The organism is Micromonospora yasonensis, from assembly GCF_026013475.1.
GTDB classification, from domain to species: Bacteria; Actinomycetota; Actinomycetes; order Mycobacteriales; family Micromonosporaceae; genus Micromonospora; species Micromonospora yasonensis.
Genome location: NZ_JAPDPH010000001.1, coordinates 1 through 55665, shown reverse-complemented (window position 1 = coordinate 55665; position 55665 = coordinate 1). Strand labels below are relative to the sequence as shown.

General features: G+C 70.9%; 64 protein-coding genes and 1 pseudogene (1 of these 65 only partly in view). 50 read left to right on the top strand and 15 right to left on the bottom strand.

Annotated elements, in window-relative coordinates:
* The 12 genes from ONA70_RS00325 to ONA70_RS00270 all read left to right on the top strand — a co-directional run.
* On the top strand, positions 1-278 hold the 3' portion of the coding sequence (locus tag ONA70_RS00325; protein ID WP_265004247.1) for a hypothetical protein. 271 nt of this gene lie to the left of the window's left edge; only the last 278 of its 549 coding nucleotides appear in the window; the start codon falls outside the window, past its left edge; its stop codon occupies positions 276-278.
* Positions 275-781 (top strand): hypothetical protein, encoded by a 507-nt coding sequence (locus ONA70_RS00320; protein ID WP_265004246.1) that lies wholly within the window; start codon positions 275-277, stop codon positions 779-781. Before ONA70_RS00325 ends, ONA70_RS00320 begins: the two co-directional genes overlap by 4 nt.
* A complete protein-coding gene (locus ONA70_RS00315; RefSeq protein ID WP_265004245.1) occupies positions 778-1164 on the top strand; it encodes a hypothetical protein in 387 nt (128 codons plus the stop codon). The genes ONA70_RS00320 and ONA70_RS00315 overlap by 4 nt, the downstream gene beginning before the upstream one ends.
* On the top strand, positions 1164-1448 hold the full coding sequence (locus ONA70_RS00310) for a hypothetical protein (protein ID WP_265004244.1): 285 nt from the start codon (positions 1164-1166) through the stop codon (positions 1446-1448). Before ONA70_RS00315 ends, ONA70_RS00310 begins: the two co-directional genes overlap by 1 nt.
* A 138-nt stretch (positions 1449-1586) precedes the next feature.
* Positions 1587-1916: a hypothetical protein gene (locus ONA70_RS00305; RefSeq protein ID WP_091331441.1), complete on the top strand. Its 330-nt coding sequence runs from the start codon at positions 1587-1589 to the stop codon at positions 1914-1916.
* A gap of 126 nt (positions 1917-2042) precedes the next feature.
* Entirely contained in the window at positions 2043-2987 is a 945-nt protein-coding gene (locus ONA70_RS00300) for a PKD domain-containing protein (RefSeq protein ID WP_265004243.1), read from the top strand.
* 7 nt (positions 2988-2994) lie between these two features.
* Complete coding sequence (locus tag ONA70_RS00295; RefSeq protein WP_265004242.1) at positions 2995-3777, top strand: hypothetical protein; 783 nt, start codon at positions 2995-2997, stop codon at positions 3775-3777.
* Positions 3774-4316: a hypothetical protein gene (locus ONA70_RS00290; protein ID WP_265004241.1), complete on the top strand. Its 543-nt coding sequence runs from the start codon at positions 3774-3776 to the stop codon at positions 4314-4316. The genes ONA70_RS00295 and ONA70_RS00290 overlap by 4 nt, the downstream gene beginning before the upstream one ends.
* 5 nt (positions 4317-4321) lie before the next feature.
* Positions 4322-4576 (top strand): hypothetical protein, encoded by a 255-nt coding sequence (locus ONA70_RS00285; protein WP_265004240.1) that lies wholly within the window; start codon positions 4322-4324, stop codon positions 4574-4576.
* Positions 4576-5007, top strand: coding sequence for a hypothetical protein (locus ONA70_RS00280; protein ID WP_265004239.1), 432 nt, complete (start codon positions 4576-4578; stop codon positions 5005-5007). Before ONA70_RS00285 ends, ONA70_RS00280 begins: the two co-directional genes overlap by 1 nt.
* Positions 5008-5021: 14 nt before the next feature.
* Positions 5022-5372: a hypothetical protein gene (locus ONA70_RS00275; RefSeq protein WP_265004238.1), complete on the top strand. Its 351-nt coding sequence runs from the start codon at positions 5022-5024 to the stop codon at positions 5370-5372.
* 44 nt (positions 5373-5416) lie between these two features.
* Positions 5417-5632, top strand: coding sequence for a hypothetical protein (locus tag ONA70_RS00270; RefSeq protein WP_265004237.1), 216 nt, complete (start codon positions 5417-5419; stop codon positions 5630-5632).
* A 218-nt stretch (positions 5633-5850) separates the two neighbouring features.
* Here ONA70_RS00270 and ONA70_RS00265 read toward each other — a convergent pair whose 3' ends face one another.
* Complete coding sequence (locus ONA70_RS00265; protein WP_265004236.1) at positions 5851-6870, bottom strand: hypothetical protein; 1020 nt, start codon at positions 6868-6870, stop codon at positions 5851-5853.
* Positions 6871-7159: 289 nt separating this feature from the next.
* Between ONA70_RS00265 and ONA70_RS00260 the strand changes: the two genes are divergently transcribed.
* The gene (locus ONA70_RS00260; protein WP_265004235.1) at positions 7160-7534 is read left to right on the top strand and encodes a hypothetical protein; all 375 of its coding nucleotides are present in this window, start codon (positions 7160-7162) and stop codon (positions 7532-7534) included.
* A gap of 211 nt (positions 7535-7745) precedes the next feature.
* Here the strand turns inward: ONA70_RS00260 and ONA70_RS00255 are convergent, their stop codons facing one another.
* The 8 genes from ONA70_RS00255 to ONA70_RS00220 all read right to left on the bottom strand — a co-directional run bounded on the left by ONA70_RS00255 (position 7746) and on the right by ONA70_RS00220 (position 12092).
* Positions 7746-8060 carry a hypothetical protein gene (locus tag ONA70_RS00255; protein WP_265004234.1) on the bottom strand — a complete coding sequence of 105 codons (315 nt, stop codon included), beginning with the start codon at positions 8058-8060 and terminating at the stop codon, positions 7746-7748.
* Entirely contained in the window at positions 8057-8449 is a 393-nt protein-coding gene (locus ONA70_RS00250) for a hypothetical protein (protein WP_265004233.1), read from the bottom strand. Before ONA70_RS00250 ends, ONA70_RS00255 begins: the two co-directional genes overlap by 4 nt.
* A gap of 10 nt (positions 8450-8459) precedes the next feature.
* Positions 8460-9314, bottom strand: coding sequence for a peptidoglycan recognition protein family protein (locus ONA70_RS00245; RefSeq protein ID WP_265004232.1), 855 nt, complete (start codon positions 9312-9314; stop codon positions 8460-8462).
* A gap of 284 nt (positions 9315-9598) precedes the next feature.
* Positions 9599-9925, bottom strand: coding sequence for a hypothetical protein (locus ONA70_RS00240; RefSeq protein WP_265004231.1), 327 nt, complete (start codon positions 9923-9925; stop codon positions 9599-9601).
* A 23-nt stretch (positions 9926-9948) separates the two neighbouring features.
* Positions 9949-10353: a hypothetical protein gene (locus tag ONA70_RS00235; RefSeq protein WP_265004230.1), complete on the bottom strand. Its 405-nt coding sequence runs from the start codon at positions 10351-10353 to the stop codon at positions 9949-9951.
* Complete coding sequence (locus tag ONA70_RS00230) at positions 10350-10775, bottom strand: hypothetical protein (protein WP_265004229.1); 426 nt, start codon at positions 10773-10775, stop codon at positions 10350-10352. Before ONA70_RS00230 ends, ONA70_RS00235 begins: the two co-directional genes overlap by 4 nt.
* Positions 10776-11001: 226 nt before the next feature.
* Positions 11002-11208, bottom strand: coding sequence for a DUF397 domain-containing protein (locus ONA70_RS00225; protein WP_265004228.1), 207 nt, complete (start codon positions 11206-11208; stop codon positions 11002-11004).
* Between the two features lie 14 nt (positions 11209-11222).
* Positions 11223-12092, bottom strand: coding sequence for a helix-turn-helix domain-containing protein (locus ONA70_RS00220; RefSeq protein WP_265004227.1), 870 nt, complete (start codon positions 12090-12092; stop codon positions 11223-11225).
* 279 nt (positions 12093-12371) lie between these two features.
* On the opposite strand from ONA70_RS00220, the gene ONA70_RS00215 reads away from it, so the two are divergent.
* From ONA70_RS00215 to ONA70_RS00095, 25 genes are all read left to right on the top strand, one after another.
* Positions 12372-15101: a phage tail protein gene (locus ONA70_RS00215; RefSeq protein ID WP_265004226.1), complete on the top strand. Its 2730-nt coding sequence runs from the start codon at positions 12372-12374 to the stop codon at positions 15099-15101.
* Positions 15102-18869, top strand: coding sequence for a hypothetical protein (locus ONA70_RS00210; protein ID WP_265004225.1), 3768 nt, complete (start codon positions 15102-15104; stop codon positions 18867-18869).
* The gene (locus ONA70_RS00205; protein WP_265004224.1) at positions 18847-19929 is read left to right on the top strand and encodes a hypothetical protein; all 1083 of its coding nucleotides are present in this window, start codon (positions 18847-18849) and stop codon (positions 19927-19929) included. Before ONA70_RS00210 ends, ONA70_RS00205 begins: the two co-directional genes overlap by 23 nt.
* Positions 19926-20846 (top strand): glycine-rich domain-containing protein, encoded by a 921-nt coding sequence (locus ONA70_RS00200; RefSeq protein WP_265004223.1) that lies wholly within the window; start codon positions 19926-19928, stop codon positions 20844-20846. The genes ONA70_RS00205 and ONA70_RS00200 overlap by 4 nt, the downstream gene beginning before the upstream one ends.
* Positions 20847-21048: 202 nt before the next feature.
* Positions 21049-21975: a hypothetical protein gene (locus ONA70_RS00195; RefSeq protein ID WP_265004222.1), complete on the top strand. Its 927-nt coding sequence runs from the start codon at positions 21049-21051 to the stop codon at positions 21973-21975.
* 63 nt (positions 21976-22038) lie between these two features.
* The gene (locus ONA70_RS00190) at positions 22039-22341 is read left to right on the top strand and encodes a hypothetical protein (protein ID WP_265004221.1); all 303 of its coding nucleotides are present in this window, start codon (positions 22039-22041) and stop codon (positions 22339-22341) included.
* A 1166-nt stretch (positions 22342-23507) separates the two neighbouring features.
* Positions 23508-24596 (top strand): ATP-binding protein, encoded by a 1089-nt coding sequence (locus ONA70_RS00185; protein ID WP_265004220.1) that lies wholly within the window; start codon positions 23508-23510, stop codon positions 24594-24596.
* Positions 24593-25129: a hypothetical protein gene (locus tag ONA70_RS36640; RefSeq protein ID WP_141722635.1), complete on the top strand. Its 537-nt coding sequence runs from the start codon at positions 24593-24595 to the stop codon at positions 25127-25129. Before ONA70_RS00185 ends, ONA70_RS36640 begins: the two co-directional genes overlap by 4 nt.
* Before the next feature lie 71 nt (positions 25130-25200).
* Positions 25201-25515 carry a hypothetical protein gene (locus ONA70_RS00175; RefSeq protein WP_265004295.1) on the top strand — a complete coding sequence of 105 codons (315 nt, stop codon included), beginning with the start codon at positions 25201-25203 and terminating at the stop codon, positions 25513-25515.
* Positions 25516-25620: 105 nt separating this feature from the next.
* On the top strand, positions 25621-25860 hold the full coding sequence (locus ONA70_RS00170) for a hypothetical protein (RefSeq protein WP_265004219.1): 240 nt from the start codon (positions 25621-25623) through the stop codon (positions 25858-25860).
* Between the two features lie 72 nt (positions 25861-25932).
* Complete coding sequence (locus ONA70_RS00165; RefSeq protein ID WP_265004218.1) at positions 25933-26223, top strand: hypothetical protein; 291 nt, start codon at positions 25933-25935, stop codon at positions 26221-26223.
* A gap of 136 nt (positions 26224-26359) precedes the next feature.
* Positions 26360-27394 (top strand): DUF2637 domain-containing protein, encoded by a 1035-nt coding sequence (locus ONA70_RS00160; protein WP_265004217.1) that lies wholly within the window; start codon positions 26360-26362, stop codon positions 27392-27394.
* Between the two features lie 12 nt (positions 27395-27406).
* Complete coding sequence (locus ONA70_RS00155) at positions 27407-27796, top strand: hypothetical protein (RefSeq protein ID WP_265004216.1); 390 nt, start codon at positions 27407-27409, stop codon at positions 27794-27796.
* Between the two features lie 326 nt (positions 27797-28122).
* Positions 28123-29088, top strand: coding sequence for a recombinase family protein (locus tag ONA70_RS00150; RefSeq protein WP_265004215.1), 966 nt, complete (start codon positions 28123-28125; stop codon positions 29086-29088).
* A 235-nt stretch (positions 29089-29323) separates the two neighbouring features.
* Complete coding sequence (locus ONA70_RS00145) at positions 29324-29557, top strand: hypothetical protein (RefSeq protein WP_123243096.1); 234 nt, start codon at positions 29324-29326, stop codon at positions 29555-29557.
* Positions 29558-29658: 101 nt separating this feature from the next.
* Entirely contained in the window at positions 29659-30747 is a 1089-nt protein-coding gene (locus ONA70_RS00140; RefSeq protein WP_265004214.1) for a ParB/RepB/Spo0J family partition protein, read from the top strand.
* 133 nt (positions 30748-30880) lie between these two features.
* Positions 30881-31060 (top strand): hypothetical protein, encoded by a 180-nt coding sequence (locus ONA70_RS00135; RefSeq protein ID WP_265004213.1) that lies wholly within the window; start codon positions 30881-30883, stop codon positions 31058-31060.
* A 416-nt stretch (positions 31061-31476) separates the two neighbouring features.
* Complete coding sequence (locus ONA70_RS00130; protein WP_265004212.1) at positions 31477-31959, top strand: hypothetical protein; 483 nt, start codon at positions 31477-31479, stop codon at positions 31957-31959.
* A complete protein-coding gene (locus ONA70_RS00125) occupies positions 31959-32228 on the top strand; it encodes a hypothetical protein (RefSeq protein WP_265004211.1) in 270 nt (89 codons plus the stop codon). Before ONA70_RS00130 ends, ONA70_RS00125 begins: the two co-directional genes overlap by 1 nt.
* A gap of 3 nt (positions 32229-32231) precedes the next feature.
* Complete coding sequence (locus tag ONA70_RS00120) at positions 32232-32381, top strand: DUF6011 domain-containing protein (RefSeq protein WP_265004210.1); 150 nt, start codon at positions 32232-32234, stop codon at positions 32379-32381.
* Complete coding sequence (locus ONA70_RS00115) at positions 32378-32644, top strand: hypothetical protein (RefSeq protein ID WP_091331518.1); 267 nt, start codon at positions 32378-32380, stop codon at positions 32642-32644. The genes ONA70_RS00120 and ONA70_RS00115 overlap by 4 nt, the downstream gene beginning before the upstream one ends.
* Positions 32634-33056, top strand: coding sequence for a hypothetical protein (locus ONA70_RS00110; protein WP_265004209.1), 423 nt, complete (start codon positions 32634-32636; stop codon positions 33054-33056). The genes ONA70_RS00115 and ONA70_RS00110 overlap by 11 nt, the downstream gene beginning before the upstream one ends.
* A gap of 16 nt (positions 33057-33072) precedes the next feature.
* Entirely contained in the window at positions 33073-33564 is a 492-nt protein-coding gene (locus ONA70_RS00105; protein ID WP_265004208.1) for a hypothetical protein, read from the top strand.
* Positions 33565-33905: 341 nt separating this feature from the next.
* Complete coding sequence (locus tag ONA70_RS00100; protein ID WP_265004207.1) at positions 33906-34403, top strand: hypothetical protein; 498 nt, start codon at positions 33906-33908, stop codon at positions 34401-34403.
* The gene (locus ONA70_RS00095) at positions 34393-35448 is read left to right on the top strand and encodes a tyrosine-type recombinase/integrase (RefSeq protein WP_265004206.1); all 1056 of its coding nucleotides are present in this window, start codon (positions 34393-34395) and stop codon (positions 35446-35448) included. The genes ONA70_RS00100 and ONA70_RS00095 overlap by 11 nt, the downstream gene beginning before the upstream one ends.
* Positions 35449-35453: 5 nt before the next feature.
* Here ONA70_RS00095 and ONA70_RS00090 read toward each other — a convergent pair whose 3' ends face one another.
* Positions 35454-36152 (bottom strand): hypothetical protein, encoded by a 699-nt coding sequence (locus ONA70_RS00090; RefSeq protein WP_265004205.1) that lies wholly within the window; start codon positions 36150-36152, stop codon positions 35454-35456.
* A gap of 589 nt (positions 36153-36741) precedes the next feature.
* Between ONA70_RS00090 and ONA70_RS00085 the strand changes: the two genes are divergently transcribed.
* Positions 36742-37560 carry a cadmium resistance transporter gene (locus ONA70_RS00085; RefSeq protein WP_265004204.1) on the top strand — a complete coding sequence of 273 codons (819 nt, stop codon included), beginning with the start codon at positions 36742-36744 and terminating at the stop codon, positions 37558-37560.
* Between the two features lie 181 nt (positions 37561-37741).
* Here the strand turns inward: ONA70_RS00085 and ONA70_RS00080 are convergent.
* Positions 37742-38055, bottom strand: a pseudogene (locus tag ONA70_RS00080) (transposase); the annotation flags it as partial.
* Between the two features lie 73 nt (positions 38056-38128).
* Here ONA70_RS00080 and ONA70_RS00075 point away from each other — a divergent pair.
* The 3 genes from ONA70_RS00075 to ONA70_RS00065 all read left to right on the top strand — a co-directional run bounded on the left by ONA70_RS00075 (position 38129) and on the right by ONA70_RS00065 (position 39913).
* Entirely contained in the window at positions 38129-38497 is a 369-nt protein-coding gene (locus ONA70_RS00075; RefSeq protein ID WP_406601122.1) for a GNAT family N-acetyltransferase, read from the top strand.
* A 648-nt stretch (positions 38498-39145) separates the two neighbouring features.
* Positions 39146-39295: a hypothetical protein gene (locus ONA70_RS00070; protein WP_406601120.1), complete on the top strand. Its 150-nt coding sequence runs from the start codon at positions 39146-39148 to the stop codon at positions 39293-39295.
* A 183-nt stretch (positions 39296-39478) separates the two neighbouring features.
* Positions 39479-39913, top strand: a complete 435-nt coding sequence (locus ONA70_RS00065; protein WP_265004202.1) for a nitroreductase family deazaflavin-dependent oxidoreductase — start codon at positions 39479-39481, stop codon at positions 39911-39913.
* Here ONA70_RS00065 and ONA70_RS00060 read toward each other — a convergent pair.
* Positions 39910-40260 carry a hypothetical protein gene (locus ONA70_RS00060; protein WP_265004201.1) on the bottom strand — a complete coding sequence of 117 codons (351 nt, stop codon included), beginning with the start codon at positions 40258-40260 and terminating at the stop codon, positions 39910-39912. The two genes, ONA70_RS00065 and ONA70_RS00060, sit on opposite strands and share 4 nt — an antisense overlap.
* A gap of 66 nt (positions 40261-40326) precedes the next feature.
* On the opposite strand from ONA70_RS00060, the gene ONA70_RS00055 reads away from it, so the two are divergent.
* On the top strand, positions 40327-41478 hold the full coding sequence (locus ONA70_RS00055; protein WP_265004200.1) for an IS630 family transposase: 1152 nt from the start codon (positions 40327-40329) through the stop codon (positions 41476-41478).
* Positions 41479-41991: 513 nt separating this feature from the next.
* On the opposite strand, the gene ONA70_RS00050 is transcribed toward ONA70_RS00055, so the two are convergent.
* The 3 genes from ONA70_RS00050 to ONA70_RS00040 all read right to left on the bottom strand — a co-directional run bounded on the left by ONA70_RS00050 (position 41992) and on the right by ONA70_RS00040 (position 45666).
* The gene (locus tag ONA70_RS00050; protein ID WP_265004199.1) at positions 41992-42711 is read right to left on the bottom strand and encodes an alpha/beta fold hydrolase; all 720 of its coding nucleotides are present in this window, start codon (positions 42709-42711) and stop codon (positions 41992-41994) included.
* A gap of 232 nt (positions 42712-42943) precedes the next feature.
* The gene (locus ONA70_RS00045) at positions 42944-43552 is read right to left on the bottom strand and encodes a hypothetical protein (RefSeq protein ID WP_265004198.1); all 609 of its coding nucleotides are present in this window, start codon (positions 43550-43552) and stop codon (positions 42944-42946) included.
* A 929-nt stretch (positions 43553-44481) separates the two neighbouring features.
* The gene (locus ONA70_RS00040) at positions 44482-45666 is read right to left on the bottom strand and encodes a low temperature requirement protein A (protein WP_265004197.1); all 1185 of its coding nucleotides are present in this window, start codon (positions 45664-45666) and stop codon (positions 44482-44484) included.
* A 480-nt stretch (positions 45667-46146) separates the two neighbouring features.
* Here ONA70_RS00040 and ONA70_RS00035 point away from each other — a divergent pair, with 480 nt between their 5' ends.
* From ONA70_RS00035 to ONA70_RS00005, 7 genes are all read left to right on the top strand, one after another.
* Entirely contained in the window at positions 46147-47712 is a 1566-nt protein-coding gene (locus ONA70_RS00035; RefSeq protein WP_265004292.1) for an MFS transporter, read from the top strand.
* A 277-nt stretch (positions 47713-47989) separates the two neighbouring features.
* Positions 47990-48625, top strand: coding sequence for a putative quinol monooxygenase (locus tag ONA70_RS00030; protein ID WP_265004196.1), 636 nt, complete (start codon positions 47990-47992; stop codon positions 48623-48625).
* 105 nt (positions 48626-48730) lie between these two features.
* The gene (locus tag ONA70_RS00025) at positions 48731-49894 is read left to right on the top strand and encodes an alcohol dehydrogenase catalytic domain-containing protein (RefSeq protein ID WP_265004195.1); all 1164 of its coding nucleotides are present in this window, start codon (positions 48731-48733) and stop codon (positions 49892-49894) included.
* 213 nt (positions 49895-50107) lie between these two features.
* The gene (locus ONA70_RS00020; protein WP_265004194.1) at positions 50108-52378 is read left to right on the top strand and encodes an ATP-binding protein; all 2271 of its coding nucleotides are present in this window, start codon (positions 50108-50110) and stop codon (positions 52376-52378) included.
* A gap of 89 nt (positions 52379-52467) precedes the next feature.
* Positions 52468-53166 carry an alpha/beta fold hydrolase gene (locus ONA70_RS00015; RefSeq protein WP_265004193.1) on the top strand — a complete coding sequence of 233 codons (699 nt, stop codon included), beginning with the start codon at positions 52468-52470 and terminating at the stop codon, positions 53164-53166.
* A gap of 23 nt (positions 53167-53189) precedes the next feature.
* Positions 53190-54014 carry an alpha/beta fold hydrolase gene (locus ONA70_RS00010; RefSeq protein ID WP_265004192.1) on the top strand — a complete coding sequence of 275 codons (825 nt, stop codon included), beginning with the start codon at positions 53190-53192 and terminating at the stop codon, positions 54012-54014.
* A gap of 218 nt (positions 54015-54232) precedes the next feature.
* Positions 54233-55135 (top strand): DUF5996 family protein, encoded by a 903-nt coding sequence (locus ONA70_RS00005; RefSeq protein ID WP_265004191.1) that lies wholly within the window; start codon positions 54233-54235, stop codon positions 55133-55135.
* Positions 55136-55665 lie beyond the last annotated feature (530 nt).

Below are 55665 nucleotides of genomic sequence, written 5' to 3'. Positions count from 1 at the left end.
CCCGCGCGGGCGACCGCGAGTGGGCGTACCTGTTCGGCGGCCACCGGCTGCACGTCTACCTGGGGGTGTTCCCCGAGCGCGGCCCGAAGCGCTGGGAGGCGTGGGCGTGCTGGTCGCTGCACGAGCTGGGCGACCTGTCGCAGCTGGACCTGCTGGAGGTCCAGAAGGCGGGCTACGCGGCGCAGTGGCGGGCGTCCGACTACCGCGGCTACATGGAGGCCGTCCGCGAGGCGGCCCGCGACTCAACCCGCATCCAGCTGATGGAGGCGGGCCGGTGAGGGCGCTGGTGGGGCAGTTCGCCCCGGGCAGCCAGTGGTACCGGGCCCGGCTCGTCGAGATGGAGGGCCAGCCCAGCTGGACCCTCGCGCAGATGCGGGCGATGTGGGACCGCAGCTTCCAGCGGAACACGGCGGCGATGGTCGAGGTGCTGATGCACCGGCACTGGTCGGTGCTGGCGAACACGCACTGGCCGGCGCAGGCGGTGTCCGAGCGGCGGCCCGACTGGACGTACGTCTGCGGCGTCGGGCGCGGCTACAAGGACGAGATCAGCAGCCCGGCGGCGGTCGGGCTGATGGGCGCCGACCAGCCGTTCGAGGACGAGGGCTGGGCGTACCTGTGGGAGCACAAGCTGGGCGCGCTGCATGTCTACGCGGCGCACGGCGGCCGGTGGCACCACCTGGCGACGCTGCCCGCCGACGTGTGGGCGGGCCTGACGGAGCAACTGGTGGTCGATGTGGAGGCCAGGTTCTGCTGGCTGGAGCGAGAGGAGAAGGCGGCGTGACCGTCGAGACGAGGAAGCCGGCGAACCCGACGATCCGGACCGAGGAGTTGCGGCGCCGGGACGAGGTGCTGCTGTTCGGTCAGCTGGTGGAGATCGCCGACGTGCAGTCGGTCAAGGACTTCCCGAGCTGCGTCAACCTGGTGATCCTGCCGCGCAACGGCGGGCAGCCGAGGGAGACGCTGGTGCCTCGGGACATGCTGCTGCTCGGGATGCGGCTGCCCCGGCTGGTGCCGCTGCGCTGCCAGGGCTGCGACGGGCCGATGCAGGTGCCGGTCGACCTGGCGCAGGGCAGGCCGACGCCTGTGGTGTGCGGCCGGTGCCGTGGCCGCATCGTCGAGGGCACGGCACAGGTGAGGCCGTCCGCCCCGGTCGGGAGGTACTGATGGAGAACGTGCTGGCGGCCCTGATGGCCGACAACGACGCCGACCGGGAGAAGTTCCTGAACCGGGAGGTGCTGCGGCACGCGGTGATGCGGCAGATCACCTGCGAGCGGACCGCCCAGGTCCTCGACGTCCGCACGGCGGTGATGGTCACCTGGATCAAGGGCGACAGCCGCAGCGCCGTGGTGGTGACCGGCGAGGCCTGGGACGAGGTTGGCGAGGGCGTGCGGGCCAAGGTCGCGGAGCTCGGCGCGGAGCTGGAGGTGATCGACGGCCGGCAGCTGTAACCCGGCCGGCCTGCGGAAGCCGCCAGCCGTTGGCAGTATCGGGGCCGTGCCTTCGGGCACGGCCCCGTTCACTGTGGAGGCAGAACTATGGAGCCGTTGGCGCAGTTCGAGAGCCATGTCGCGGGACGAAACGCGCGGGTGAGGATCTGGCCCGACCGGATCGAGTGGAGCAAGCCGGGACGCACGACGGTGGCGAACGTGCTGCTGGTGATCCTGGCGGTCTACACGGTGGCGCTGTCGCTGCTGATCCCGGCGTGCCGCCCCCGGTTCAAGGAGCAGGGCCGGCAGATGCTCGCCATGCGGGCGGTGCAGTCGGTGGCGTCCCAGCGGGACGGCCTGCACACGGCGGTGGCGGTGGTGGCCGGCGCGACGACGATCGCGTTCCGGGTGCCGCACGGCCAGGCCGAGCAGATCGAGACGCTGATCCGCGACCTGGTGCTGGGCAACCACCCGGCGGCGCAGAAGTAGCGGCCGCCAGCTCGTCGACGAGGGCGCTGTGTCCCACCCGGGGCCAGCGCCCTCTCGGCTACGCTGGCGGGGTATTCGCCGCTGGCTGCGGGCCGGGCATGGACCTTCGCTGTTGAGGGATGCCTGATGACCGCAGTGTGCGACACCCCGGTGAAGGGGAAGATGCTCCGAGCCACGAAGCTCGGGGTGTGCGGTGACCCGATCCTGGGCGCCGGAGGATGGCCGGTCCACGTCACGTCGAAGGGCTTCGTGAGCGTCGAGTACGCGGCCGAGGTCGACGACGGCGAGGAGATCGACCAGAAGGACGCCAACGGGGATCCGCTGGTCTACGAGCCGGCCCGGCGGCGGATCAAGCTGTACAACGTGACGGTCACCTGCGGGCGGGTCGACCCGGAGCTGTACACGCTGTTCACCGGGATGCCTGTGGTGCTCGACGAGGACGGCAACGCGACCGGCATGCGGGTCACGTCGGCGGTGAACCTCGACTCGGCGGTGGCGCTGGAGGTGTGGTCGGGCACCCAGCTGAAGAAGTGCGTGGCCGGGGCGATCCAGCGGCCGAGGTTCGGGTACTTCCTGCTGCCGCAGATCATCGACGGGCAGATCGGGGACTTCACGATCGAGAACGGGGCGGCCAGCTTCACGCTGACCGGCAAGGCGATCGAGAACCCGGGCTGGGGTGTCGGGCCGTACGACGTGTACCTGCGCAAGACGGGCGTCGAGCGGCTGATGGACCCGATGGGCGACCAGGACCTGCTGCACCTCGACTGGACGTACCTGCCGCCGCCGGCGCCGACGTGCGGGCTGACCGTGCGGCCGCCGGACGGCACGGTGGTGGCGGACCCGGCGGACGCGACGAACATGACGGCGGAGTTCACCGCGACGTACGTGCCGGCCGCGCCGAACGAGGCGTTCTCGGTGGATTGGGGCGACGGGGCGTCGTCGGCCGGGCCGGCGGCGGACGCGACGGTCAGCCACCAGTACGCGGCGGCCGGCACGTACCTCATCACGGTCACGCACACGGCGAGCGGCGCGCAGCGGTTCAAGTCGTTCGTCGCCCCGGCCGCCGGCTGAGGCGGCGGTGGCGCAGCCGGCGCGGACCGGCCCGTGCGACTGGCCGCTGAACACGGCGTACTGCAGGGGCTGGGACCAGCACGACGAGGCGGTCCGGAAGGCGGCCACGGATCTCGCGACGGAGGTCCTGTGGGCGCTGTCCGGCCGCCGGTTCGGCGTGTGCTCCTCGACGGTGCGGCCGGTGCGGCGCGGCGACGGCGAGGCGTGGCGGCGGTGGGAGTCGTGGCTGGACCTGCCATACGGCGGCAGCTTCGCGGTGACGTTCTGCGGCTGCCCGGTGGGGGCGTGCGCGTGCGGGCCGATCGGGCGGGAGCTGAGCCTGCCCGGCCCGATCAACGCGGTAACCCGGGTTGTCATCGACGGCCAGGAGCTGCCGGCCGAGGCGTACGTCGTCTACGACCGGCGGTGGCTGGCGCGGATCGACGGCGGCACCTGGCCGACCCGGCAGGACCTGACGAAGGCCGACGACCAGCCGGGCGCGTGGGCGGTCACCTACGAGCGGGGCGTGCCGGTGCCCGGCGGCGGGCAGGTGGCGGCCGGCGCGTACGCCTGCGAGGTGGCGAAGGCGATGGTCGCCGACACGACGTGCCGGCTGCCGAGGCGTGTGCAGTCGTTGGTGCGCCAAGGCGTGCAGCAGACGTTCGTCGACCCGGCGCAGCTCGCCCGGGACGGCATGACCGGGCTGCCCGAGGTCGACCAGTGGCTGCGGGTGGTGAACCCGAACCGGCTGCCCCGCGACACGGTGGTGTGGTCGCCGGACCTGGACCGTGGACGAAGGAGGACGTCGTGACCGAGCCGGTGGTGGAGCCGCAGGACGACGTGGCGTGGCCGGTGGCGGTGAAGCTGCGCGAGCTGATCAGCGGCGCGCTGGACGGGGCGCTCGGCGGCACGCCGACCGTGGTGGCGGTGGTGCCCGGCCGGGACGTGGCGATCGACTCGTGCTGCGAAGGCCAGGCGTGGGTGCGGATCGTGCGGACGTACCCGGTGCTGCCGGAGGAGTTCCCCGGCGGGCGGGGCACGCCGCTCGACGACGGCGCGGATCCGGGGGCGTTCTGGGCGGTGGAGCTGGGTGCGGGCACCGCCCGGTGCGCGCCGAGCCCCGACGACGCCGGCAACCCGCCGACGGCGGCGCAGCTCGAGCGCAGCGCGGCGGAGCTGGCCGACGACGCCGGCCGGATCCGCCGGACGGTGCTGTGCGAGCTGCAGAAGCTGCCGGCCGTCGAGTCGGTGTGGATCGGGGAGCAGTCCAGCGTCGGCCCGTCCGGCGGCTGCGTCGGCCAGGAGGTCCTGGTCGCGGTGATGACCAACGTGTGCGTGTGCGAGGAGTGAGGGCGATGCGCAAGGGCCAGAAGGTGACGGTGCGGGCGCTGACGGCGATGCCTGGCGTGCCGGACGGGTCGGTGCAGCACGTCGAGTGGGGGCCGCGGCTGGCCACGCTCGTGGACGCCGGCCGGTACGAGGTGCTGGAGGGCGAGGAGGCCGAGCAGGCGGCCACCGCGGACCTGGAGCCGCCGGACGCCAGCCAGCCGACCCCGGCGCCGACGACGGACGCCGACGGCGACGGCAAGACGCGCAGAGCGCGCCGCTGATGGCGGTGGTGGTGCGGCCGCGCGTCGACCTGTTCGCCGGCGAGGTGCGCCAGCTGCTCACCGGCTCGACCGGGCAGGTGGTGTCGTTCGTCCGCAGCGTCACCCGGAAGGTGTGGACGCGGGCGGTGCTCAAGTGCCCGGTGGACACCGGCCGGTTGCGGGCGGCGCACCGCGAGGAGGTGGGTGTGCGGGCGGGCCAGGTGTACGGGTTCGTAGAGAACGACGTCGAGTACGCGGCGGCCGTGCACGACGGCACCGGCGCGCACGTCATCCGGCCCCGGCGGCCCGGCGGGATGCTGCGGTTCGAGACAGGCGGCCAAGTGGTGTTCACCACGCTGGTGAACCACCCGGGGACAAGGCCGCAGCCGTGGCTGCGGGAGGCGATGGAAGAGGTGGCGGGCCCGGAGGGGTTCCGGCTCGTCCACAGGTAGGGGAGGCAGCAGGGATGCGGGAGTTCACGACCAGCGCGAAGGTGGCAACGGAGTCCAGCGGCGGGAAGAAGCTGCCGGACGTGCCCTTCAAGCTGGACGGGGTGGAGATGGTGTGCCGGGCGCCGAAGGACGCGCAGCTGGCGTACCTGATGGCGGCGGCGTCGTCGAGCCGGTCGGAGGCGGACCAGGTGGCGGCGGTGCTCGACTTCTTCGAGCAGACGCTGGACAAGGCGAGCCTGACGGTGTTCCGGAAGCGGCTGCTGAACACGGAGGACGAGTTCGACTTCACCGACGCCATGGGGATCTTCACGCACGTGTGCGAGGAGTGGTCCGGCCGCCCTATTGGGTCGGGCAGCGCCTCCTGACCCTGGCGGTCAAACGCTGGCCCGAGTTCCACGGGACGCTCCTGATGCGGACCGGCAGGGAGCCGCTGGACCTGCCGCTGCCGTCGCTGCTGGACGTGATCTACGCCTGGTGGGTGGAGGGCGGCACGGAGAAGGACGTGGCGAAGTTCCGGCAGGCGTTGGAGGCCCCGCCGGTCGAGGCGCAGCTGGAGGGCCGCGAGGAATGGTCCGACGAGGAGACCGACCAGAGTTTCGCCCGGGCGCTGGCAGGCTCCGGTTGATTGGTGACATTTACTTCCTCACATGGCCGCGTCGCGCCGCCCCGGCCCGCGCCGTCACCTACCGGCACTGCATCCGACCCCGCGTCGAACAAGCCCCTACGACACCCCTCGGCGTGCAGTGTCATGTCCAGCTGCTGCCACCATCGGCGGCCGGAGCACCGCGCCACGCTGCCGTCCTCTCAGGTACGACAGGCGCGTCCCCCCGTCCGGCACCGGCGTCAGTGGTAGACGAGCTGGTCAATTGCCTCCGTGACCGTCCCGTACGCCTCCTGGTCCAGGCCCTCCGGCAGAAACTGCACCATGTCCGGCAGCGGCTGCTGCCCGCCGCCGGCGATCGGCGCCAGCCGGCCGTTCGGCGACCGTCCCTGCTGATGCGTCACCCTGACCAGGCCGAATGCCTGCAACGTGCGGTGCGCCTCGTACGTCTCCGGCCCGATCCCGAGCATCCGCAACCGCACCCCCGCCGGCAGCCAGAACGCCTCCTGGCCCGGCTTGTGCATGAACGCGGCCATGAGCAGAAATGCCAACTCGGCGTCGGTGAGCACGCTGATCCAGCCGCGGGTAAACAGCCCCGTCGGCAGCACAAATGTGTTCCGGTCCCGATACGCCGGCACTGTGTACGGCACGTTCGACCCCGGCTGCCCGTCCTCGACGAGCAACTCGAACTCGCGCTGTTTGTTGCGCGCGTCGCTGCGGTGCGGGAACGTCACCAGTCCATGCCGGCCCAGCGCGTCGAGAGCCTTGGTCAGGTGCCGGCGGTGCTTGTCCTGCCGCGTCATCGCCGTCCGGCCGTCGAGCGCGTCCTCGGCGCCGCTGGCGAACAGGTCTGTCCAGGCGACCTGCCCGGCACCGGCGTGCGACAACGGCCGGGTGTTCGGGCCCGCCTGCTTACCGGCGTCGGTACGGGTCTGCACCTCGAACAATGCGGTCAGCAGCAGCCGCAGCGCCACGCCCTTGCGGCCCATGATTCGCGTTGCCGGCGGCCGGTCTGCCGGGGCGGGCCCGCGCCGGTCCGAGCCCTCCGCCGGCGCGGTGAGGCACACGAACTCGTTGCGTACGCGTACCCCGTCGTTGATCTTGATTGTGGCCCTGGGCGCGGTCCGCGCCAGAGTGCGCAGGTTGCGCATCGCGTCCCCGACCGACACCTCCATCGAGGGCTTGTACAACCGTTCCAGTCGGTCGACCAGGCGCAGCCGGTCGGGCTCGGCCGGGATCCAGGAAAGATCGACTCGGCTCATCACGGCCAATCTAGGCGCTTCTGAATGAACGCTTTTGACCGACCGTGACGAAGCTGCTGCGTCGTGGTCGGTCAAAAGCGTATTGAGCATACCCCAAGATCGACTTTACGGTCCGCCCCGACTCGCCATCATGGAACCCGGGCACCCCGCCGGCACCCAGCCGGCCCAAGGCTGCCCCACCCCGAACGCGCGGCCACCGGCCAACCCCGCCACACGCGGGCGGCCTCCGGATGCACCCGGAGGCCGCGTGAACGGCACCCTCCCACCTTGGACAAGCAGAGGAGCAACCGTGAAGCACACCATACGGCGCACCCAGCGCCCGCGGCCAGAAGCCACCACGACCGGCCCTACCCAGGCACCCGCCCAGAACACCGCGCCGGCACCCGCCCGCACGCCTGTTCGGCGCAACCGCCACCACCGCACCAACGGCCGGGCCACCAGGCAGGACATCGCGCAGAACGCCGGCCGGGAGAACGGGCGGGGAGTCGGCCAGCCCGTCAACGAACCCGTCACCCGCGAGAAGCCCGGCCTGCCCCTGCGCTGGGCCGTCATCGGCCTCGCAGCCCTCCTCGCTGGCGCCGTCGGCTACCTCTTCGGCGGCCCCATCGCCGCCATCACCACGGCTGCGGCCGTCGCCGTCGCCGCCCATCGCCTCCTCGACTAACCACCGAGCCGGCATAAGACGCGAACACGAAGGGAGGCCGGCGGGCCACGACGGTCACCGGCCCCCCAAACCAGGCACCCCGACACAACGGTCCGGGCCGAGCAAGCTGCTGAGCACTCTGGTCGATCAGCCCGATCACACCGTCCCACCGCCGCGCGCTCAGAAAGAGGAGGTGGCCCAGAACCCGTGGCCGCCCTCCGCGTCTGCGGGGTCAGCTGCGGAAGTCGTCTCCCCGGAGGAGGGTGCTGCCGGGCTCGCGTCGGGGCAGCGGCGGCGGCACCTCGCCGGCCGGCGCCGACGCCAGGAACGGCAGGTACCGGCGGAGGAAGCCGTCGACGCCGGGGATCGCGAGGACGCGGGTCACCGCGGCGGCGACGGCGAGGGCCTGGGCGACGAGCGGCACCGCCCCGATGCCGGCTGTGGCGGCGATGGCCGGCAGCAGCGACAGCAGCGCGACGACGGCCGCGAAGATGGTACGGGCGACGGCCCGCCACGGGTGGCGGGTCTGGGTGGTGCTGGCGGTCACGGGAATTTCCCTCCTAGTTGCTGGATGAGGGCCTTGAGCTGGACGTTCTCGATGAGGAGCTTGTCCCGCTCGGCGGCCAGGGTTTGCCGGGCGGCCAGCTCGGCGCGGAGCTGGGCGACCTCGGCCTTGGTGATGGCCAGCTCCTCGTGGAGCTGGTGGATGGTCAGGTTGGCCGCCGCCATTTGCGTCTCGGCGAGGCTGAGCTTCGTCTCGGCGCCGGACAGCTGGGCGTCCATGCGGCCGAGCAGCCTCTCGGCGATCTGCGTCTCGTAGTCGGCGAGGCTGGCGCGCTCCTTGCGCCGCCCGAGGATCGCCGTGAGCACGCGGTCGACGACGGCGCCCGCGATCGACCCGCCGCCGACCAGCGCGGCGATGAGCACGGGCTCCATCGTCGCCGCCTCAGGTGACCGGGTTCTTGAAGGCGGCGTCCCAGGTGGCGACGCCGACCAGCCCGTCGACGCGCAGCCGCTGGTCGCGCTGGAACGCTTCGGCGATGGCCTTGTACTCCGGGCCGTAGATGCCGTCGTTGCCGGCGTCGCCGAGCCACCGCTTGCCCTGGCCGATCGACCAGCCTCGGCGGCCGAGCTGGGTGGCCCACTCGCGCAGCCACGCCCGGTCGGTGCGGCCCTTGAAGTAGCGCTCGTACTTGCCGGAGACGCTGTAGTCGGGGCCGGACGCCGGGCCGAAGTACCAGCCGGCGGGCAACGGGAAGGCGATCGGCGTGCCGGGCGCGGGCTTTCCGGCGGCCGGCGGCTTGGCCGGCGCGGGCGTGGATCCGCCGACAATGGGCAGGCCAGCGTGCAGCCAGGCGTAGATCTCGTCGCCGGGGCAGGAGGTGTTCCCGCGGTCGCGGTGGCCGAGCAGCTGGAGCCGCTTGCCCTTGCGGTCGTTGGCCTGCTCGTAGAGCCACTTGAAGGCGCGGCGGGCGGCATCGGAGACGTCCTGGCGGCCGGGCTGGTCCTTGCCGATGATGCAGACGCCGATGGCCTCGGTGTTGTGGCCGGCGCAGTGCGCGCCGAGCGTCGTCCACCCACGGCCCTCGTAGATGACGCCGCTGATGGAGTTGATGAGGAAGTTGTAGCCGATGTCGGCCCAGCCCTTGACCCGCATGTGGTAGTCCTGGATCTGGCGGGGGGTCTGCGTTGCCGACGCGGCGGAGTAGTGGCCCATGAAGACGGTCCGCTTCGACCAGGGCACGGTCGAGCGGGACTCGGGTGGGCGGGCGCCCCATTCGGCGCGGCTGATGATGTCCACTGGTTGTCCTCCCGGCAGCAGTGATCGTCTGTCGGGGGACAGCGGCTCTTACGGTAGCGGCCCGGGGTGACTGGCGCGGGCCGGCTGGGAGGTGGGCGGGCGCGCCGGGTGCTGTCCTGGGGCGGCGCGCCCGCCCGGGTGAGCGGACCGGGACTGCCGCCGCACCAGTTGGAGGACAGCCCGTCCGCTCGCCGCGCGACGAGCACGGGGGGAACCGCGTCGCGCGGTGGTTCAGGCCCGCCGGTCACCGCGTGGACTGCGCGGGTGCGGTGACCGGCGGGGGTCTACATGCGCCAGGTGTAGGTGACGTCGGCCTCGGTGGGGCCGATGACGACCTTGGCGAGCAGCATCTCCAGCACGGACTGGCGGTAGGCGAGCTGGACGTCGGTGACGGTGGCCCGTCGTTCGGCGGCGGTCCAGGTCTTCGACTCGATGGCGGCGGCGTCGATGAGCTGCTTGTGGCAGCCGAGCCCGCACTTGTAGTTGCGCTTAGGGGCGTGGGTCTGCTGCTCCTCGTCGAACTCGGTGGTGTTGACGGGCACGAGGCGCAGGTCGCAGCGCCAGCAGTGGAGCAGCAGGCGCAGCAGGTACGGGTCGGTGCTGGCGGTCATGCGGGACCGCGGCGTCGGCTGGCTCATCGGGGTCCGTGCGCCGGGGGGCGGCGGCACTCACCCCCCGCCTGCCCCCCGGCCAGTGCCGGCCGGGCCACGCCGGGTGTTGACGCGACGCCCGTCGGGTTTGCCGGCCACTGCGCCGCCCCGGCACCCCCTGCGGGGACGGCGGACGGAGTGGGCCGCTCGTGCCACGGTCTGGGCGTGGCGTCAGCGGCCGTGACCGACGACGGCTCGACCCCTGCCGCCTCGATCACCCGGGATGCGTTGGAGCGGCACCGGCAGCCGAGCTGCCCGCAGGAGCAGACACCGTTCGGTCCGGGCCGGTGGCGCAGGTAGCTGTCGACGGCGGCGCGGTAGAGCACGCTGCCGGGCAGGGTGGTGATGACGTCGGCGGGCAGCCGGGTCGCGGTGCGGAGGCGGCTCACCGGCGGCCTCCTTTGCCACGGAGCTGCTGGGCGGGCGTGGTGAGCAGCCCGGTGTCCGGCCAGATGATCTCGGTCGGCGCGTTCCAGTCGGGCTGGTCGGTGGCGTGCGGAGGGGCCGGGGTTGCCGGATCCGCCGGCCCCTCCGGGTTCAGGGCGCCGTTGGCCCACTGCACAGCTGTGCAGGGGAACGGCGAGCTGCACCAGGTGCAGCGGCGGTGGACCTTGACCTTGGGCGGCCAGGCCCGCACCTCGATCTGCGACGAGCCGGGCAGGTGGATGGCGAGGACGTAGCCGGCGAACGCTTCGCGGTGGTCCCGGCCGGTGAAGACGATGTAGCCCTCGTGGGGGACCAGCTCGCCCGGCGGCGGCGGTGGGACGTCGCCGGCAACCAGCGTGGACGGTGGTGGTGCCGCGTGTGGCATGTGTCCTGACTGGACCATGAGCTGCCCCCAGGGGTGCGGTTCTCGATGGTGGTCACTTGCCGCACAGTGCCGTTCCGGCACCGTGCTGTTTAGCACGGTGCCAGCATGGCACGGAGCTGGTCTATGTCACAAGGGGAACGGGGAAGTTGACTCGGCGTGTCGGTCGTGGACGCGCGAGGGGCCGGCACCGTGCGGTGCCGGCCCCTCAATGTGGTGCTGCGGTCGGTCAGGCCAGGTCGAACTGGCCCTTCCTCGCGCCGGCGATGAACGCGGTCCAGCCGGCGCTGTCGAAGGTCAGGACGGGGCCAGAGCGGTCCTTGCTGTCGCGGACCAGCATGGTGCTGCCGTCAACGGCGTCGGACACCTCGACGCAGTTCTGGCCCCCGTCGGACTTGGTGGACTTCCGCCAGGGGCGGAAAGCGAGATCACTCATGGTGACTCCCTGGGTCAGGCGTCGGCGGCCACCAGGTCGGCCGCCTTCTGGATGAGGTCCGCGCTGGCCTCGGGGGACAGCGCGGCGTCACGCAGCTGGTCGAACAGCCGCGCGTACCGCTGCGCCTCCTGGGCCTCGGTGACCAGCAGGTCGGTCGTCACGGTGTCGACGGCGACCAGCGTCAGGTCCTCGGGGTCCGGGTAGGCGTACAGGGAGAACGGCGAGCGTGGGACATACCCGCGTCCCAGCCGGGCGTCAACCGGCAGTATGCGGACGCTGACGTTCTCCCTGGTCGTGGCCAGATCGAGCAGGTGGTGCAGCTGCTCCCGCATGACGGCGGGCGGCACGGGCAGCCGCTCGATCGCCTGCGGTTCCAGCACGACGTCGTACTCCGACCCGTCGGGGCCGGAAACCTGGAGCTGCCGGCGCATCCGGCCGGCGACGGTGCCGCTGAGGTCGAAGTCGGCTCCGTCGTCGAGCGCGACCTGGCCCCGGTGGCGGGCGTACGCCTCAGTCTGGAGCAGGCCGGGCAGCAGCGAGTTCTGGTACTCGCGGATCGCGCGGGCGCCGGCCTCGATGTCGGCGGTGCGGGCCTGCCGGTCGCCCATGGCGGCGTACTTGGCCTCGGTCCACCAGCCCTTGGCCAGGCCATCCCGGGCGACCCGCTGGAGCGCCCGGTAGCGGTCGTCGCTCTCGGGCAGCAGCACGTCGAGGATCCGCAGGATCGTGTCGAGCGGCCGGCGTTCGCCGTTCTCCACCTTCGACACCGCGGTGCGGTCCAGGCCGGCCTCGCGGCCGAGCGCCGCGCCGGTCATGCCGGACGCCTCCCGCAGCTCGCGGATGGCGCGCCCGAGACGAAGACGTCGGGCAAGGGGGCTGATCACGTGTGCTGCACCTCCGGGCGTTGGCACCGTGCCAGGTTGGCACGCGGCCTGCCGTGAGGGTACGCGGCGACGGCGGTGGGCGGTATGCGTGAGGCTTTCGGCTGGCCTGGCGTGATGGCTACGCTGTGCGGCAAGACTCGGCGCGCGGGACGGGTCGGGCTCGCTGGATGAGCGCCCGCGAAGGGCTCCGGTTGCGTCACCGGAGCCCTTCGTCTGTCCGCGTGACTGTCCGGCCGCAGTAGACGACTGCGACCGTCGAAACTGGCCTACGCTGGGTGCGTGGCGCTGGGGCGTGCGTACATCGAGATCATCGGCGACGTAAAGAAGTTCGCGCCGGACCTGAAACGCGGGCTGAAGTCGGCGCTGAAGATCGGCGCGCTGAGCGGGGTGGCCGTCCAAGCGACGGGCAGCCTGGTCACCCTGGCCGGTGCGCTGGCGCAGGTCAGCGGCGCGGCGTTCGCCGTACCCGCCGCGGCAGGTGTCTACGGCGCGGCGATGGGCGCGCTGAAGATCGCGACGGCGGGCTTCGGCGACGCGATGAGCGCGGTCGTCGAGGGTGACGCGAAGGCGTTCGAGAAGGCGCTGGAGAACCTGTCGCCGCAGGCGCAGAAGCTGGCCCGCGAGTTCAAGGCGGTGGGTCCGGCGATCGAGGGCGTCCGCACGGCGACCCAGGACGCGTTCGCCGCGCCGATGGTCGGGCAGATCCAGGCAACCGCCTCGGTGCTGGCGGGGCCGCTGCGCACCGGCCTGGCCGGCGTCGCCGCCGAGTACGGCAACGTGGCGCGGCGGGCGTTGGAGTTCGCCCGGGAGGGCGCCACCGTGTCGGTACTGCGCGGGGTGCTGATGAGCGCGCGGGAGGCGGTGGCGAACCTCGGCGTGGCGGTCGGGCCGGTGCTGGCCGGGTTCCGCGACCTGGCCGTGGTGGGCCTCCCGACGGTGAGCCAGCTGTCCACCGTGGCCGGCGGGCTGGGCGCGAAGTTCGGCGCGTGGCTGTCGGCGATGGCGCAGAGTGGCGCGGCCACCGCGGCGATCGAGACGGCGCTGGGCGTCCTGCGGCAGCTCGGGCAGATCGCGACGAACGTCGGCGCGATCCTCAGCTCGGTCTTCCAGGCGGCCAGTGCGTCGGCCGGCGGCGGGCTGCTCGGGACGCTGACGACGCTGACCGGCACGCTGCGGGAGTTCTTCACGTCGGCCGGAGGTAGCGCGGCGCTGACCGGGATCTTCGAGACGCTGGGCGCACTCGCGTCGGGCTTGAAGCCGGTCATCGGGGGGCTGCTCAGCGCCATCGGACAGACGCTGGTGCCGGCGCTCATGCCGATCGCGCAGGCGCTGATCCCGGGGTTGCAGGCCCTCGTCCCGGCGCTGGTCCCAATCGGTCAGGTGATCGCGTCGCTGGCCCTGGCCATCGCCCCGCTCCTGCCGGTCGTCGGCCAGCTCATCGCGATGCTGGTCGGGCCGCTGGCGCAGGCGCTTGGCGCGCTGGGCCCGCTGCTCGGCCCGATCGTGTCCGCGCTCGGGCCGGTGCTGCTCCAGATCGGTCAGACGCTCACCGCGGTCCTCGCCCCGATCGCCGGGCTGCTCGCCGACCTGTTCACGCAGCTGGGGCCGCCGCTCGGCCAGATCGTCGCCGCCCTGGGCACCGCCCTCGCCCCGGTCCTCACGGCGGTCGGGCCGCTGATCGGGACGCTGGTGCAGGCGCTGATGCCGCTGATCCCGACGATCGTGTCGCTGCTGCCGCCGCTGGTCGACATCGTGGTGGCGTTGACGCCGCTGATCGAGCTGGTGGCGCAGCTCGCCGGCGTAGCGGTGGCGCTGGCGGCGCCGCTGATCAAGGTGGCGGCGCTGCTGTTGCAGTTCCTCGCCGCGCAGGCCGTCGTCCCGCTGGTCGAGGCGCTCGCCAACGGGCTGACGTGGCTGCTGTCGCCGCTGACGGGCGTGGCCGAGTGGCTGGGCAAGGTCGCCGCCTGGCTGAACGGGATCGATTGGGCCGGCGTCGGCGCGGCGATCGGCGGGGCCTTCTCGTCGGCGTGGAGCGCCGTGGTCGGGTTCTTCTCGTCGCTCGGGACGTGGTTCGCGGAGCTGCCGGGGAAGATCGGGTCGTTCCTGGCGAGCCTGCCGGGGATGCTGTGGAACCTGTTCACGTCGGCGCTGGGCATGGCTCTGCAGGCGGTCGGCGTCGGGATCGGCCTGCTGATCTTCTCGGTGACGCAGCTGCCCGGGATGATCCTGCGCGGCATCCAGGCGCTGCCGGGCCTGCTGGCGGGGTTCTTCACCCGGCTGTGGGCGAGCGCGAAGGCGCTGACAACCGCCGGCATCAGCGCGGTGGTGTCGTTCGTGACGGCCCTGCCGGGCCGGATCATGTCGGGGCTGTCGCGGCTGCCGGGGATCATGGCCAGCGCGCTGTCGTCGGCGTGGAACGCGGCGAAGAGCGCGGCGTCCAGCGGCGCGAGTTCCCTGGTGTCGTTCATCAGCAGCGTGCCGTCGCGGCTGGCGGGCCTGGCCGGGAAGTTCGTGTCGGCGGGCAAGAGCCTCATCAGCGGGTTCATGAACGGGCTGAAGAACGTCGGCGGGTTCATCGGGGACGTGGCCGGGTCGATCACGTCGGCGATCAAGGGGTTCATCAACCGGGTCATCGGCAAGATTAACTCGGGTATCGCGTCGATCGACGCGAAGCTCCCCGGGTCGCTGCCGCGCATCACGGCGCTGGCCAACGGCGCGATCCTGCGGCGGCCGACGCTGTTCGTCGGCGGTGAGGCCGGCGACGAGGTGGTGGTGCCGCTGACCCGGCCGCGCCGGGCGCGGGAGCTGGCCGAGCAGTCCGGGCTGATGCGGCTGCTCGGCGAGGGCGGCGGCGCGTCCGTGGTGTTCGGGCGCGACTCGATCCGCGTGACCTTCGAGGGTGTCCTGCCGACCAGGCAGGAGGCGCTGGACACCGGCCGGGCGGTCGGCGAAGGCGTGCTGGAGACGCTGGCCCGCAGGGACGTGGCCACGACCGTGAGGACGATCTGAGTGGGCGAGTACAACCCTGACCGGCCCTACGTGATGGGCATGCAGTGGGCGCCGCTGGTGGCCGACACCGTGCAGCTCGACACGGGCAGCGAGGTGGGCTACACGTTCCGGGCCCAGGTCAGCCACGCCGCCGGCACCGGGCTGCGGCGGGTGCGGCTGCACGTCGCGTCGCCGCCGCCGGGCCTGCCGAACCGCAAGGAGCTGCTGGTCAACCTGTACCCGGCGGGCCAGATCGGCGGCACCGGGCCGGTGCGCAAGCTGACCATCCCGGTGCGGGACGGCGCGCTGGTCACCGGGGCGGCCCTGGCCGGCGGGTCGTCGACGCCGCCGGACGCGGTGACCAACCCGTCCGACCCGCGGCACATCACGCTGACCGGGCCGAACGCGGCAGCCCGGTTCTGGTTCGACACGAACTCGTCGCTGACCCACGCGAAGCTGGACGGCCGGCGCATCCTCGACGTGTCGGTGCTGTACGTCATCAGCGGGCCGTTCGCCGACCTGGCCCCGGCGGTCACCCTCGGCCTCGAGCGCCCGTCGGCCGGGGTGAACTGGCTGATGGACGAGACGCTGAACGGGCCGGCCGTCCACAACGGGGTGACGGCGGTCGGCCGGTCGCGCCTCGGCGAGCTGAACCCGTGGTGGAACACGGCGGCGGCGCCGACGACGGAGCGGGGCCGGGTGCCGTGGCGGGCGCGGAACCTCGGCAGCACCGGCAACCCGCCGGCAGGCCTGTCGGCGCTGTCGGCGTCGGGCGGGACGAACATCAACGTGCGGCTCCAGGTCGCCGCCAACGCGGCGGCCACCGCGGTATTCCAGGTGCACTACCTGGCGCTGGAGGTGTCGTACGGGGAGGAGAACCGGGTCGGCGGCGGCGGCCTCAACCTGTCCGAGGGGGCCAGCTACATCGGCGGCTACTACTACGAGGTGCCGATGTGGGACGCGGTGAACTTCTCTGGCACGGTGGACCTCACCGGCGGGCGGGAGTACGCGGTGACCGTCGGGCAGGCGTACGCGGGGCAACTGTCGGTGGCGTCGCCGGTGCCGGTGAAGGCGGACCGGCTGGGGCCGGTCGAGCCGTACCCGGCGCACCGTGGGGTGTTGCTGCGCAAGACGCTGCGGGCCGGGCAGACGCCGACCCTGGAGACGGTCGACGAGCTGCCGTCGGTGGTGCTGTTCACCGGGATCAGCGCGCCGGGCAACCCGGACCTCAGCTCGCACAGCTACGTGACGCAGGCCGTGGCCACGGTGTCGGAGCTGACCCCGGCGGGCTGGACGATGCAGCAGCTCGTCGAGGACGTGGCGGCGGATTGGGTGTGGGCGCGGTTCTACGCCCGGCACCTGCCGGGCACCCGGGCCCCGCTGGAGCTGGCGCAGGTGTCCGAGCTGGACACGACGCGGCGGCTGGGCCCAGTCGCGCGGGTCACGGTGGAGGAGTTCGACGCGCTGCCGGAGATCGCGGACGGCTGGCGGGAGGTGACGGTGCGCCTCGACCAGCCGTACCTGTCCGACGGGGTGGGCGAGACGACGTACTGGACGTTCACCAGCAGCGCGGACGGGCAGTCGCCGTGGCAGGTCCTCGGCGCCGACGCGAACCCGTGGAGCACCCAGCCGGCCGGGTGGGAGGCGGACCCCGGGTACGGCGGCCGCACGGCGTGGGCGGTGGTGGACGGGCAGTCCGACGAGTCGGCGGACCTGACGCTGATGTTCGCGCAGGAGATGGACGCCGTGCTGGGCCTCGACGTCGAGCCGGCCGTGCAGCCGCTGACCGTCGTCGACGACCAGTGCGACCGGCCGGCGGCGAAGATCCCGACCGGCATCCGCTACCACCGGCTGTCGTGGATGGCGGTCAACTCGTCGGTGGTGGCCGGCTGGGGCTGCTACGAGGTGCAGCGCCAGGACGACACGATGGCCGCCGACGAGTGGGAGGCCATCGCGAAGGTGGTCGAGCCGTCCGTGACGGCGGTCGACGACTACGAGGCGCGGGTGGGCGTCGAGTCGCGGTACCGGATCAGGATGGTGCACCGCCTCGGCATCGCCGGGCCGTGGTCGCCGCCGGTGGCGGCGACGATCGCCGCGCCGGGCGTGGAGGGCCGCAACGTCGCCACCGGCGTGCTGATCCTGACCAGTAACCACAACCCGGCCGGGAACCTGGCGTACGCGGCGAACTTCGACCGGTCGTCGGTGGAGGACTTCACGTTCCCCGAGGCGGAGCAGGTCGAGCTGCAGGAGATGTTCGACCGGGACTTCCGCACGGCGTTCCGGCCGCTGGAGCGCGGCGGCGTCGAGTTCACCCGGACGGTGCTAGTGAACCAGGCGGCGGTGCCGCCGACCACGATGGACCGCGGCTTCACCGACCTGCGGGACCTGGCGTGGGACACGGTGCCGTACGTGTGCGTGCGCGACGAGCTGCGAAACCGGTGGCTGTCGACGCTGCTGGTGCCGTCGGCGTCGGTGAAGCGCCGCAAGGCGGGGCAGCTCCAGCTGGCGCAGGTGCAGGTGGTGGAGGTGACGGCGAAGCCGGCCCCGCTGGACGGCGGCCCGGCCGCGTGCGAGGGCCTGCGGCCGGAAGGCCAGGTGCCGGCGGTGACGGCGGGCACGCCGGTGCCGGCGGCCGGCCTCGCCCCCGGGGTGTTCGAGGACCTGTTCAACCGGAACGTGTCGGGCGGCCTCGGGAACGGCTGGACGGTCGCCGAGGGCGCTGCGGCGGACTACTCGGTGGCCCCCGAGGCGGCGACGATCAACCTGGCCGGGGGCGGCTCCCGCACGGCGGTCGTCGGCGCGGGCTGGGAGGACGTCGACGTCCAGGCGCGGTTCCAGTTCAGCGCCGTGGCGACGGGCCAGCCGATCAACGCGTACCTGGTCGGCGGGTACCAGTCCCTCGGCACGCACTACCGGGCGCGGTTGGCCGCGCAGACCGACGGCAAGCTGGGCGTGTCGATCGAGCGGGTGGTAGGCGGCGCGCTGACGACGGTCACGCCGCTGGCGACGGTGCGTACGGGGCCGAACGGCATCGACTACCTCAGCTACCAGGCGGGTCCGTGGTACTGGATGCGTTTGCAGGTCCGCGACGGGGCGGTCCGGGTGGCGGTGTGGCCGGACGGGCAGCGCATGGCCAGGTGGGAGCAGTCGGCGAAGGACACCGCGATCATCGGCGTCGGCCAGGTCGGCGTGCGGGGCGTGCTGACGGCCGGCAACACGAACGCGGCCCCGACGATCAAGGTCGCCGAGCTGGCGGTGTGGCAGCCGGCGTCGAACGACCTGGACCTGCGGGTGGAGCTGCGGCCGACCGGCGACGAGTGGACGGCGGAGCTGTCGCGCACCGACGACAGCGGGGCGACCGGCTGGAAGCTGACCGCCGACCCGGTGCGGACCTGCCTGAACCTGTGGGGCGGCGCAGGCTACACCGGCTGCGAGGACACGCGGGACCTGGTGGTGACCCGGCAACGGCGATGGCTGCGGGCGGTGTACCGCAACGACTTCATCGGCGACGGCGTGGCCACGTTCTGGCACTCGGACGACGGCGTGACGTGGACGGAGCTGGGCGGGGTGCCGGCGGCGCCGGAGCCGCCGACGGTGGACCCGGGGCGGCTGGCGCTGACGCTGACCGGCGCGGTGACGGTCGCCCGGGCCGAGGTGCGCCAGGGCGTCGACGGGCCGGTGCTGGCCGCGCCGGACTTCGAGGGCCAGGCGGCCGGCACGACGCAGTTCGCCGACGCGCAGGGCAACACGTGGGAGGTGGACGGCCGTGGCATCTGCGCCCCCGCCTGACCTGCTCGACCTGCCCGCGCACCGCGGGCAGCGGTCGGCGTCCTTCCGGTTCGACCTGATCGACGGGCGGACCGGCGTGGTCCGCGGTGAGCTCACGCCGCTGCGGGACACCTCGCCGAGCCTGAGCCACGACAGCACGTCGACGATCCCCCGGCGGCTGTCCGGGGTGACCCTCGGCGTGGACGACGTGAAGCGGATCAACCAGATGACCGACCGGATCGCGCCCCGCATGGTGCTGGGCGACGGCAGCACGTACCGGCTGGGCCGCTACCTGGTGTCGGACTCGTCGGACCTGGTGACCAGCGCCGGGTCGACGGCGCCGCTGACGCTGCTGGACGAGATGTTCGTGGTCGACCAGGAGCTGGACGTCGGCTTCGACGCGGGCGGGCAGCTCGTCGACCAGGTGGCCGCGCGGCTGGTCGACGGGCTGCCGATCGGGCCGCTGGTGGTCGACGCGACGGAGTTCACGTCGGTGGCGGCCTGGTCGCCGGGCACGTCGCGGGCGAACGCGCTGCGGGACCTGGCCGCGTCGGGCGGGTACCTCATGCCGTGGTTCGACCATCGGGGCTGGCTGCGGCTGCGGCGGGCGTTCGACCCTGCCAACGAGGCGGTGACGATCGACCTGGACGCCTCCCGGCGGGTGATCCGGGGGTCGATCTCGCGGGGCACGGACCTGCTGACCGCGCCGAACCGCTTCGTGGTGGTGTCGAACGATCCCGGCGAGGACGCGGAGCCGGTCGTCGGGGTGTACGACGTGCCGGCGTCGGCGCCGCACTCGATCGCGCAGCGCGGGTTCGTGCTGCCGAAGACGGTCGACGTGCAGGTGCGATCGCAGGCGCAGGCGACGGTGTACGCGCGGACGCTGGGGCTCCAGCAGACGGTGTACGAGGTGGTGGAGCTGAGCACCCCGGTCGACCCGCGGCACGACGCGTACGAGGTGGTGCGCTGGGACGGGGTGCAGTGGTTGGAGGTGGCCTGGACGATGCCGCTGGCGCCGGGCGGGGAGATGCGGCACACGCTGCGGCGGGCGTACCCGGAGACGGAAGGCGGGGAGGCGTGAGCGAAGGCGGGAAGACGCCGGGCCTGGCGGTGCCAGTGAAGGCGCTCGCCGAGGCGGTGCTGGAGAAGGCGGTCCGGCTCGGGCTGACGTGGCGGCTGCGGCCGGCGACGGTGACGAGCGTGGCCAGCGACGGGACGATCCGGGCGCTGCACGACGGCGACAGCCAGGCGATCCGGGTGACGTCGATGATCGGCGCGGTGCCGGTGCGCGCCCGGGTGATGGTGATGAAGTCACCGCCGGCCGGGAACCACATCGTCGGTCTGGTCGGCTCGCCGGCTGCGGGCGCGCCGACCGGGCCGGTGCAGGCGTTCACGCAGACCGGGACGTTCAAGGTGCCGGCCGGCGCGCGGTGGATCCGGGCGTACGGGGTCGGCGGCGGCGGTGGTGGCGGCGGGGTGACCGGCGTGTCCGGCGGCAACGGCGCGGCTGGTGGCGGCGGTGGCGGCGGCTACTGCGAGAGCGTGTGGTCGGCGGCCGAGCTGCCCGCCGAGGTGCAGGTGACGGTCGGCATTGGCGGCGCTGGCGGGGCGTTCGGGGCCGGCGGCACGGGCGGGGACACGAGCTTCGGGGGGCTGTGGACGGCCGGCGGCGGCGGCTCCGCCCCCGGGGTGAGCGCGATCGTCGGCGACCAGGCCGGCGGGCGCGGCGGTGGCGGCACCGCGGTGGGCGGGAACGTGCTGAACTCGCCGGGGGAGTACGGCGACTACAACCGGACCCTCGACTCCCGGCACACGTTCCGGGGCAAGGGCGGCAACTCGCTGCTCGGGTTCGGGGCGAACTCGTCCGGGTCGGTCAGCGGTGACGCGCCGAGCGCCCTGGGGTGGGGTGGTGGCGGGGCCGGCGCGATCGGCCAGGCGACGTCGCGGCGCGGTGGCAGCGGCAAGGGGGGCCTGGTGATCGTGGAGGTCGTCTACTGACCGCCTGACTTGGCCTTGGAAACAGCGCAGCCCCGGATCGCGAAATCCGGGGCTGTGCTGCGTTCACGTGGAGACACCAGCATAGCGGCCCGCGTCGACGGCGAGCAAAGCGCCGCGCCGCCGTACATACAATATTGACGCAAGGGCCCGACTTTTATACAATGTCTTTGTACGTATCGCTGCCCCTATCAGGAGGTTTGGAGTGGGCAAGGCATTGGTCGTGGCCTGGGGTCACGAGTTCGTGGACGAGGTGGTGGACGCCCTGGGCGACGCCGAAGTGGACGTCGTGGTCGGCAAGCCGGCCGTCGCGCAGTGGCGCGGCGCGCCGCTGGTGCTGGTCGACGCCCGCGTGCTGACGCTGGCGGCCGGGATGCCGGCGCACCCGCGGATGGTGGTCGTCGCTCCGGAGAAGCTGGACGGTGACCGGCTGGCCGCCGCCGCCCGCGGCTGGCAGGCCGAGTACCCGGACGTGCCGGTGTACCACCTGCCGACCGGCGCGCAGGCCGTCTGGCAGTTGGTCGCCGAGGCGGCCAACGGCCAGGCGGCCGAGGTGCGGATCGGCGTGGTCGGCGGCCACGGCGGCGCCGGGGCGACGTCCCTGGCGGTGGCGCTGGGGCTGGTCGCGGCCGAGGAGGGGCGGCGCACGCTGCTCGTCGACGCGGTCGGGCGTGCCGGCGTGGACGACCGGCTGGGCACGCCGGCCGACGAACTGCGCGTGGTCGACGAGTCGTTCCGGCCGCTGCGGGCGGTCGAGCGGCACGCCGCCGAGGTGAAGGTGGTCGACCTGGACCGGGCGCTGGACGCCGGCCAGGTCGAGGTCGCCCGGCAGTGTGACCTGGTGCTGCTGGTCGCCAACGCGGGGCGCAACCCGATGGCCAGCCGGTGGGTCGCCGCGAAGCTGTCCGAGCAGGGCGTGCGGTGGGCGCTGGAGCCGACGTGGATGCACGACACGGTGGCGCAGGAGATCGCCCGGGAGTTCGCGGTGCGGCTGCTGGACGAGGTGCCGCTGGAGCCGCCGTCGATCTTCTCGGACGGGCGGGTGCACCTGCTGGATCGCTGCCCGCTCCTCGACCTGGCGCGGGACCTGCTGCGCAGCGCGCCGTACGCCGCCGCCCGGGTGGCGGCCTGACCGTCCCCGGCGGGTGCCGTACATTGACGTTGTATGGCATTCGGCCGTGGGAGGAGAGGAACAGTGAAGGTGAACCAGGCGAAGTTGAAGGCGGTCACGCGGCGGATCGCGGCCGACCTGATGACGCCGGGCCCGGTGGAGATCCCCTCGATGGTGGGGCTCAAGGAGCTGGTTCGCATGTTCGGCGTGAAGGACAACACGCCGTATCAGTGGCGGTCGAAGGGCCAGCTGCCCAAGGAGGACGGCGAGGTCAGCAACAACCCGCAGTGGAAGCTCATGACGATCTACGCCTGGGCCGAGAAGACCAACCGGAAGATCGTGTGGGACCCGTGGGACGTCCTGGAAGCCGACGACGAGGCGGCGTAGAGATGAGCAGCGCCGATCCCATTGCGGCCCTACACATCCGGTGTAGGGTGCCGGAAAACGCACCGACCCCGCCAGGCGGTCATCTGGCGGGGTCGAAGGTGAACCCGGAACGGAGAAGAACGGGTCGCAAGCGCATCGTACGCCAGTTCGGGCGACGGTGCGCTGGCGGCGCTGCACAGAGAGGCCGCCTGCATGGTGGACCGGTGGACGGTCGAGCGCGCGGTCAGGAGCAAGGAGTGCGACCTGGAGCCTCCTGGTCGGCACCTCGTCCTGACGCTGCTCACCTGGTGCGACCCCAAGACGGCGATGATCCCCGAGCGGTTCACGCCGAGCCTGACCGATCTCCAGCACGCGACGGGCATGGTCCGGTCGACGGTCACGAAGTGGCTCAACCGACTGGAGGGCAAGGACGGGGAGGACGGCGAGGAGCGCCCGGAGCGCAAGTGGGTGTGGCGCGAGCGGCCGACGGTCGCGGACGCCCGGCGCAAGAAAGCGAAGACGTGCTATCGGCTGGACGTGCCGCCGGACCTTCTGCGCGTGCTCATCGAGAAAGGGGTAGTTGGTCCGCGTGCCGGACCAGCCGCGCCCGAATCGCCCGGGTCTGGTAGTCCGGTGGACGGACCAGCGAAGGGCCAAGTTGGTCCGGCACGCGGACTAGAGCTAGTCCGCCAGACGGACCGAGTTAGTCCGCCACGCGGACTCAATACATACAGAGAACCAATGGAACCGGTTGGGCGCCGTGCCGCGAGCGGTGTCGACCACCGGTACGTCGAGGGGCCGAACGGCGCATGTGCCCATCCCGGGTGCAGGAAGTCGGCTCCGCTGCACGGGCCCGCGCTGCGGGCCGTGCCCGAGAAGGGAAGGAGAGTGATCGGGGAGTGAGGGTGTACCTCGCGCCGGTCGACGTCGCGCAGTGCGCGACGTGCAGCGGCGTGCTCGTGGCCGCCGGAGACGACTGGCGGCACCGCGAGGGCACGGGTTGCACCGAGCTGGCCGAGCCGGTGATCTGCCGGTACCCGGACTGCGGCCTGCCGGCCGCTGTCGGGAGTGAGGCTTGCGCGGGCTGCGCGGGTGCTTTTTCGTCGGCCGTAGGTGTCGGGTCGCAGTGTTCGACGGCGACCGTATAAAGTCTATGTAGGACGTTCGTTCACGTGGAAAGGAACGACATGAGTTCGAGGTTCATGCCAGCCAGCCGGAAGAAGGCGAAGGCGCGGGTCGCCCTCGCCGGGCCGAGCGGTGCCGGCAAGACCCTGACGGGGTTGAAGCTGCTCTACACGCTGACCGGCGCGCAGACCGTCGCCGACGGCATCGAGCGGATCGCGTTCGTCGACACCGAGCGGGACTCGGCGGACAAGTACGCGGTCAACCCGGAGCTGCCGGGCGTCGGCGACATGACGCCGGACGAGGCGGGCGGCTACGGGTTCTCAAAGATCAGCCCGGTGCGGTACGACCCGCGGCAGCTCGTGGAGCTGATCGACGAGGCGGCCGTGGCCGGGTTCACGGGCTTCATGCTCGACTCGGCGTCGCACTACTGGTTCGGGCCGGGCGGCATCCTGGAGCTGGTCGACCTGTTCGCCCGCAACCACGGCGGCCGGTCGATGGACGGCTGGAAGGACGTGCGCCCGATCGAGCGGGCGTACATCGAGGCCCTGATGAGCTTCCCCGGGCACGTCGTGGTGTGCCTGCGATCGAAGCAGAAGTACGAGATCACCGAGGGCAGCGACGGCAAGAAGCAGGTATCCAAGCTGGGCATGCAGCCCGACCAGCGCGACGGGCTGGAGTACGAGTTCGACCTGGTGGGCGACCTCGACCAGGACCACTACCTGCGGGTGACGAAGAGCCGGTGCGTGGCGCTGTCCGACCAGGTGATCCACAAGCCGGACGCGGAGCTGGGCCACCAGCTGCTCGACTGGCTGGACAACGGCGAGCCGCCGAAGGACCTCGACTGGCCGAAGGCCCTGGCGGCGTGCGCGTCGCGCGAGGACCTGTCCGTGCTGTGGCAGCGGGCGCAGCGCCTCGGCAAGACGCAGAAGCTGCGGGACGCCTTCAACGCGCGGGGCGCGGAGATCGCCGCCGCGCGGCGAGCGGCCGAGGCCCCGGGCACCCAGCTCGACAACGCGCTGACCGAGGCGGCCGGCGCGCGCAGGTCCGACCCCGACGCGTCGGAGGAGGCTGGAGCGCAGCAGGTCCGCGACGCCGGGCGGATGGCGCGGGCCAACGGCCGGCAGCCCGAGACGGCGGGAGCGGCCCGGTGAGCGCCGTGCAGCAGCAGGCCATGCGGGCAGCGGTGTTGAAGGCCCTGATGGACGAGGTGCGCAAGGCGTACGACGCCGCGCGGGCCGAGGCCGACAGCAGCCTGGTGGAGCTGAACGGCGAGCTGGGCGTGACGACGATCGAGGTCCGGCTGCCGGGCTACGGCGCGGCCGTGGCGCAGGTGACGCTGACCGAACCGAAGACCGGCTTCGTGGTCGACGAGGGCAAGTTCGTCGACTGGTGCAGGTTGGAGCACCCGACCGAGGTGCAGACGACCGTCCCGGCGCCGGTCGACACGGTGCGGCCGGCGTTCCGCAAGGCGCTGCTCGGCCGGATGCGTGTCGAGCAAGACGGGACGGTGGTCGACGGCGAGACGGGCCGGGTCCTCGACTTCGTGGAGGTCGCGGAGCCGCCGCCCCCGTCGACGACGCTGACCTTCAAGAAGGGCGGCCGGGAGGAGGTGGCGGCGGCCTACCGGGACGGTCGGCTGGCGCTACCGGAGCTGCTGGCGTTGCCGGCGGCCGAGCAGGAGTGAGCGGGTGCGGGGCCGGGCGGGGGGCGACCTTCGCCCGGCCCCGCTCCACATCGGAGCCGGGGAGGTGGGCGGTGGCGATCGACGCGCGGCTGGTCCGTGAGGGCCTGGTCGACGTAAAGGCGTTCGCCGCCGCCGCCGAGGCCGGCCCCGTCGGGGTGTGCGACTCCTGCGGCGGGCTGCTCGACGGCTCGGTGCCGGAGGGCGGCGGCCTGGTGTGGCTGACGACCAACTGCCGGGGCTGCGGGCGGGAGCGGACCGCGCCGGGCGGGCGGGCGCTGCCGCGCCCCGCCGGCCGGCGGCCGGGCCCGCCGGCGTGGCTGCTGGAGGCGTCGGCCGAGCTGGACGCGCGGCGGCTGGGGGAGCGGCCCGAGTCGCGGCCTGTGTGACCCGCTACACGGCCCGGAGCGTACATAAAACTTGTATGCGAGACTGCCGTCCGCATACAATGAAGTTGTACGTTCCGCCCCATCATGCCTGTTAGGAGAGCCGAGATGCTGAGCTACGAGGAGATCCTGGAGCGCGCCCTGATGGTCGCCCTGGAGGGCCTGGACCTGGAGATGGCCGCCGAGTCGGCCGGCGACGAGCCGCTGACCGACGACGACAACGAGCCGGTCGAGATGCGCGAGATCCAGACGCTGGCCGACGCGGGCTTCATGACGCGGGACAACGGGGTCGTGATCCGGCTGACCGACGGCCGCGAGTACACCCTGACCCTCAACCAGTACCGCTGACCGAGCCGGCGGGCGCGCCTCGAGCGCGCCCGCCTTCTTCGTGCCCGACCCGACCCTGACCTGAGGAGAGACATGAGCGACCTGATCTGCACCGAGCGCCTGGTGATCCCGACCTTCAACGCTGAGTTCGTGCCCGAGGAGGACCACGGCCCGTGCGCGGGCGCCGCGGTCGCCCGCGTGGTGATCGAGCACGACGGCGAGAAGTGCGGGGACGGCGGGCTGTGCCTGTTCGACCCGGAGGAGGGCCTGGAGCTGGACCCGTGGACGCAGGAGCGACTGCTGTGCGCCGGCCACCTGTACGAGCACGAGCGGGCGGTGGCCGAGCGGGGCGAGCTGGTGGGGGAGACGCTGACCCGCCTGTGACGACCGAGGAGAGCCGCCCGGGACCCCGGGCGGCCTCGACCTGTTGGAGGGGAAACCGATGGAGAGCAAGACGGTGCCGGACGTGCCGGCACTGCCGACCGGCGGCCGTGCCGCCGAGGCCGCCGGGTAGGCCGGCATGGTTCACGTGGAGAAGGTCGACGTGCCGGAGCGGCCGAGCAAGGGCGCGTGGGTGTCGGTGTGGCTGGCGTTCGGTGCCGGCATCGCGGCATCGCTGGCGGCGAACATCGCGCACGCCGGTGCCGGAGGCGTCGCCCGTGCCGTCGCCGGTTGGGCGCCGCTGGCGCTGCTGCTGTGCTCGGAGGTGATGACGCGGGTGCCGGCACCGCGGCACAAGCGGCTGCGGCGGGTGCAGGTCGCCAGCACGGTGATCGTCGCCGGGGTCGCGGCGCTGGCCAGCTACCGGCACATGAAGGGCCTGGCCCTGGAGTACGGCGAGGACGGCCTGACGGCGAGCACGCTGCCGCTGTCCGTCGACGGCCTGGTGGTCGTGGCGTCGATCGGGCTGGTGGTGCTGTCGCAGCAGCGGCGCGAGGCGGACGCGGCCGTGCGTGCCGCCGCCGTGGCCCGTGCTGCCGAGCAGGAGGCGTTCCCGGCTGCCGTCGCCGCGGCCCCGGTGCCGCCGCCCCCGGTGCCGCAGCCCGAGCCGGTGCCGGTGCCGCCGGCCGTCGTGCCGGAGCCCGTGCCGGTGCCGCACCCCGTACCGGTGCCGCGTGCTGCCGAGCCCGAGCCGGAGCCGGTGCCGCCGGACCCGGACTCGGAGCCCGAGCCGGAGCCCGTGCCGGAGCCGCCGGACCCGGAGCCGGTGCCGCAGTCGGCGCGGGTGCCGCTGCCGTCGCTCGACGTGGTGGTGCCGCCGGAGCCGTGGCCGGCCCGGCAGCCGGTGCCGCCGCCGGACCCGTACCGGGTGCCGGCGGACGGTGCCGACGAGAACGCGGCGGCGCGGAAGGTGTGGCGGGACTCGCTGGCGGCCGGGGAGCCGCTGACCGGCAAGGCGCTCGGCGATCGCTTCAAGCGGAGCGAGCGGTGGGGGCGGAACCGGATCACGGAGGCCCGGAAGGAGCTCCAGGCCGAGCAGGAGGCCGGCGGCGATGTCGCTGGCGAAACCGACCAGCAGGACGCCCGGTTGCCGGTCGGCGCCGGGGTCGAGTAGGAGGAGAGACAGATGGTGTCGATGGCGATGATCGCGGCCGAGCGGGCGGCGCAGTGGGACGACAGCCCGTACGCCTGGGTGATTACCCGGGACCGGGCCCACGAGCTGCGCGGCGGCGAATCGGAGGTCGGGACGGCCGGGCCGGGCAAGGCGACGGACGAGATGGTCGAGCGGGCCCGGACCGTGGGCCGGCCGTGGCGGATGCTCGACGAGGGCGACGTCGACTGCGACCGGGCCGACGTCGACCCGGGGGAGCGCGGCGTGGTGTACGAGGGGCTGATCTGGACGGCGGGGGAGCCGGGCGGCGAGGAGGACTTCGGGCCGCTGTACGACTTCGGGACGCCGAACTACGGCTGCGTCGAGATCCAGTACCGCGAGGGCGACCGCTGGGTTTCGCTGTAGTGGCGATCCATCCGGTCGCAGTGGTTGAATGTGACCGGCTTCATCTCAGGGAGTCGCTCGGATCGCTGGGCCGGTCAGCAGAGCCGTCGGGGGACAGCGCAATCTGACCGGCCCGGTAACGAGCAGAGGGCCCGGCACCCATGTCAGGGGGTGCCGGGCCCTTTCGTGTCGGGGTTGCGCCGTCGGGGTAGGGGGGTACGGTGTCCGGGACGCGACAGTTACGCGTTGGTAACTCCTATGCGCGTGTACGTAGCACGGTGCTATGGGGCACTGCTAGCTTATAGGCCGGTCGAGTTCAGGCCGGCCTTTCGTGTGGGGGTCAGACGGTGCGGTGCTACGGGTACGACGAGACGGGCAGACAGATCATCGACGCCGAGGCGACGGTGATCCGTGAGGTCGTGAAGCGGGTCCTCGACGGGGACAGTATGCGGTCTGTCGTCGCGGACCTGCGGGCGCGCGAGGTCGCGACGTCCGCCGGGCGGCCCTGGACCCAGCAGTCGCTGTCGCGGCTGCTGCGCAACCCGCGGCTGGCGGGCCTGAAGACGTACCACGGCGAGGTTGTCGGCGACGCCCCGTGGCCGGCGATCATCGACCGGGACACGCACCAGAAGCTGCTGGCGCTGCTGGACGCCCCGGAGCGGAAGCAGCCGCACGCGACCAACCAGCGGAAGTACCTGCTGTCCGGCGGGTTCCTGGTGTGCGGGTACCCGCTGCCCGACGAGGCCGGGACCGGCACGAACATCGACGGGAAGCCGCTGTACACGCAGCCGAGCAACAGCGGCAAGCGCGGGTACGTGTGCCGGGCCGGCAGCCCTAGCTACGGGTGCGGGCGCATCCGGATCGCGGCGGAGAGCCTGGAGGAGGAGGTCGCCGCCCGGGCCCTGGCGCGGCTGGCGTCGCCGAAGATCCGGGCGCGGCTGGAGCGCGCGGTCGGCTCGGCGAAGGACGGCGCGGCGACGATGGAGCGGGTGCTCCAGGCGATCGACGACCGCCTGGCCGAGGCCGGCCAGGCGTACGCGCGGCGGGAGATCAGCCTGGTGACGCTGACGGCGATCGAGGCCGAAGCGAAGCGCGAGCAGAAGCAGGTCCGCGAGCGCATCGCCCAGGCGGCGCGGTTGCAGGCGCTGCCGGCGACGACGCCGGAGGGCCTGTCCGAGTGGTGGGTCGACGCCCCGCTGGAGCGGCGCCGCGAGCTGCTGGCTCTCGTCCTGGACCGGATCATCGTGAAGCCGGCGACCCGGGCCGGTGCGTCGCAGCTCGACCTCGACCGGCTCGAGTTCGTGTGGAAGTAGTGGAGTGATACTGCTCCACAACGGACTATCGGCTCGAAGGCGTCCCATGTAACCAGAATTCGGGAATCTTCTTTCACTGTGGACAGTTGATCTGTTGCGCTCCGTTTCGGCGTGCCTATGATCCTCTTCGTTCGATCTTTCAATGGCCCTGCTCAAGTCGCCCGCCCTATGGGGTCACAGTGGGATGGCTAGCGCATCGAGACGGACGGGGAGCTGCACGTTGCATCGCAAGCGCATGATCGAGATCCACAAGCTGGCGGAGCGGATCGAGGCCGAGCTGGCATCCGGCCGGGCGGACGACGCCGACCTCAGCGATGAGCAGGTGGAGAAGGTCGCAGAGGTGCTGCGGCCGGCGCCGGTCGAGCTGCCCAGCATTGCCCGCCGGGTGGTGCGCCGCAGCGCGGGCTACGTGGCGGCCGGCCCCCTGGCCCCGACGCTCCTCGCCTCTCTGGCCTGCGCTGTTGCGTGATGCGCTCCACGGTCACCCGTACATAGATTATTGACGCCAAGATCGTTTTTCGACTACAATGAATGTGTACGTTTTGGTACTCGTTCACTGTGGAGGAAGCGATGACCGCGACTGCTACCGCGAAGCGGCCGGCGAAGGGCAACAAGGGGCCGGTGGTGCGGACCATCCCGGTCGCCAAGATCGAGGCGGACCCGGACCAGCCGCGCAAGCAGTTCACCGAGGAGGAGCTGGCCGAGCTGGCGGCATCGATGCAGAAGCTCGGCCAACTCCAGCCGGTCGCCGTGCGCAAGACGGCGAAGGCGGGCCAGTACCGCCTGGTCGTCGGCGAGCGGCGCTGGCGGGCCGCCCAGCAGGGCGGCATCGAGGAGCTGCACGCGATGGTGTGGGAGATGGACGACGAGACGGCGTTCATCGCGCAGGTGGCGGAGAACGTCAACCGGCAGGACATGACGCCGATGGAGGAGGCCGCCGCCTACCAACGCCTCGCGCAGGCCGGCTGGGAGACTGAGCGGATCGCCGAGCTGTTCGGCAAGAGCCAGCCGTACATCGGGTGGCGGATCGACCTGCTCGGGCTGATCGACGACGCGAAGCAGCTCGTCGCCAAGGGGCAGCTGCAGGTGGGCGTCGCCTGGTACGTGTGCCGGCTGTCGGCCGACCAGCAGCGGCGGTTCCTGGTGAAGTGGGCGCGGGGTGAGTTCAGGTCGGCGCGGGACGCCGAGGAGTTCGCGAAGGCGTGCAAGTTGGCTGAGGAGCAGGCGGGGTTCTTCCAGATCGACGAGGAAGAGCACAGCGAGGAGAAGCAGGCGGAGGTCGTCGCCAAGCGGAAGAAGGTGGTCAGCAAGATCGACCGCCTGGCGGCGGCCGGCGAGATCCTGGCCGAGCTGGCGGCGATGGACGCGGAGGAGCTGGCGAAGGTCCTCGCGGGCGCCGACGGCGGCGTGGCGGCGTACCGGCAGCGGGTCGACCACCTGCGGACGGCGGCGGGGAAGGTGTCGGCGAAGCTGCGCAAGGCGCAGGCCCTGGCGGCGTCGGTGACGGTGGAGCTGGACCCGGAGGCTGTGGTGCAGGTGCCGGCCGCGGTCGTCGACGTGACGTCGGTAGGACCGATCAAGGTGGACCCGAACTGCACGTGGGAGGGCCACGGCAGCGCGGTCGACGAGGCCGGGTTCTGCCCGGTGTGCCAGCACTGAGCTGAGCGGCCGGTGACAGTGGACGCCCCGGGGGCTGACCCGGGGGGCGTCCCGCGTTCCGGCGATACCTGTGCGGGCGCAATGGGAGTGCGTATGCTCCGGGCGTGGACGGCTGTTCGCGTGGAGCACTCTGATGCCGGTCGTCGGGCCGATCGACCTGCCGCCGTGCGGGGTCTGCCGGCGCGGCCGGGTCCGCGTGCGTCGCGGCGACCGGGACCCGGTGGTGCTGTGCCTGGCCTGCGACGGCGGGCCGCTGGTGGACAAGGCCCGCGCGGTGCTCTCCGACGGCCAGCGGCGGGCCTTGAACCTGTGAGGCGGCCTCGTCGTGCCCGCAGGCTATACGGTCGCAGTTTGACCGTACGTGTCCTGTCCGATACAATGTTTATGTACAACCCTCGACTGTTGGAGGCGATCGGTGCGAGACGAGTGGTCAGGGTCCTGTGGGCGTGGCCGCTGCCGTCCGGGTCGGCCCGCCTACGGCAGTCGATGCGGCGAGCGCAGGCCGAGCTGTACCGGCAGGCGCGGATGTTGAACGCGGTCCCGCTCGGACCGGCGGCCTTCCGGGTCGCCCGACGCGCGGTGTTCGACACCCATGCCGGTCCGGCGCTCGTCGCGGAAGTCAGGGCAGCCCAGCTGCCGAAACCGAACGGAGAGGGGGACAACTGTGTCCGCAACTTGTACGGCCGCAATGCTCGACTGCGGCCACGTATTGGTTAGGGGTGAGGCGCGATGAGCCTCACGGCCCAGCAGGAAGAGCAGGCCCGGCAGGTGAAGGCGGCCCTGCCGGGCTACCTGGCGGTGCGGGAGACGGCGGCCGCCGTGCTCCTCGCAGCCGGGAAGGACATCGGGCTGCGCCTGGACGAGCGCGACGCCCGCGACCTGGCCGAGGCCGTGGTCGACGCGATCCACAAGGGCGCCGAGGTGCGCGGGATCGCGTTCGCCTGCGACGTCGCCGACATGGAGCTGGCCGCCCACCACCGGTACCTGCTCCCGCGGGCGAAGGCGGAGGCCGAGGCCGGCGACCCGCTGGCCCGCCGGGTCCTGCACGACCTGAAGAAGTACGTCGAGGGCGCGGCAAAGCTGCGTGACGAGCTGGTCGAGCGGCTGGCCCGGGTCGGCGGGCAGTGGATGGCCGAGCGGCAGAAAGTCGTCGCGGTGGTGCCGATGCCGGCCCCGGACAAGGGCCAGCACCGGGCGAAGGCTGCGGCGTAGTGGCCGACGAGCCGCAGACGGCGCGGGACCGGGCGCTGGCCCGGGCCCGCGCCACCCGGCGCGAGACGGGGGCCGAGCCGCCGCCGCGCCGGGGTCGGCCGATGGGGACCCGGCCGCCGGCGGACGCCCCGCCGATCGACGACCGGGTGGCGACCCTGGCCACGAGGTACCTCGTCGACGGCTACAGCGCCGACGAGGTGGCCGAACGGCTCGGGGTCGACCGCAGATGGTGCCGGGGGATCGCCGCCCGGCTGCGAGGAGGGAGGTAGCCGATGACCGACCAGGTAGCGGCCAGCCCCGACGAGGAGCCCGTGGAGTGCGAGGACTGCGGACGTCCGCTGCGGACGCCGCGGGCCCGCGCCGAGCGGGTCGGACCGAAGTGCCGCCGCAAGCGGCTGTTAGCGACGGGAGGAGCAGCGTGAGCGTGATCCTGAGGCACGAGGGCGGGATCTACGTGCCGATGGTGGAGGCGACGGCGAAGATGCCGCTGCCGCCGCTGCCGGACAGCCAGCGAGCCGACGCCGGGAACGGCGAGCCGATCGAGTGGCTGGAGCTGCTGACCGTCCACGGTCCGCCGTCGGTGGTCGCGTCCGCGCTGGACGCGCTGGGCGCTCACCTGGACGAGCTGGTCCCGTTGATCGGGAAGCTCTACGACGACCACGAAGAGCCTCAACATGGAGGTTGAGTTGCAGCTGTTCACGAACCGCTACCAGCGGTTCAGGCCCGACCAGGGCGCGCCCGTCCGGACGACGGTCGGGAAGCCCCGGTTCCAGTTGCCGTACGACGTCGCCGGGTTCGCCCGGCTCCTCGCGCCGACGTACGGGATGCTGCGGATGCAGGAGGGGCCGTACCGGCACATCTACCTGGAGCGGCTGGAGGCCGCCGGGGTGGACCTGATCTCCGAACAGCTGGCGGAGATCGCGGACGCGGCCGGCAGTGACCGCCTCGTCCTGCTGTGCTTCTGCGACCTGAACGTGCCGCCGCCGGACAACTGGTGCCACCGGCGCATGTTCGCGGCGTGGTGGGAAGACCAGACCGGCAACGAAGTACGCGAGCTGGACCGGCGGCGGGAAACGCCGGCAGCGACCTTGTTCTGACGACGAAGGAGTTCACGTGGAACTGACTCTTGACCGACCGGAGGCGAGCGTGCCGCTCGACTTCGATGTGACGCTCCAGCCCGGCGAGTCCGGGTACTTCTCGGGGGAGTGGCTGGAGTACCCCTACGACGGTGGCCGCCGGTTCGAGTCGGCGTACGCCGGCACGCTGGTGAAGCGGTGGAACGGCTGGGCGGTGTGGTCCTGCGTCCGCGAGGTGGCCGAGGCGATCGTGACCGACCAGGAGATGTCCCGGCGGCACAACCGGGTGCTGCTGGCGCACTCGGGGCTGTCCGGCGACAAGCTGGAGCGGTACCTGGACCAGGACGTGCCGCCGATGCGCTGGGAAGGCGACGTGATCGTGGTCGAGCGCAAGGCGCTCGGCGAGGAGGACCTGCGCATCGAGCCGGACGAGCACGGCCGGTACGTTGTGATGGGCGGCCACTGGATGTGGGAAGAGGTGCCGGTCGACGCGGCCGACACGGTGCACGGGGTCGCTGAGCGACCGTAGCCGTACAGCTGGGGGCCGGTCCGCTGGGCCGGCCCCCTTCGCTTGGGCAAGATCAACGGTGATCCCGGGGGGATCACGGCGGGGAACAGAGGGCTACAAGCGGCCACAATGGAGCACGAGTAGACACAAGCTGAGCAGGCCGGATACGATTGGCGCAGGTCAGAGGTCCGCAGCCTGGGGGTTCAAGTCCCCCCTCGGACACCACTCTTCGTGCCAGATCACGGGAGCTCACCACCGTGGTGGCTCCCGATGAGGGCACCGCGTAGCAGCCGTGCAAACACCGAAGATCAGGGCTCTCAGCGCCACGCGCTGAGGCCGCGCGAACGGCTGCGGCGGTCACCATGACGGCCGCCCGGCAACCACCCCGCCGACGCCTCGACGAGCAGATCATCGGCGCGGTCATCCCCACCCCGCTTCCTCGCCCGGCACCACCACCGGCTCCAATGCCGGAGCTGCCCGCACCGCTTCCAGCTGCGCGGGAACCGGTCGAGGACATCGTCTTCGACGTGGCCCGCCCGGACGCCGACGGCCGGGTCGCCGCCCGGGCGCTGCTACGGGTGCTGGGCTGGCCGTCCGGTCACCGCCTCCACACCGACGTCACCGACGGCCTTCTCCTGATCACCGCCGCACCCGACGGCACGCACGCCGTCGGCGCCCGCGGGGCGCTCCCGCTGCCCGTCGCGGCCCGGCAGATGTGCGGCATCACCTCGCACCAGGTGGTGCTGCTGGCGGCGATCCCTGCCCGCGATCTGCTCGTCGTGCACCCCTCGAACACCATCACGCGGCTCCTCGCGGACCTGCACGCCGCCGTCCTCGGAGGCCCCTCTCATGCCGGCTGATCCGTCACGCATCGTCACCGCCCGGCAGATCCTGGCCCACCTCGGCCTCACCCCGGCCGACCTCGCCACCCACCCCGAACCGTCGCGCCGCATGCCGACGCTCGCCGAGTACCTGCCGCGGGTCGCGGCCGCGGCCAGCCCGGGCACCCGCCGCACCTACGGCACCTACTGGAACCGCATGGCCGGCACCCTCGGACACCTGCGGCTCGACGAGGTGACCGCCAGCGACATCGAAGCCCTCATGCGCCAGGTCACCGCCACCGCCCGCTCCCGACGCACCGGTCGGCAGGGTCGCCATGCCGGGGAGCACGTCATCGCGGCCGCCCGCGCCGTCTACCGCCGTGCCATCGCCGACGGCTACCTCACCGCCGCGGACAGCCCCGCCCATCGGGTCGCCAAACCACGCCGGCTGCCCAATCCCCGCCGCGCCCTCACGCCCGGGGAACTGCAGGACATCAACGTGGTCGCGCGTACCAGCGGCAACGACGTCATCCTCGACGCCTTGCTGCTGCGCCTGCACACCGAAACCGCCTGCCGACGCGGCGGCGCCCTCGCCCTCCGACTGGTCGACCTGGACACCCGACACGCCCTGGTCCGCCTCACGGAGAAGGGCGGCACCCTGCGTTGGCAACCCATCACCCCGATCCTGGCCGTCCGCCTACAGGAACACGCCCAGGCTCGCGGTGCGGTCCTGCCCACCGACCGGCTGCTGCGCTACCGCAACGGCCAGCCCATTACCAGCCGCCGCTACGACCACCTCTGGAAACGCATCGGCGAACGCCTGTCGTGGGTCGCCGCGCAGGGCATCTCCACCCACTGGCTGCGGCACACCACCCTGACGTGGGTGGAACGCCATTTCGGCTACGGCATCGCGCGTGCCTACGCCGGCCATACCGACCGCCGCGGTCCCGCGACCACCACCTACATCAAGGCCGACCTGCACGCGGTCGCCGCCGCCCTCGCCGCCATGACGAGCGAACCACACCCACTCGCCTCCACGCGCCCCTTCGGGGTAGGCGGCGGTCGTTTCGCTGGCGGCGGGTAAGGCTGTTATGGCTGCGCCCACGCGCTCCAGGACACCACCCAATCCCGGTCGGATCGCACCGACGGCAGCGGCTGCTTCCCGAACAGCACGGCGTCGATCGCCTCCGCAGCTGCCCGCATCTCAGCCTCTGGGTCTCCCAGCGGCTCACACACCACACGCAGGAGGTCACCGTGCACGAGCGTCTCGCTCGGGTGGCCCGTCCGTTGCCTGATCAGCGACCGAATCGCCTTCCGTAGAACGGCGAGCTGATCACCGGGCACGCCCCGCACCTCCGCGTATCCGTGCTTGTGTACGGCTTCGAAGACGAGCTGCGCGACCACCGGTACCCGCTGGTCGACGGCTGGCGCGGGGAACAGGCGATCCATCAGTGTCAGGCAGCGCCGGCACGTCGGCGCGAACGCCAGCTCACGGTACCTGCTGAGCGCTCCACCGTCACCGCCGACCATCACCGCCCAGATCCGACCGCACATCGTCGTGTTCGCCCACACCGGATCCCGCAGCGCCGCGATGTCGTACCGGCGCAGGGCCTCCTCCCGGTCGCTGTTCGCCGGGTCGAAGAAGTAGTCGGGCACGGCACCGCGACCAGGCTCCGCTTGCTCGTGGCGGCGCACGAGGTGCACCGCCTGACCGCCGCTGACCCCCACGAGAAGGAGGGAAGATTCCCCGGCGCGGACGACATTCGGTCCATGGAGCCCGTCAGCCATGTCAGCAGTATGCCGGCAACCACCCGCCCCGCTGGGACCCCGACTTGCTCCCCGCCGGCAGATCTGGCAGCAGGGCGTCGAGCGAGCCTCCGCCCGCACCACAGGGTGACTGGGTGTACGACGAGCAGGTCGTGGGTGACGAGAGCAGCGAGCAGCACCGGCTGGCGGGATTCGAACCGGCGCATTCACCGGGCGGGCGCGGGTAGCGGCAGCTCACCCCGGCCGCCTACTCGATGCCGGCCGTCTGCCGAGGACCCGGCCACGACCATTCCCTGGCATGGCTGGATGTCGAGGCGATGGCCCGGCTCAGTGTTGCCATCGGTGTCGGGCGCGGGTGGGCAGGACGGCAGGGACGAGTGGGCGGACGAGCTGTCCGCCGTGTAGGTGGGCAGGTCGTGTCATGCCGGCGACAACGGCAATTGCGGTCTCGGGTCGCTGGACGAGCTTGATGGCCCAGCGGGCCACGAGGTCGAGCAGGCCCACAGGGTCAGGCGCTGAAGGTTCAGACACAGCCGCCCGCCGAAACCGTCTGTTCCGGAGATCCGCAGCCAGCATGCCCGGCGGGATAGCGTGCTGCGGCGGCACCCAGTTGACCAACCACCACCAGCCGGCCCAGCATTACCGTTCGATCCAGCTGGTCCTTTACCTCACGCAGCGCAGCCTGCGGAGGCGACTTGTCTGCCTCAACGCACCCGCCGACGAGCTTGCCGCTCGATTGGTTGCTGCTGCTTCCTGGCGTCGCGCGCCCGCCGATTCTTCCGCCCTCTGCCTGCTTCCCGTTTGGGCCGTACAGTGCCTAGCCGTGGGAGATCTTGTCGGGACCCTCGCCGCTGCGGTCGGGGTGTTCGCGGGCACGAACATCGACGACATCATCGTCCTGACCGTGCTGTTCCTGTCTGCCCGGGCGTCGGGAAAGCCTCATCCGTGGCAGATCTGGGTGGGCCAGTACGTCGGGGTCGCAGCCCTGGTTGCCGCCTCGGCCGTGGCCGCCCTCGGCTTGACGCTCATCCCTGACCAATGGGTGGGTTTGCTGGGCCTGGTCCCGTTCGGCCTCGGCGTGCGGGGCCTCATCGGGGCGATCCGCAGCCGGAGTGACGAGGAGCTGCCCACTCCGGCTGTGGCTGCTGGCCTGGCCTCCGTGGTCGGAGTCACGGTGGCCAACGGCGCGGACAACATCTCCGTCTACACCCCCATGTTCCGAACGATCGGCGTCACCGCCAGCTTGGTCACGGTCGCCGTGTTCGCTGTCGGGGTCGCTGTCTGGTGCCTGGCGGGATCCTGGCTCGGCTCCCACCGCAGGGTGGTCGACGTCGTCGAACGGTTCGGACACTGGATCGTGCCGGGCGTGTTCATGCTGATCGGTGCCGTGATCGTGCTCAAGTCCGGGGTTCTCGCCCGGCTGATCTAACACCCCTCCTGCAGGCTGCCCTCCGCCGCCCCTCACGTCGCTGGAGCGGGCCAGGGCCAGGGCGGCCAGGTGGAGCACCCTACCGGACATACGATCCGATCACCCTGGCCCTGGGTCTGCTCGGCTTGCTGCTGGCGCATGCATCGGCCTAGATCCGCTCCGTCGCTGCCGGGGTCGACCGCAGGGTCGCGGCGAGGGGGATGCCGCCAGCGTCGGTGATGACGTGGAGTTTCGGGCCCGGGCGGCGGCGGTCGACCGGGCTCGGGCCGGTTTTGAGCCCCCTTTGAGCGTCCGGATGTGGGAGGCCGTCGATCACCGCCCGGGACATGTTCAGTTGACCGGCGGCGCGGAGCTTGCCCAGCAGCACTTCGTGCAGTCGTTGCCACACGCCGGCGTGGTTCCAATCCCGTAGCCGCCGCCAGCAGGTCATCCCTGACCCGAACCCGAGTTCCTGAGCATGAACTCCCACGCGATCCCGGTGTAGAGCACAAAAAGACCCCTGCGTCGCAACCCAGTCGAGGACACGGAGTCGGGATGAAAATCGGCGGAAGGGCGGTTGTCGTTGCACGTGCCCCAGCGGAACTCAGTTCGGGGCGCACAGCGAGACCCTCGACCCGAAGGAAGCCTGATGAGCGAGACCCTCGAAGTCACCGACAATCCTGCCGAGAAGCGCTATGAGGCCCGCCTCGGCGGCGCACTGGCGGGGTTCGCTGAGTACATCCGAACGAGCAACTTGATCGCATTCGTGCACACAGAGGTGGATCCCCGGTACGAGGGCCGGGGGATCGGCGCCGCACTCGTCCGAACCTCCTTGGACGAAGCGCGCGCGGCCGGCCTCCCTGTGCTGCCGACTTGCCCGTTCTATGCGGGCTGGATCGCCCGTCACCCCGACTATCAGGACCTCGTCTACCAGAGCCGGAGCCGCGTCGCGGATTGATCGAGGCGGACGTCGCGACGCCGTCGGCATGGCGCCGAATGCGCGGTCCAAGCGCAGACGAACAGGGGATTCCTGGGCGGCGGACCAAGTCGGCGCGGCGGACGGCTGGGACAATCGTCACTAACCGGCGTGTTGACCGCCGCACGGAGCACCCTAGCGAAGCTCCCCGGCGTGGACGCGGCAAGCAGACTCAGCGTGGTCGTTGATCGACGTTACGAGCGGGGAGGTCGCGTCAGTGTGGGCCGGCGGCTTGGTGAGCCCTAACTGCTGTCCACCACCATCGGCGCCCCCATCAAGCCCGCAGTCCAACGGCTCGCCTGGCTCGATCCACTACGGGATCGATATTTCGGGCTTCAATGACGGCGTCTGGCTGATGGTCATCGTCCTGCTCCAGAGGCCGGCGGCGAGGTCGGAGCAGTCTTTAGACGGTGCGCCGTCCTGGAGCCGGGTGGCGGGCCTCGGTCAGGGGGTCACCGGCCCACCCGAGCACAGCAGCGCGTCGGTGAGCTCGAACAACGCGCCCGCCCGACGCGGCCAGACACCGGTAGAAGTCCCGACGAAACTCGGCCAACCTCGCTGCTGGATCCTCCGCCGACCCGACCGCCCACGTGTCGTATCGAGCAACACGAGGCTATCCAGACGGTCTCGATGACGGTCGCCCAGTCCTGGCTGCTGCAGCACTCGCCGAGCATTATGCTTATCCCGGACACCTTGTCGGTCGCCCACCTGCGCGAGAACATCGCCGGCGCGGCCCTGGCCCTGCCGCCTGACGCCCTCGCCGAGCTGGACCCAACTTGAGCAGTGGACACCGCGCAAAGGCGTCGTAGCCGGCCGGTTTGCTCGTCTCCACTCAGTTGCGCGATGAGGGCCTAGCTACCATGAAGTACCAGGTCAAAGGCATGATTGCCGGGAACGGCCGTCGGGCCTTCTGTCACCCGGTCCCAGCGCATACCCAGAGATCGTGAATGACTGGAGTTCGACATGAGCGACACGCTCGACTGGAACGCGAAGACCATCGCGGAGTTCCGAGCGAACGAGGGCAGGGTTGGCGGGAACTTCGAGGGCGCTCCACTGGTGCTGTTGCATCACCGCGGCCGCAAGAGCGGGCGGGAGTACGTCAACCCGACGATGTACCTCCCGCACGAAGCCGAGCCGGACGTCATCTACGTCTTCGCAACCAAGGGTGGAGCGCCCACCAACCCGGACTGGTACCACAACTTGGCCGCCGCCGGTGTCGGCAATGTCGAACGCGGAACCGAGACATACAAGGTGGCCGTCCGCGAATTGACCGGCGCTGAACGCGACCGCGTCTACGCCGAGCAAGCGCGGCGGTACCCAGGATTTGCCGAGTACGCACGCCAAACTGCTGGAGTCCGCACCATTCCTGTGCTCGAACTTAGTGCTGCTCGGCGTTAATTCGTCGGGGGTTGGGTCCAGGCGGTGGGGTCGTTGAGGTAGAGGCCGCAGGCGCAGTCGAGTGCTTCTTCTGGGGTGCCGGCGGTGTGGCCGCTGGGCAGGAACGAGTCTTCGTATCCGTCCTTGCTGGCCAGGTAGATCGCGAAGCCCCACTGGTTGGCGTAGCCGCCGTAGCGCAGCCGGAACAGGGGCAGGGTGGTGCCGTCGGCGAGTCGTCCGTCGACGTAGGCGAACACGCCGCGGTAGCGCACCGACACCGTGGTCAGGGCAGGCCAGTGGGTGCGGGCGTGAGCGCCCAGGCGTTGGCGTAGCGAGGTCTTGGTCGACTCGGGCGGAGGCTTGGCCACGACTGCCATAGTGCCGCACCCGGCGGCGTGTCGGTGCGGGCGCTGCGGCGTGTGGGGTGGCAGAACATGCCGATGCCCCCGACAAGCCCCTACGTGATCGCCCTCGATCCTGATGAACGTGGCGCGCTGCAGGCGTTGACGCGCCGGTCTACCAGCGCGTATCGGCTGGTGCTGCGGGCACGGATCGTGCTGGCCGCCGCGGACGGCGTCACGAACACGGCGATCGCCTCCCGCCACGGCGTGCACGTGGACACGGTGCGCAAGTGGCGGCGGCGGTTCTGGCAACGCCGGCTGGAAGGGCTGGCCGACGCGGACCGGCCCGGCCGCCCGCCGGTGTTCACCCCGGTGCAGCAGGCGCAGGTCAAGGCCCTGGCCTGCGAACTGCCGGCCGACCACGGGGTGCCGCTGTCACGCTGGAGCGCGGCCGAGCTGGCCGGCGAGGCGGTCACCGCGGGGATCGTCGCCGACATCTCCGGCTCCACGGTGGCACGTTGGCTGGCCGCTGACGTGATCAAGCCCTGGCAGCACCGGTCGTGGATCTTCCCGCGGGACCCTGACTTCGCCGCCAAGGCCGACCGGGTGCTCGACCTCTACGCGCGGACATGGCAGGGCCAGGCGCTCGGCGCCGACGAGTTCGTGATCAGCGCGGACGAGAAGACCTCCGTCCAGGCCCGCTGCCGCTGCCACCCGACCCTGCCCCCGGGGCGGTCGAGGCTGATGCGGGTGGAGCACGAGTACGACCGTGGCGGAGCCCTGGCCTACCTGGCCGCACTCGACGTGCACCGCGGCAAGGTCTACGGCCGCTGCGAGCCGACCACCGGCCTGGCCCCGTTCGCGCGGCTGGTCGAGCAGGTCATGACCCGCGAACCCTACGCCTCAGCACGGCGGGTGTTCTGGATCGTCGACAACGGCTCCTCCCACCGCGGACAGGCGTCCATCGACCGCATGACCGCGGCGTGGCCCACCGCGACCGTGGTGCACACCCCGCTGCACGCCAGCTGGCTGAACCAAGTGGAGATCTACTTCTCCATCGTGCAGCGCAAGGTCGTCACCCCCAACGACTTCTACGACCTGGCCGACGTCGAGAACCGGCTCGAGGCGTTCCACGACCACTACAACCTCGGCGCACGACCGTTCAACTGGCGATACACCAAGAAAGATCTTGACGCACTCCTCAAACGCCTCGCCACCCACACGCCCCTACCCACCGCCGCGTGACCCCCGACGAATTAACGGCAATGAGCACTTAGGCGGGCGTAGCCCAGACCCGTAAGACCGGTCAGCGAGGTCCTGGTGACGTTCGAGGGATACACCCGCCAGTTCGACTGGTCGCGCATCGTCGGCCAGCGTTCCATGATCGCGTTCATCAGCGAAGCGAGCCGATGCAGATCTGACCACTCAGGCTTGGCGTCAACCGGTACCCCGTTGATGCCCCGGCCTGGTGCCGCGTCCGCAGGTAGAGCAGCCAACGCTCGCCGAAGGTGCATGACGTGTACGTAGAGCGAGCTGCGCGTGTCCGTCGGCGGATTCTCACCCGAGACCCGCCGAATGATCGTTCTGGCCGGCACTGGGCGACCCGCGTCTGACCGCGAGGGCGGCGAACACATCCGCCGATTGGGAGGCCCGGAGTCGACCGTACGGCCGACGGTGCGGCCCGGATTCTGTGACCCCGGGCGCCGCGCCCCGGCCTCATACCCGCCCCAGGGCTCCCGCGCCGCTTGTGGCTCGTTGTCATCTGCCTGCTTGACCTGCCGGCATTGCGGTCCGGGTTTCGGCTGCGGTCTTGATGAGCTGTGCCGTTTCGTCTGGGTGCGAGACCATCGGGAGGTGGCTGGAAGGGACTTCGCTGGTGGTGGCGCCCATGCGGTTGGCGAACATGCGCTGCGCGTCCGGTGGGATCGCTTGGTCCTGAGTGGAGATGAGGTACCAGGACGGTAGCGACTTCCAGGCCGGCACGCCCATCGCTTCCGAGAAAGTTGAACTGGCAGTTGGCTGCTGCACGGCGTGCATCACCTTGGCTTGGACCGGGTCGACGTCGGCCGCGAAGTGCTGGACGAAGTCGTCCTGCTGCTGCCATATGAAGCCCTGCTTGTCGGTGAACAGGTGCGCGAGCGCCGGCGGTGTGGGTCCCTGTGACAGCAGCGCGCCAAGCGATTCACCTTGGTCCAGCCCAAAAGCCGCGATATACACCAGCCCGACCACGTTCGGCGCGTCGGTGCCCAGGGCGGTCATGATCTGGCCCCCGTAGGAGTGCCCGGCCACGATCGTTGGGCCGTCCTGCAAGGTCAGGACCTGGCGTAGCCGGGCGACATCATCGGCCGTCGAGGTCAGGGGGAACTGTGGGGCCGTCACGTGGTAGCCAGCTGCCTGTAGGCGCTCGATAACGCCGCTCCAGCAGGAGCCGTCGGCCCATGCGCCGTGGACGAGGACGATGTTCGGTCGGCCATTCATGTGGTTTCCTTCCCTACTGGGCGGGGTGTTCGTTTCTGCCATGTTGGCCTCCGGGCGACGGCGGATACCCGCACGTTGACTGTGCCGGGGGCCCTGGCTGGGTGCAGTCAAGGTGCGAGTACCGGTTTGGCCTAGGCGTAAACGTGCTCGGTCGAGAACCGACGTGCCGGGTCGGCGTACCCGAGCGTCAGACCCTCAAGCCCAGGCAGCGTCGTGCTCGGCCCAGCAATGCTCAGCTGCTCAGCCAGAGTGAGGCGCGCTTGATGTGCGTGAGCTGTGCGGCGAAGGCGACCAGAGCGACCACCACACCAAGCGCGATCGCGAACGTGGCGGATCCGCTGGCCACTCCGGTCAGCAGGGTCGCGCCCAGGCCGATCAGCAGTGCGTTGACGGCGCCCACCATGGCTGCCGTGGTCAGTAGTAGGTCCCAGCGAGTGGCGCTGCCGCCGACCGCCGCTGCGATCGTCCGCATGTTGCCCTTGCCGGTTACCGCGTCGGCGAAGAAGTCGTGCTCGCCGGCGAGTTGGCGGTGGTAGTAGGCGCGGATCCGCTGGATGCGTTTGAGATTCAGCGCGTTCTCCACCGTGGTCTGGACCAGCCGGGCGAAGGTGAGCAGCCCGGTGATGATCAGGGTTGGCAGCACCGCGCCGAGGTACGGCTTGATCAGGTGTCCGCTGCTGGAGACGAAGCCGAGCCCGATCAGCGAGGCGGACAGCAGTGACAGGAACACAGTCGCCCGCCCCACGGACTCGGTGATCGTGGCGCTACGCGAGGTCTGGAGCACGAAGTGCTCGGTGGTCAGGGCGCTGAGTAGTCCCTGCTCGCGCGCGTCCTGGTCCATGCCGCCCGCCCCCTCCGGTGCTGGCCGCCCATCACATTAGAGAGGACAAGGTCCTTCCCTGGGGTCAACCCATGCTGACCGAGCCTCTGCCGTTCAGGGCCGACCGGGGTGACGGACGACAAGACCAAGCCTCGATGATGGACGGGGCGGCCCGGGACTCGTGGATACGGGCCGCCCCCTCTCATCCTGAAGACGAGGAGTCGGCCTCGCGGGACATCGCGGAAATTGGAACGGCGCTGACCTCCCGGCCTCTCTAATGGTGAGTTCAGGGTGCCGTCCGGAACGTGATGAAACCGGTTCGGTGACGTGCACCGGACTGACAGGGCTCATGCGTGGATGGACAGGACTTTTTGGGCGCTGGAGTTCCGTCATCGGCGGACCGGAGCGGTGCATCGCATCGCCGACTATGATCCGCGGCGCTTCCTTCCTGCGGCCGGTGCTTCGACACCATCGACGCGGAATCCTTCCTCTGGCAACACCTCGGTTTCCTTTCCTCGGCGCGGGCAACTACATGCTTGGCGTGCAGAACCACACAAAGGTCTCGAACCCGGAACCGGTCGAGAAGGACTTCCTGCCCGTCCTGGCCGCAGGGCAGCCGGTCGAACGGCGGTGATCCGGATCCCAACGCGAATTGACGGGGCTGTTCGCGCCCGTCATTGGCTGATGCTTCAGACGACGAAACCTACTACGGCCAACCCGATCGTCGATTGTGGTCACGACAGGCGCTTCGAGGCGCCCGTGGCATCGGCTGTTTACGGGCCTTTCGACGCTTGTGCCCTTGTCGTGGCCCGTCGAGCGATTCCTGATCGTGCATCGCTTGCCGCTTCATGTCCGACGGCATCACCGTTCGTTGGGCCGTGGAGCCGGCTACAGACAGGGGTGAGCGCGACTGCCGAGGCGGCATGGCAGGCCCACCGACGGCTGGACGTTCAACAGCGTTGCTCTCCGACGGCAACGGCGCGGATCTGGCGGCTGGTGATGATGGCGTAGCCGGCCAGGGCGGCGGCGAGCAGGATCAGGAGGACTACCGGTCTGGTGATCGTGGCGACAATGACGGCGACGAGTGCGATGCACGGCAGTGCGGCAGCTAACCGTCGGCGGGACAGGAACCGCAGCGATACCCAGCCCAGCGCCAGGCCGCTGAGGATCCAGGTGATGATTGCTGCGGCGAGCAGCAGCCGCAGGGCGAGGGGGAGCGCCGGTGCACCAGATGCGGCCAGTCGTACTATCTGGCCGAGCGACCAGCCGAGGAAGAGCAGAGCAGCGCCGTACGGCAGATGCAGGTAGGCGTAGGCCTGACCCCCGCGTAGTCGGGGCAGCGCCAGCCGGGTCGTGACGAAGGTGGTGTAGACCCACCAGATCGAGGCAGGCATGACGAACGCGACGAGCGCGGCCGTTATGGCGCGCGACGGTGGATGATCACGCAGCGCCGCCAGCATGTCAGTCAGCGATACGCCGAGCAGGATGATCGTGAATTGCCCGATCCGTTCCGGCAGGTGAGACGTGTCCACTGGGAACCGGGCGAGGCGGCGGATGCCGAGCCAGGGCGTGACCAGGTCGATGCCGAATGCGGTGATCCAGATCGCGGGCCGGACGTGGGCGGGCGCGGCGAGCGAGGCGAGCCACATCAGCCAGGCCAGGCCGAAGCCGGTGAAGTAGACCGTCGTCAGCTCTCCGGCCGACCTGCTACTTACTCGCGCCCTCAGATATTGCACCAGCAGCGACCCGCGCACGGCGAGGTAGCCCACTGGTAGCAGCAGCGTGTCGGGGGCGTCGCCGACACCGGCCGCTATCGCTCCGGCGCCGGCCATGGCGGCCAGCACGATCAGCCGGTGCGGGGCGTCGTCCGGGTCGTATCGGCTGTCGTGGAAGACCTGGCCGACCCAGGCCCACTGCACCAGTGCGAAGAGGCCGAACGTGATGGCGGCATCCGACGTGCGAGGTGAGGCCTGGGATCCGAGCCGGCCGGCGACGGCAGCCAGGGCCAGCACGAACAACAGGTCGAAGAAGAGCTCCAGCCAGGTCGCATGACGTTCGCCCTCCTGACGGCGCCGAGCTGGCGCGCGGAGTCCCAGGCGCTCGACCAAACGAGAAAGCCGCGACTCGTCCGTCACCTACGTTGCCGGCGGGATGACCTGGCCGACCGTTCCGGCCCGGGCGACCGCCCCCTGCTGCCGTCCGTTATGTGAACGGCCCTCGCCCCGAATTTTCGCATCTGGGCACGGACCGACCTGGATCGGCCGGTCGCCGGTGTCGCGGACCTCAATCCGCAGGTGGGCCGGCCCGCATTGAGTTCCAGCGGCTCCTCCGAGAGGACGTAACCGCCAATGGGCCCCCGGTGTTTCATGGCGGATCCGGGGTGCCCCGTGGAGCCTGCCACCTTCTTCCTCACATTCCTCTCGGGCCCGGCCTGCCTACTGAGGGCAACCGTTGGGCCATCCTTTACTACACACTGGTGAGGGAGTTCGTCCCTCACTAGGACGTGCTGCTTGCGGACAGCGTGCCAGCGGGACTCTATCTGGGCCTACCACTCGAAGCGGTCAAATGCTCACCAAGATGCATATAGCGCTACACGTCTCGGTACTCTCCCGGCTATGACCGAGCCAAGCCGGACCGGCGCCGGCGCAGGCGGGTCGCCACATCCAGGAGCCGACCCGAAATGGTGGACTCTCGGGGCGGTCTGCGTGGGCACGTTCATGCTGTTGATTGACTTGACGATCGTGAACGTGGCGCTGCCCGACATCCAGGCGTCGCTGGGGGCGTCCTTCTCCGACGTGCAGTGGGTCGTCGACGCGTACGCGCTCACCCTGGCCGCTCTCCTGCTGACCGCGGGGTCGCTGGCGGACCTGTACGGCCGCCGCCGCATCTACCTGGTCGGCGTGGTCGTCTTCACCGCCGCGTCGGCGCTGTGCGGCATCGCGCAGTCCCCGTTCATACTCGAACTGTCCCGTGGCCTGCAGGGCGTCGGTGGGGCCATCATGTTCTCCGTCTCACTGGCCCTGCTGGCCAACGCGTTCCGCGGTCCCGAGCGCGGCCTGGCCTTCGGCGTCTGGGGCGCCCTGGCCGGGCTCGCCGCAGCCGTCGGTCCCATCATCGGCGGCGTGTTGGTGTCGAGCCTGTCCTGGCGGTGGATCTTCTTCGTCAACGTTCCCGTCGGTGTCGTCGCGCTGGCCCTGACCATGCTGAGGGTTGCCGAGTCACGCGACGAGCAGGCCAAGCGCCCGGACTGGCCTGGCTTTGTGATCTTCTCCGGGGCGCTGGCCGCCTTGATCTACGCCCTCATCGAAGCGGGACGCAGCGGTTTCACGGGGGCGGTTGTCATCGCATGCTTCGCCGCGGCCGCAGTTCTGCTCATCGCCTTCCTGCTGGTCGAGGCTCGCAGTTCGCACCCGATGTTCGAGCTACGGCTGTTCCGGGTGCCCACCTTCGTCGGTGGTGACATCGCCGCGTTCGGCCTTTCCTTCGGCATCTTCGCCATGCTGCTCTACGTGGTCCTCTACCTGCAGAACGTGCTCGGTTACAGCGCACTGCAGGCCGGCGTGCGGCTGCTCGTCCTCTCCGCCGGCGTCCTGGTCGCCAGCACAGTGGCGGGGTGGCTGAGCGAGAAGGTGCCGATCCGCACCATCGTTGGCCCCGGGCTGGTGCTGGTCGGCGTCGGGCTGCTGCTCATGCGCGGCTTGACCGCGGCCTCGTCGTGGGCACACCTGATCCCGGGGCTGATCATGGCCGGCGTGGGCGTCGGGTTCGTCAACCCGCCGCTGGCCTCCACTGCGGTTGGGGTGGTGGAGACACGGCGATCGGGGATGGCCTCGGGTATCAACCTGACGTTCCGGCAGGTCGGCATTGCTACCGGCGTCGGGCTCTTGGGCACCCTGTTCGCCAACCGGCTGACCACCGTGGTGCAGACCCAGGTCGCTGGAACCCCGCTCGCCCCACACAGCGCCGACATCGCGGCGGCACTGCGCAACGGCAGCGTGAGCCGATTGTTCGCCACCGTCCCGCCACAGCAGCGCGGCCTGCTCGTCGAGATCGCGCGCGGCGGTTTTGCCAGCGCCCTGAACGAGATTCTGTTGCTCGCGGGGATCGTCACCATCGTCGCCGGGGTGCTGTCCTTCGTCATGATCCGCTCCAAGGACTTCGTCTCGCCCCCACAGGGGTGATCCGCCGGCTACGGATGACGGCACCCATCGTCGGGCCGGTGAGATCGGAGAAACTCAATCAGGGACGGGTTGCTGGCGGGATGCTGGTCGCAAAGGGCTTCGTTGGAGGAAAGCCCCGAACGTGGGCAAGAAGGGGCGGTACGGTGCGACGAGATCCATATCGCTGAGGGCATGCTCTGGCTGGAGACGGGGGACGATGGTGGGCGGAAGCGAACGCCGACGAAGCGAGGGTATGTTGCCGTCCGCATCGCCTCGCCAAGCGGCCGTCCTGACTCAGTTGATCGCTGGTCCCGGGCGCGCGGATGCCGTCCGGGACGCTCTTCTTCGGCTGACGCAGGCGACCCAGGAGGAAGGCGGCAATCTCAGTTACGACGTGCATCAGCTGAAGAACAACCCGGCCGCGTTCTACGTGCTCGGCAACTGGGCGGACGAGCAGGCCCTGGACGCGCATCTGGCGAGTACACACGTGCGGCAGTGCCTCACGGAGACCGTCGCGGGCGAGATCGTTGCCCCGTACACGCAGTGGCGGATGCAGATGCTGTCGGAACCCGATGCCCGGCTCGACCGGCCACGGCCGGTCGCGAGCTCGCCGGCGCAGGTGACCCTCGTGCCGTTCTTCACGATCAAGGCTGGCGAGGAGGCTGCGGTTGGTAAATGCCACCTGGAGATGGTCGCGATCAGTCGCGCCGAGCCCGGGTGCCTGGGCTACGACCTTTACCAGTCGGTCGAGGAACCGTCGGTCATGTTCCTGTATGAGAACTGGACTGATCAGGCGGCTCTCGACAATCACATGAACACGTCCAGCTTCTATCGCATCGTGCGGGGTGAGATCGACAAACGCCTCGTCGCCCCGTGGACCGCGCACATGATGATGATGATCAGCGAGCCCCACCGGGAGCCGATCACGGCCTGACCGGTCCTACCCAGCCGCCGCGCGCTGTGGGTGCATCGTCGCCGCCGGCTTGGCTGGGACGGACGGTCTCGAAATCACGAACTGGAGTAAGCAGATGTGAGAGCGGTGGTGTACGAGGACGTCCGGACCGTCGGCGTACGCGACGTGCCGGACCCGGGGCTGGAGGCGGAGACCGACGCGCTGGTGCGGATCAGCTCCAGCGCCCTGTGCGGCACGGATCTACACATGTACGACGGGCGGACGGGCGCCATGCCCGGACTGGTGCTCGGCCATGAACCGCTGGGCGTCGTCGAGCAGGTGGGCAACGCCGTGCAGTCGATCCGGCCGGGCATGCGGGTGGTGATCCCCACGCACCTGTTCTGCGGCACGTGCGCAATGTGCGCCCGAGGCCTCTCCGCGGCCTGCCTGCGGGCCCGACCTGAAGGGGTGGGTGCCGCGTACGGCTACGCCGGGATGGGCCCCTACCCGGGTGCCCAGGCCGACCTACTCCGCGTGCCGTGGGCGGACGCGAACTGCGTACGCGTGCCCGGCGAGCCCGGCGACGCGCACGAGGACGACTTCGTCCTGCTCGCGGACGCGTTCGTCACCGGCTGGCACGCCGCCGCCACCCTCGCTGGGATCGAAGCCGGGGACACGGCGGCCGTGTTCGGCGCCGGCGCCATCGGGCTGCTCAGCGCGTACTCAGCCCTGCTCCTCGGTGCCCGCGTCGTGTACTGCGTGGACGGGGTGGATGCCCGGCTCGACAAGGCCGGCGAGGTCGGGGCAGTCCCGATCGACTTCCGCTGTGGCGACCCCGTCGAACAGATCCGCGAACACCGGGCACGGGCCGGGCTGCCGCTCGGCGAGGAGAAACTGAACGGGGTCGACAAGGTCATCGACGCGGTCGGATTCCAGGCCCACGACCGCGAACACCCCGACCAGGAACGCCCCAACCAGGTGATCGCGGACGCCGCCCGGCTGGTGAACCCAACCGGTGCGATCGGCGTCGCCGGGGTGTACCCGGATACCGACCTGCACCCCCGCCCTGGCGCGACCGCCCACGAAGACCTGGTCGCACCATGGGGAACGCTGTTCAGCAAAGGCATCGCCGTCCGGTTCGGCCGTACCCACGACCGCCGTTACACCCTGCTCCTTCGCGACCTCGTCGTCTCCGGACGAGCCCGGCCCGGCTTCATCGTCACCCACCACGGCACCCTCACCGACGCGCCCCAGCTGTACCAGCGCTTCGACCGCCGCGACGACGTGATCAAAGCGGTGCTGCACCCCTGAAAAGGCCACCAAGCTTCCGAGCGCCCGGACGCAGGGATACCAGATCCTCTTTCGATCATCTCCCCTGGAGGCGGACTTGAGCTGCGGGACCGTACGGACCACCGGCGGCCAAGCAGAACCCGACGGTTTGGCTGACCCTGAACCGCCAGGGGCACCACTTATCTGACCGCGCGACTGCCCCGCTTGGGTGGCCGGGCGGTGTATGACGGTGGGATGAGTGGCGAGGGTTCGTTCGCGGTAGCGCTTCGGGTGGCGCGTCATGCCGCGGGGCTGACGCTGGAGGAGTTGGCTGAGGCATCTGGTGTGAGCGTGCGGGCGTTGAGCAACATGGAACGCGGGCGGGCGCTCGGACCACAGCGGCGGACGGTGGCGCTGATCGCCGACGCGCTCAAGCTTGGCGGCGTTCGCCGGGACGAGTTCGTCGCGCTCGCCAAGGTCGGGCGTACGCGGCCGGCGTACGTGGCCGCCGCGCCGGGGCTGTGCGAGTTGCCGGGATCGATTGGGGATTTCACTGGCCGGGCGGCCGAGCTGGCGTGGATCTTCCGGTTGGTGGACGCGCTGGATGAGTCGGCCGACCGGTCCAATGCGGCGGTGATCTCCGGTGGCGCCGGGCTGGGTAAGACGACCCTGGTGGTACGGGCTGCGCACCGTCTGCGTGACCGGTTCCCCGGCGGGGTGTACTTCCTCGATGCGCTGGGGATGAGTGCGCGCCCGGTCGGCAGTGACGAGATCCTGGCGCGTGTGCTGCGGGCTCTGGGCGTACGGGATCAGCAGATTCCGGAGGATGCTGCCGAGCGTGCTGGGCGTTACCGGCAGTTGCTACGGGAGAAGCGTGTGCTCGTGGTCGTCGACGATGCGGCGTCAGAGGCACAGGTGCGCCCGCTGATACCCGGTGGTGGGCACAGCCAGCTCCTGGTGACCAGCCGGCGTCTGCTGGCCGGACTGGAAGGCGTGCACCGGCTTCATCTGGATCCGATGCCGGCGGCCGACGCGTCCGAGTTGCTCAGGCGGATCCTCGCCGAGCGGGCCGACGTGCCGGATGACCGCGACTTGCAGAGCCTGGTGGATTTGCTGGGCGGGCTGCCTCTGGCGGTACGCATCGTGGGAAACCGACTGGTGTCGCGGCCGATCTGGAGTGCGGGTGATCTGGTCGCGCGGCTGTCGGTCGATCAGCGGCGGCTGGATCAGCTCAGCGCGGGTGATCTGACGGTCGGGGCTGCCTTCGGCATGTCGTATGAGCAACTGCCGGACGCGGCGCGGCAGTTGTTTCGCCGTACTGCGCTGGTGCCCGGCCCGGATTTCGGTGCCGCCCTGGCGGCGGTGCTCGGCGGCGTCGCCGTGCCGGTTGCCGAGGACCAGCTCGACGATCTGGTCGAGCTGGGCCTCATGGGTGTCGCGGAGGGCGGCAGGTATCGCTTCCACGATCTGGTGCGGCTGTACGCGCAGCAGCGGCTTGAGCGAGAGGATTCAGCCGACACGGTGATCGCTGTCAGCCGGCAGATGGTCGCGTGGCTGCTGGCAACCGTTACCGCCGCCGGGGGATGGTTCGGTCCGGACGCAGGCCGATCCGCGGATCCCGTTTTCGCCTCGGCTGAGGACGCCAAGGCCTGGATACGCATCGAGGCGGAACACTGGTTCCCGGCGCTCGGCGCCGCTGCCGTCGACGGGGACCACCACGCCGTGGTTCGCGCCGCCAGTGCCTTGCACTGGTTCGCCGAACACTGGGTGCATTGGCCCCGCTGGCTCGAGGTGTTCACGCTCGCTTCCGACTCGGCGGTCGCGCTCGGCGACGCCGGACTTCAGGCCGAATTCCTCAACCACATTGCCTGGGTCCACACGTTGCCGTGGCGCAAGGACATGCCGACCGCACTGGGTTGTGCGCAGCGGGCGCTGAGTTTGGCCCGCCAGGCCGGCAACCTTCGGCAGGAGGGATGGGCTCTGATGTACGTCGCGGCCGCGCGTCGTGGGATAGGTGACCTTGAGGCTGCGCTGACCGCGGTACGTCAAGCAGCCATATTGCTAGAACAAGCGGGTAACGCGCGGGACGTCAATCAGGCATTGCTGGCCCGGGGGACCATCGCCTTCGACCTCGGTGACGTGGCAGAAGCGCTTGCCGCCTACCAGCGTGCGCTGGCATTGGTGGAAGATCCCGCCTCGGGCATGACGGCGGAGATCGCCGAAGCGGAACTCCCGCATGTCCTCGGCCTCACCGCCCGCGCCCTTGGACGCGTCGGCCGCCGTGACGAAGCCGTACCGATGATGCTGCGCGCAGTGGATCTCTTCGGCCGCCTGCAGGTCTTCATGGGGCAGGCGGCGTGGTTGCGGATCCTGGGCGAGGAACTCTACGACGAGGATCACGCCGGCCAAGCGCGAGCCAGCCTGCTACAGGCGGCCGACCTGTACGAGTCGGTCGGGCAGCACGACCGCGCCGAGCGCTGCCGTGCCGGAGCCGCAGCGATAGAAGCAAACACTAATTCTGCATAGTGTTCTACCTGTTCCGGCACCTGGGCTACGGCTTGCATGGAATGCGAAGCGGCGGGCGGTCGGCCCGCCCCGGTACTCGGGAGCATTCCATGAGCACACCAACCATCCGTAATGTGGTTCTGGTCCATGGCGGCTTCGTCGACGGATCAGGCTGGCAGGCCGTGCATCGCCTGCTGACTCGGGACGGCTTCACCGTCAAGATCGTGCAGAACCCGACAGTGTCGCTGGAGGGTGACGTCGCCGCGGCCCGCTTCATCCTCGACGGGCTTGACGGCCCGGCCGTGCTGGTCGGCCACTCCTACGGCGGCGCGGTCATCAGCGAAGCGGGCGCTCATGAACGGGTCGCCGCGCTCGTCTACATCGCGGCGTTCGCCCCAGACAAGGGCGAGGCCGTCAATACCCTGATCGCCGACCCGCCGCCCGGCGCCCCGGTCCCGCCGATCCTGCCGCCCCGCGACGGGTTCCTGTTCCTCGACCGGGACAAGTTCCACGCGTCGTTCGCCGGTGACCTGCCCGCCGACGAGGCTGCCTTCCTGGCCGACTCCCAGGTGCCGTGGGGCGTCGGGGCACTGGCCGGTGCGGTTACCGAGCCGGCGTGGCGGCACAAGCCCAGCTGGTACCTGGTCGCCACCGAGGACCGCATGATCCCGCCGGCCGCGCAGCGGACGATGGCCACCCGCGCAGGCGCCGTTGTCGTCGAGGCGATCGGCAGCCACGCCATCTATGCCTCCCAGGCGGCCGCGGTCGCCGACCTCATCCGCCAAGCCGCCGCGTCGGCCACCTACTGATCACCACCACGTCAGGAGCTTTCATGCCTGCCAACGTCTCCCGGCGCACGTTCGTCGCCGGCGTCAGCGCCGCGGTAGCCACCTCCGCGATGGCCATGGCGGCCAGTCCGGCCGCGGCCGGCCGCACCCGCCCGACCAAACCCACCGTCGTGCTCGTCCACGGCGGTTTCGCCGACGCCACCGCCAGCTGGAGCGGCGTCGTCGAACGGCTGCAAGAGCGTGGCTACCCCGTGATCGCACCGGCGACGCCGCTGCGCAGCCTGCCCTCTGACGCCGCCTACATCGCCAGCCTGCTGCACAGCATCAACGATCCGGTCATCCTGGTCGGCCACTCCTACGGCGGCGCGGTCATCACCAACGCCGCCGCCAGCGCCCCCAACGTCAGAGCCCTCGTCTACGTTGCCGCTTTCGTCCCCGACACCGGCGAGGCCCTCGGCCAGCTCATCACCACGTACCCGGGCAGCGAGATCCAGGCCGCCCTCAACCCGATCCCGTACCCGAACCCGGACGGCACCACCGGCACCGACCTGTACCTCCAGGCCGACAAGCTGCGCCAGGTCTTCGCCGCCGACCTGCCGGCATCGACCACGAAGATCATGGCGGCGACGCAGCGGCCGTTCAGCGCCGCCTGCTTCACCGACCTGACCCAGGCCGCCGCCTGGCACACCATCCCTTCCTGGGGCTTGATCGCCACCGACGACAAAGCCATCCCGCCCGCACTGCAGCGCTACGAATACCAGCGAGCCGGCTCACAGACCGTCGAGGTCGCCGCCTCCCACGTGGCCATGGTCAGCCACCCGGATCTCGTGACACAGCTCATCGTCGACGGCGACCGAGGCACCCGCTGACCCTCCGATCCGTCTAGAAGCAGCCATGAGATGCGGGGCCCTGTCCTCCTCAGGGCCCCGCACGGCATGTCCCGGCGTTGGCCGCGGCCAGCCCGGATAAGCGGGTCCACCGACGTGGGCGTGGCGTGAGGACGCGAGGTTAGCGCCCGTACGGCCATCGGATCGGGGAGGATGCCGGCATTGGCCGTGCTGCATGGCACGCTGTCGGAGGAGTCCGGATGACCGAGTTGTTCCCGCCGATCCCGCTGTCCGCCTGGGCGGACTCGAAGGAAACCGTCCACCGGTTCACACAGATCGTCGGCAAGATCCGGCTGGACCAGGCACCACCGCGCAACCACTGGTGGCATGTGCCGTTCCATCTGACCGGCCGCGGCATCACCTCCCGCCCCATGGGCCGGGACCTGATGTTCGCCATCGACTTCGACTTCGTCGACCACCGGCTGGTCATCAACACCCTGGCCGGCCAGACGGTCTCCTTCCCCCTGCCTGGCCTGTCCGTCGCGGCGTTCCACGAGCGACTGTTCACCGCACTGTCGTACCTCGGCATCCCCGCCCACATCGAGGCCAAGCCCTACGACATGACCGACAGCATCCCGTTCGCCGAGGACACCACGCACGCCGCGTACGACCCGTACTGGGTCAACCGGTACTGGCAGGTACTCAGCCAGGTGGGGCTGGTCCTAGAGGACTATGCCTCCCGGTGCAACGCCAAGACCAGCCCGGTGCACCACTTCTGGCACACCTTCGACATCGCGGTCACCCGCTTCTCCGGCCGGCAGGTGCCGCAGCCGGACACCGTCGACCCGGTGACCCGGGAGGCGTACTCGCACGAGGTGATCAGCGCCGGCTTCTGGTTCGGCGACCAGAACGTGCCTGAGCCGGCCTTCTACTCCTACACCGCGCCCGAGCCTGACGGCCTCACCGAGGAACCGCTGCAACCCGCGCAGGCACGCTGGGTCGAAAACCGGGGTGCACACCTCGCGCTGCTGACGTACGACGACGCCCGCGCCGCCGCCGACCCCCGCGCGACGGTCCTCACCTTCCTGGAGAGCGCCTACCAGGCCGGCGCCCACCGTGCCGGCTGGGACACCAGCAAACTGCGCACCCAGTACGCACCCTGACCATCGGCACCACCGTGAGCGGTGTCCGTCATGCTGCCGGACCAGCAAGATCACGGGCCGACTTGCGGGAGCGGCTCAACCTGGACCGCAGCGGGTGGTAACCGAATCGCGCAGCGGTCGGCGTGACGGGCGGCGATTCTGGTACGTCGCCCAAGCTCACACCGGCGCCGAGCATGGTGGTGACGAGGTCCGCGCCACAGGCTTCGGCGATCCGCAGCCCGCGGAGAGCGAATTCCCGCCACCGGCTCCGTGCGTCATGGTCGAACGCGCCGGAGCGACCCAGCTGCTCATCCTGCTCACGCTGCTGGCGGTCGAGGCGGTGGCGATCGCGGTGGCCCTGGAACTGCTCGTCCGCGATAGGGCCCGCACCACGTCCTGGGGCCGCCCGGGGTGTGCCGGGACGATGAAGGGGTATCTGCGGCCCGATGACCAGGGTCCGCAGCCTGCGCGTTCGACCCGACCTGCTCTACATCGCGAGCGGGTGGAGCACCCTGGTCACCGACGTGCGCGGCCGAATCAGCGGCACCGAT

Bases quoted from the DNA above. Each gene is read 5' to 3' on its own strand.
- ONA70_RS00310 (WP_265004244.1), top strand. From the start codon at position 1,164: ATGGAGAACGTGCTGGCGGCCCTGATGGCCGACAACGACGCCGACCGG.
- ONA70_RS00300 (WP_265004243.1), top strand. From the start codon at position 2,043: ATGACCGCAGTGTGCGACACCCCGGTGAAGGGGAAGATGCTCCGAGCC.
- ONA70_RS00285 (WP_265004240.1), top strand. From the start codon at position 4,322: ATGCGCAAGGGCCAGAAGGTGACGGTGCGGGCGCTGACGGCGATGCCT.
- ONA70_RS00280 (WP_265004239.1), top strand. From the start codon at position 4,576: ATGGCGGTGGTGGTGCGGCCGCGCGTCGACCTGTTCGCCGGCGAGGTG.
- ONA70_RS00275 (WP_265004238.1), top strand. From the start codon at position 5,022: ATGCGGGAGTTCACGACCAGCGCGAAGGTGGCAACGGAGTCCAGCGGC.
- ONA70_RS00270 (WP_265004237.1), top strand. From the start codon at position 5,417: ATGCGGACCGGCAGGGAGCCGCTGGACCTGCCGCTGCCGTCGCTGCTG.
- ONA70_RS00265 (WP_265004236.1), bottom strand. From the start codon at position 6,870: ATGAGCCGAGTCGATCTTTCCTGGATCCCGGCCGAGCCCGACCGGCTG.
- ONA70_RS00250 (WP_265004233.1), bottom strand. From the start codon at position 8,449: ATGGAGCCCGTGCTCATCGCCGCGCTGGTCGGCGGCGGGTCGATCGCG.
- ONA70_RS00240 (WP_265004231.1), bottom strand. From the start codon at position 9,925: ATGACCGCCAGCACCGACCCGTACCTGCTGCGCCTGCTGCTCCACTGC.
- ONA70_RS00230 (WP_265004229.1), bottom strand. From the start codon at position 10,775: ATGCCACACGCGGCACCACCACCGTCCACGCTGGTTGCCGGCGACGTC.
- ONA70_RS00225 (WP_265004228.1), bottom strand. From the start codon at position 11,208: ATGAGTGATCTCGCTTTCCGCCCCTGGCGGAAGTCCACCAAGTCCGAC.
- ONA70_RS00185 (WP_265004220.1), top strand. From the start codon at position 23,508: ATGAGTTCGAGGTTCATGCCAGCCAGCCGGAAGAAGGCGAAGGCGCGG.
- ONA70_RS00170 (WP_265004219.1), top strand. From the start codon at position 25,621: ATGCTGAGCTACGAGGAGATCCTGGAGCGCGCCCTGATGGTCGCCCTG.
- ONA70_RS00165 (WP_265004218.1), top strand. From the start codon at position 25,933: ATGAGCGACCTGATCTGCACCGAGCGCCTGGTGATCCCGACCTTCAAC.
- ONA70_RS00160 (WP_265004217.1), top strand. From the start codon at position 26,360: ATGGTTCACGTGGAGAAGGTCGACGTGCCGGAGCGGCCGAGCAAGGGC.
- ONA70_RS00155 (WP_265004216.1), top strand. From the start codon at position 27,407: ATGGTGTCGATGGCGATGATCGCGGCCGAGCGGGCGGCGCAGTGGGAC.
- ONA70_RS00145 (WP_123243096.1), top strand. From the start codon at position 29,324: ATGATCGAGATCCACAAGCTGGCGGAGCGGATCGAGGCCGAGCTGGCA.
- ONA70_RS00140 (WP_265004214.1), top strand. From the start codon at position 29,659: ATGACCGCGACTGCTACCGCGAAGCGGCCGGCGAAGGGCAACAAGGGG.
- ONA70_RS00135 (WP_265004213.1), top strand. From the start codon at position 30,881: ATGCCGGTCGTCGGGCCGATCGACCTGCCGCCGTGCGGGGTCTGCCGG.
- ONA70_RS00130 (WP_265004212.1), top strand. From the start codon at position 31,477: ATGAGCCTCACGGCCCAGCAGGAAGAGCAGGCCCGGCAGGTGAAGGCG.
- ONA70_RS00120 (WP_265004210.1), top strand. From the start codon at position 32,232: ATGACCGACCAGGTAGCGGCCAGCCCCGACGAGGAGCCCGTGGAGTGC.
- ONA70_RS00110 (WP_265004209.1), top strand. From the start codon at position 32,634: ATGGAGGTTGAGTTGCAGCTGTTCACGAACCGCTACCAGCGGTTCAGG.
- ONA70_RS00100 (WP_265004207.1), top strand. From the start codon at position 33,906: ATGACGGCCGCCCGGCAACCACCCCGCCGACGCCTCGACGAGCAGATC.
- ONA70_RS00095 (WP_265004206.1), top strand. From the start codon at position 34,393: ATGCCGGCTGATCCGTCACGCATCGTCACCGCCCGGCAGATCCTGGCC.
- ONA70_RS00090 (WP_265004205.1), bottom strand. From the start codon at position 36,152: ATGGCTGACGGGCTCCATGGACCGAATGTCGTCCGCGCCGGGGAATCT.
- ONA70_RS00070 (WP_406601120.1), top strand. From the start codon at position 39,146: ATGACGGTCGCCCAGTCCTGGCTGCTGCAGCACTCGCCGAGCATTATG.
- ONA70_RS00065 (WP_265004202.1), top strand. From the start codon at position 39,479: ATGAGCGACACGCTCGACTGGAACGCGAAGACCATCGCGGAGTTCCGA.
- ONA70_RS00055 (WP_265004200.1), top strand. From the start codon at position 40,327: ATGCCGATGCCCCCGACAAGCCCCTACGTGATCGCCCTCGATCCTGAT.
- ONA70_RS00050 (WP_265004199.1), bottom strand. From the start codon at position 42,711: ATGAATGGCCGACCGAACATCGTCCTCGTCCACGGCGCATGGGCCGAC.
- ONA70_RS00045 (WP_265004198.1), bottom strand. From the start codon at position 43,552: ATGGACCAGGACGCGCGCGAGCAGGGACTACTCAGCGCCCTGACCACC.
- ONA70_RS00035 (WP_265004292.1), top strand. From the start codon at position 46,147: ATGACCGAGCCAAGCCGGACCGGCGCCGGCGCAGGCGGGTCGCCACAT.
- ONA70_RS00020 (WP_265004194.1), top strand. From the start codon at position 50,108: ATGAGTGGCGAGGGTTCGTTCGCGGTAGCGCTTCGGGTGGCGCGTCAT.
- ONA70_RS00015 (WP_265004193.1), top strand. From the start codon at position 52,468: ATGAGCACACCAACCATCCGTAATGTGGTTCTGGTCCATGGCGGCTTC.
- ONA70_RS00010 (WP_265004192.1), top strand. From the start codon at position 53,190: ATGCCTGCCAACGTCTCCCGGCGCACGTTCGTCGCCGGCGTCAGCGCC.
- ONA70_RS00005 (WP_265004191.1), top strand. From the start codon at position 54,233: ATGACCGAGTTGTTCCCGCCGATCCCGCTGTCCGCCTGGGCGGACTCG.